Raw genomic sequence first — 56,911 nt, 5'->3', positions numbered from 1 at the left:
ATGGTGATCGTTCTCAAGTGCATGGACGGGCGCATTCACATCCCATTTGCCACCAAGACTCCTCTTGGCATAATCAAGCCGTTCAGGAATTTCGGAGGGATGTTTGATCTCGGCTGGCCCTATCTTGGCGAGGTTCTGTATAACACAGTAAATCAGGCGATCGAATCATCACAGCGCGTTTTGCTTCTGATCACTTATCATTATTCCAAAAGCGAGAAGAAGCGAGGATGCGCCGGATTTGATCATGACACGGAAAAGGCAAAGGAATATGTTGCCGGAATAAAAAAACAGATCGAGTATATTTTCGGACACGATCATCAGACCGTATATCCCATTATCTGCGGTTTTGAGACAGATGAAGATGCGATGATACTTCACGGGGAGAATAAGGAAATATTGAATTTGGCCGAAAGCAAAGAATTGTCCAGGGAATACTGGGTGAATAAACTGAGGGCGGTATATCCGGATATGCCGGAGCGCGTGTTGCTGGACCTGGTTCCGCTGGTCGAGGGGAACATCGAACACATAACCGAGGTCAGAGCCCTACATCGGAATTTGGATCTTGATACGGTTCACAGAGAATGGATCATATGCATCGGACGGGGATTCGACTTCTTGCACATTCCGAATATGGCGCTGATCATCGGTCCATATAGTCCGGATCTTAGCGGGCCGATCGCGAGCGCGGTCAGCATAATCAAATCCAATATGGACAAGGGGATGATCCCGAAAGACGGATTTTTACTTCTTGTTTCCGCGCCTTATGACGAGATCGGGGTGGACAAAGCAAGGGCTGAATTGAAGTCTGATTTTTTGAGTCATTATGCATCGGAGGTCATTGTCAAAGTGCATCCGGATATGCGGAAGCTTATGATCAAGAAGACTGCTGTGCTGAACTGGCATACGAGAAATCTGGAGATCACGGACATTAAAGTATAATTTTATTAAAAATTATCGGTGCAATAATACGTCAGATAGATCGTGGCGTTTTTTTAATAAAAAAATACCATCGGTTAAGCCAATGGTTCTTGGTCGCAAGAGAGAAGTGCCATAAGGATGTCATTCCCTTCGGGTTTTATTTTATTTCCCCTCAACGCTTTCGATCCTGCTCCGGCGAGCTCAATCAGTGCATCTGCCGGATTTATATTATTCTTCATGGCATTCGATATATCCGAATGGCACATCAGTTCCGGCGAGATTTCCGTCTCATGTTCCCTGCCGTCGTCCGTTACAACTGTAATTTTCACTGTTTTTTCCTCCTTGTATAGATTCAGTATTCCGTAATAACAGATGTTATCAGAAAAAAACGAAGCTGTCAATCACTCTTCCGTGACTATTTCGGATGTTGTGATCTTCGCACCAAGCAGCTTTCTTTTCAGTGAGTCTTTCAGGATCATAAATTCTTCTATCTCAAGCTTCCAGCAAAAAATGCAATAGGTTGCCGCGCCAAGGGTTCCGGCGAACAGCCCTTGTATCAATATTCCGATCCCGGTATGGGTGTCGAGAAGCGGTTCTATGGCATAAAGGGAAAAGTGCGATATGAGGCCTGCAATAACAGAAGCGAGGGATATCTTTATGAGAGGGATCAATATTCTGCCATGGCAGATAAATCCGGTCTTTTTGTTTATGAAATAATAAAGCATTATGGCGTTGAAGGCGGAAGATATGGAAAAAGATGCGATCAGTCCAAGGGCGCCATATTTGTTGGAGAGCGCCACAGAAAGGATTATATTCACAATGACTGACATGAAGGAAATGTAGAACGGAGTTTTTGCGTCATGAAGCGCCCAAAATGCTCTTGAGAACAGCGGGATGACGCTTTGCGCAAAAAGACTGAATGAGAATATCGCAAGCGAATCCACGAGAAGCGCCGTTTCTTCCCATCCGACTTTTCCCGTTCCAAGTATGGTTCGCACGATCTGCGCTCGGAGCGCCACAAAAAATATGCTGATCGGGATCACGAAAAAGAGGATCTGTTTGGTCGTTACCGTAAGGCTTCTGGCGAATTCATTTCTGTCTTTTTCTCCGCTGAGTGCGGACAGGGTCGGAAAGGCGGCAATCGCAAAAGAGATCGCAAACAGGCTCAGAGGAAAACTCTGGAGGTTGTTCGCAATATTGAAAGCCGTCAGGCTTCCGGCGGGAAGCGTCGTCGCAATGATCGTTATGATAACGAGATTCAGTTGTGAGGTCACAAGCGTAAGCGTTCTGGGGATCATCATTTTTATTATCGTGCGCACTCCTCTGTCTTGGATATCCAGGATCGCTTCATAGGAATAGCCGAGCTTGTACACCATGGGGAGCTGGATGAAAAAATGCATGGCGGAACCCAGGACAACTCCCCAGGCCAAGCCGCTAAGTCCCCACCATCTGGAAAAATAAAGAGCGCCGATGATAATGCCGACATTGTACATGATGGGCGAAAGAGAATAGATGAAAAACCTTTTGTGTGATTGCAATATTCCTCCGATTATCCCGCTGAGAAGCAGGAATATCGGCGAAAGGAACATGATCTTTGTGAGATTCGTCGCAAGAAGCTTATTCTCATCTGTGAATCCGGGTGTGATAAAGTCGGTCAGATTGGACGCGAAAATTATTCCAAAGACGCAAAAAAACAGGATAAAAACGAAAAGAAGATTCAGTACCGCATTGGCGGTTCTGATCGCTTCCTTTTCTTTGTTATCATGAATGAGTCTGGAGAAAACCGGAATGAAACCTGCAGAGAGAGCTCCGAGAACTATTATGTTGAATATGAAATCGGGGATCCTGAATGCGGCATAATATACGTCCAATTCATTCCCAAGCCCGAATGAACCGAGAAGAGTCCTGTCGCGATAGAGTCCCAGCACTTTGCTGGCAAGGGACGAGATCGCAAGAATAAGCGCAGCCGATGTGATCGAGCTCGCTTTTCCGTTTATCAGTCTTTTTATCATTGAATTCGGTTAGTATTATCTATAACATCTTAACATTTTATGCCATATTTACAAGTGGAAATAAATGAGCTTGATCAGCGGACTTTATCGTTTGACACAAGGACTTCCATGTGTTAGTTTGCAGGCAAAATCGATCTTTGAAAAAAGGAGGAAGGATCATGTATAAAACATCAAAGATATCGGATATAACCCGATTCGGAAAAGGAAAAGAGACATTGGTTGTAGATATGGGCGGTTCGGCTGTAAAAGCAGGATTGTTCCAGGACGGAAAGATGATCGAAAAAGGTTTGTGGAGGCATGATTATAAAAATAGCTGCTTTGCGGCGGCAAGATCAGATCTGCTCTCGAAACTCAAAGAGATATGCAGCGGCAGGGCGGATCTCGTCGGTTTGGGAATTGCCGGATTGCTTTCGTGTGACGGCACGCTTTTCAGATCAACGGTGCTGACCTCGTTTACCGGATCCAATATAGGACAATTCGTTGCAAAAAAATTCGGGGCTGAGAGTTATACCCAGGATAATGATGCTGATTGCGGCGCGATTGGCGAGCATTATTACATAGGCACGGAATTGTTTTATGTGGTGATCGGATCGGGGATCGGAAGCGCTTGCGTTGACAGCGGCGGGAAACTTCTTTATCCGGTCAGGATAGACAGGAACATTCCGTTCGTCGAAGAAATGAACCATCCCATAAGCGATATAGGTCTGAGATCTGCAATAAGCAGGCAAGAAATAGCAGACACGTTCGTGAAAATGGGAATAATGGATCATGGTCTGAGCATGGACGCGGAAAGCATTCAACTGGGTTCTCTGGGTTCGGCGGTCGGAGTCGGAAATATCCTGCAAATGCTCTGGAAAGGAAAGTTCTTCGGCGAGGATTGCAAAAAGTATTACATGAAATATCTTGAAGAAAATGACGGTATGCTCCAAGATCTATTCAGTGAAAGATATGCTGCAAGGACCATGGCGAAACTTGCGAAAAACGGAGAGCCGAGGTCCATGCTTGCCTATAGACTGATGGGAAGATTCCTGGGAAAAGCGATCTCAAGAGCGGAAAAAATATTATATGAGGATCACGGAAGATATTTTCAAGTTCGGCTGGCCGGGAATATTCTGGATTCCAGGGAATTATTCTGGCCGGATATGGCAAGCGAGATCGAAGAAAATGGCGTTCAGGCAGAGTGCGTCCTCTCCGAAGCATATTCAAGAGGAGTGAATCCGAACATGTTGGGCGCGTATTTGCGGGTTAATCGGGAGGCGAAATTTTATGGATGAAAAGATCGTTGCAGTGCTCAAGCAGCACAGCTATTCCGTGCCCCGGATCAGGGGAAAAATAGAAGAATTATTTGATCTTGTCGGGATCAACGAGGGATTGAAAGATCGGAAGATACTGATCAAGCCGAATTGCACCGGAAGTTTTTCTCCCAAGGAAGGCAGAACGACGCATCCGGCGGTTATGGAGGCATTGATCCTGCATCTCCTGAGCCTGAATTCCGAGATAGCGATAGGCGAATCTTCAACGGTTGGAACAGATACTTTTTCCGCCTATGAGAAGACGGGGATTTTCAAAGTCGCGCAAAAGCTGAACGTCAGAATAGTCGATTTCAAGAAGAGCAACTATATCGAATTGGAAAACGGATCCGGAATAGTCCAAAAAAAGATATCATTTCCTGAGGAGGCGCTGAGCGCTGACTGTCTGATAAGCCTGGCCAAGCTCAAAACGAATTATGTGACGACAATATCCTGCGCGATGAAGAACCTTAAGGGGCTTCTGAAAGACGGCGATAAAAAAAATTCGCACCACGTCGGCTTGTCCGAATCGGTTGCGGACATATGTAATGCGCTAAAGCGAAAGATCAAAGTTATAGCCCTTGTCGATGGGATCTTGGGAAGCGAACTGTACGAGCCGAAGAAGCGCGGCCTTCTGATCGCATCAAATGATCTCGCGGCGTGCGATATCGTCTGTGCAAGAGCTATGGGGATCGATCCCGGTGATATTAAATTTTTGAATTTGGCAAAAGATCCGAAAGCGGGAAACATAAATGTGCTTGGAGACGGATTGGGTGATCCCGCGGTCTTCAGTACATGCGATCCGGGACTGGACCATATGGCGGAGAAATTCAAAATAAAGATAATTGACGGCAATCCCTGCACGAGCTGTACCGGAAGTCTGTATCACATCCTGAATAAGCTGGCGAAAACAGGGGCGGAATATCCGGATGATCTGGAAATAGTCGCCGGTTGTTGCAAAAATAGAAGGATCGCCAAAAACGCGATATTGTTCGGGAAATGTGCTGCTGAAGCGGATGGAATTTTCAAGGTTAAGGGCTGTCCGCCTGTAACTTCGGATTTTATGAAAGTATTGAAACGGCGATTCGGCAAAAAATAACTGACGTGCCGAGGCATTGGAATCGGCAACGGATCGCGCAAGAATCCAGGATACCTGTCTGAATCAGGCCCGATGAATAATAACAGCGAAAACATTCGCTGCTTTTTTATTCGACATGATCTGCCAATTATACGGTCCGTTTTTATTTCCGGGTAACAGAACCGGTTCAATGGCGGGACAAGGGGCGGATCTGCCGGGGGCGGGTTCATTGACTAGAAATCACTGTTAAGCTAGAATCACATGTAAGATAAAAGTGTTCTTAGAATATTCGCATCAAACCTCTTTGTTATAGTGAAAACAGTCCGATCTTCCAATTATTATCGGGCTGATAAACTATTGCAAAAGAGGTGCAAAAATGTTACGGATCAAAATCGGTAATTTGCTCAGCACGGCAAATGTTGATGTTGGCGAAGGCCTGTCTACGAAAATAAACCTGATCGTAGGCGCAAATAATGAAAAAGGAGCCGAGCTGGAAAGAAAAAAAATCGATGCGGCGGCGAGGCTCGGAGTTCATACTATAATCGATCTCAGCACTGCAAGGATAGATCCTCCGTTATGGGTCTATGGCAGGAGAAAATATCCGAAAATAGCTTTCGGGAAGGTGGCACCAATATTGGTTGCCGTTGAAAATGACGGAGACGTCGCTCCCGAAAAGCTGCTGGAAGAGATCGAATGGTCTGTGAAGGCCGGCGTGGACTATATGACAATGAATCTGGTTCCGATGAAATTGAGAGATTTCGAGATCGCTCATGAAAGGAATTTCGTCACGACCAGCAGGCAGGGAGGCGTTCTCCTGCAATATATGATGAAGCATGACGCATGCAATCCTCACGGACCGATCCTGGAAGACATATTTTCCCTGTTCAGGGAATATAATGTTACGTTGCACATCGGTGCCACTTTCCGGCCCACGTCTGTTCTGGAGGCTTATGACAAGGCCCACATCTGGGAGCTGAAGGAACAGATCAAGGTGTTTAAAAGGGCGGAGGCGGCAGGCGTTCAGGCGATCATCGAGCCGATGAGCCATCAGCCGCTGAAAGACATAGGTCCCGGGATCGACAGCATCAGAAAGAAGTACGGAAGTTATATACCCTTCCAAATGCTTGGCCCTATTGTCACGGAATATAATCTCGACTGTGACCAGTATGCGGCGGCAAGCGGAGCGGCGATTGCAGCGATGCATAACGTCGGGAAAATAACCACGATACCGCCGAGAGAACATAAGGGTTTTCCGACCCTCCGGGATACCATCGAAGGCATTAAGGCAACGGTCACAAGCGTTCATGCCGGAGATATGTGCAGGCTCCCCGAACTTATGGAGGTCGATCGGCAGATAGCCGACAAAAGAAAGGCGGCAAAAAGCTGCAACCCTGATTCCGAGGTCAGCGGATGCGATAAATGTTCAAAGCTTTGCCCGCTATTGATCAAAAAAATATAATAAAACCCCCAGCTTTTGCTCCGATCGGCGGCAAAGGCTATTTTTATGGCTATATGTTCCGCATGCGCATATTTACAAATGCAGGTAAATGGCATATACTCTTTAAACAGTATTTTCAAACATGAAAATATGTCGAGATGATAAAAAATGGCGGATTTTGAGAAAGAAGTGGAAGAAATAAACAGTATTTTGCAAAAAGGCGACGAAATGTCGTTTGCCGCAGCCGAGATCAGGGCGGAAAGATTGAAAGCGGAAGTTCAACGGTCTGAATGCCTTGAAAGGGAGGCAAGGATCGCGACGGTCGAGGTTATCCTCGGCACTGCGCAGGCATTTCTCGGGAAATTCGACAGCGCACTCAAAAATCTTGAAAGCGCGCTCAAAAAGCATGTGAGTTTCGAGGCATTGAGCCTGGGTTATTGGAATATGGCATATAAGATGCTGATCAAATGCCGAAACAGAGCGAATATGCTTCCCGAAGCCCGAGGCATGATGATGTCTTTTGGCGAATTCAGGGATGTCGTCAGATCCGAGTTCGGAGAATAGCGTAAAACAGCGAAACAACCGCTGTTATTTTTTTAATCTGTTTTTTTTGGTATAATCAGGGTATAAGAATAATCTATGATAATGGAAAAAATCAATTTTGCAGAGGATGAGAAATATGACAAAGAGGAAGCGATCGCGCAGAGAATAGAAATGGATTTCAAGCCCGACAGAGAGTGGGATGAGCAGGAAAAGGCGGCCATTGAGATCATTGAGAAGATCCAGGAAGCGGGTTTCGAGGCATATTTTGCGGGAGGAGCGGTGCGCGATTATATAAAAGGAAAGAAACCGAATGATGTGGATATTTGCACTTCGGCAAGCTCGAACGATGTCAGAAAAATATTTGAAAAAGGATTCGGTTCAACCGTTTATTTCAAAAGCGAAAAAGCGCAGGAAAACAAAATAATAAACATCAAGACCGGCGGATTTGACTTTGAGGTTGCGTCATTCAGGAAAGACGTGTTCCTGGCCGATGATATTTCCGGGAAGATAAAGGCGATAGAGTCCAGCGGATACAGCAAGCGTCTGATCGAATATGACAATGATTACCAAGAATTTTTAAACGGGGAGAAGGACGGGATAAAATATGAACTGCTGAACGAAGGATCGCTGAAGGGCATCCTGAAAGACGATATGTCGGTCCTGCCGACCGATAAAGCCGGGGTATATCGCATTGAGGACGGCGATCAGAAATACGACATATTGTTTTTCAAGGTCATATCGGATCAGAAAGATGCTGGGGAAAACACAGATGCGGATGATGCCGGAAATGAAAGCGGAGCGGAGATTGCAAAAAAACAAAAGCAAGTGGCTGGACGGCATCCGGACCTGACTGTCACAAAAGGAGTAACGCTTGAAGAGGACGCGCGGCGGAGGGATTTCACGATGAACGGACTCTTTTTTGATCCCAAGTCCGGAAAAATAATCGATTGCGTCGGCGGTTATGATGACGTGATAAACAAAAAGATAAAGTTCATCGGAGATCCTGTGGAAAGAATAAGGGAAGACAAGATCAGGATATTGAGGTTTTTCAGATTTAAAGGTGTGATGGGATTGGATGCCGATGAGGAGTCGATCGAGGCAATTAGAAATTGGTTTTCGAGCGAAGACAGGAAAAAGGAGTTCATGGATATGTTCTATCTCAATCAGAGGATAAAACCCGAGTTTGAAAAAATACTCAAGAGCCGCGCCAGGACTGAGATCTTGGACGACATGATGAACGAGGGAGTTCTGGAACTGATCATGCCGGAGATCGCGAAAATGAAAGGCGTCCGGCAGCCCGCGGAGCATCATGAAGAGGGAGATGTCTGGGAGCATACAAAGAAATGCCTTGAAGAGCTGATCAGTCTTGAGGATTACAGGAACAAATATCCCGGATACGATCCGAAAAAGATCGAGCAGGAATACCTTGATCTTCCGGGAAGCGGCCGGGAAGCCCTTCTCTCGTTTGAAGAATATGTTAACGTATGCAGAAGCAGGAATATAAAAGCGGACGAGAATAAATATTCCGAGATCCTGGAAAAATGGCGCGGGAAAATGCCGTCCAAGGAAGAGTATGTCAGTGAATTCTCGAAGAAAGATGCCAAGGATATCGAGAGGGAATACCTGGAACTTGCATGGTCAGTTCTTCTGCATGATTCCGGGAAGGTTGCATCTCAAACTGTCTCGATGGAAGCGGGTTCCGACGAGATCAATTTCAACAAACACGAAAAGGCATCAGTTGAAATATCAAAGTTCTTCATGTATATCGAGAAAGAGGCGAAGTGGCACAGGGGGCAAGGGTTGAATATGAAGGGAGAGCGGCTGAAGGGATTGAACTATGAAACGGAATTTGCCGGTAATGTCGTCTGGCTCGTTGCAAATCACATGCATCATCTGGATTTTTCAAGGATGAGCAGAACCAAACAGGAGAAGCTCATGGAAGACCAAAATTTCGACAAACTTCTGGAACTGTGGAAAGCGGATGTCATGGGATCAAGGCCGGTGAAAACCGAAAAATATGACGATGTGGTGAGGACCTATGAAGAATATAAAAAGGCTAATAAAGAAAAAGTCGGAACAGCCAAAAAAGAAAATATAATCAAGCCTGATGAGGTCATCGAAATATTGCAGGGAGAAAAGCTGGAGATGCGAGGAGGACTGGTGAGGTTCGGGAAATATAATTTTTCGCGCGCGATACCCATTCTGATCGATTATCTCAACAATCTTTTTCCGGGAAAAGAAATGTCAGACAAGGATTTGGCGAAAGAAAAGCTGAGAAGCATGATCAGGGAAGAAAAGATATTCGATAAAATCGCGGGGCTTATAGAAGAAGATGAGGAAGTAAGGAAGATCAGGGAAGGCATAGAAAACGTATCGGGAAGAAAGCAAAACCTGCAGATCAAAAAAATGAATGCCATGATGGATAAAAGGGTGAATGAAATATTCGATTCATTTTTTTCCAGCGGTTTGTGAAAAAGAAAGGCGAAGACATCACTTTTTAATTTCTATTCTTTTTGCCACTTTTTCAATGACAATGACGATATTTTCTTTATCGGAATTCTGGCATCTGCAAAATAATTGTAAAAATTTGGTATAAAAAAAGAGAAAGATGATTTCTCTGGCTGTTTTTTTACAAAGGAGTTTCGTAAAATGTTTTTTTGTTTATCTCCGTTATCAATCTTCTTGTCTCGGCATAGAAACTATTCGGCAGGTTGCATTTCACATGTTCGTTCGATCCGGCAACATGTGTCTTCAGAGCATTGATTTTCGAAACCATTTCCGCAAGGTGCGTATCATCATCCGGCACTCCGGCTTTTTGCCATATCTTCAGCCAGTCCTCAATGTCGCTTATCGCTTTATGGCAGTAGTAATGTTTCTTTCTGCCTGAATCAGTGAGTATCCAATATAGACCAACAATTGCGGTCACTGCCAGTAATATGAACTGAAGATCTCGGCTGATATGTCGGAAGATCCAATCCGAGACGAGGAATATGGTCATTAGAGAAAGTCCCAGGATCAATGCCCGGATCAATACGACAGTGCTCTTCGGCCAGTACTCGTACTCGTAATTATTGTTTTTGCTTACTGCAATTTTGTGGAACGTTTGTATCCCTCCGAAATCAGTTTAATATCCGAGGTGCCAGTTGTCAACATTTTAGCTCAATAATAAAAAATAGAGTGTTTGGCCCTATTTTTCTTCTTTTTCAATGAGTCCGTCTTTCAGCCATATTACGCGGTCGACATATTTTCTGTCCTCATTCTCATGAGTCACCATGACTATGGTCTGGCCGAATTCTTTGTTGAGACTTTTCAGCAGATCCAGGACGATCTCCGAAGACTCGCTGTCCAGGTTTGCGCAAGGTTCGTCGGCAAAAAGTATTTTGGGATTATTGACTATCGCCCGCGCAATGGCGACCCTTTGCTGTTCTCCTCCCGACAGCTCGTGTGGAAGATGGTTCAGGCGGTCCTTCAGTCCCACTTTTTCAAGAACGCCGGAAGCCGTTTTCAGATATTCCTTCTTTTTTATTCCGCACATCATCAGGGGGAGATAGACAGTTTCGAGAGCCGTGAGTTCCGGAAGCAGCGCGTATTCCTGAAAAACGTAACCAAGCTTGTTTAGTCTGAAAGACGTCTTCTCTTTTTCCGAGAATGAGCGAACACTATTTTTATTGATAATGACGTCTCCCGATGTGGGCACGTCAAGAAGCCCCAGCTGGTGAAGCAGTGTGGATTTCCCGGACCCGCTCCTCCCCATGATTGCGACGAATTCACCTTCGCCGATCTCAAAGCTGACCCCCTTGAGGGCTTGGGTGGGAACATCTCCGGCATAGGTTTTTGTGAGATCTTTGACTGAGATCATTTTGCAAATTAAAAAATAAAAAATGAAAATGAAAAAATCAACTCATAATTTACCATAATTTTTATTTTTGATATTTACATTTTTAATTTTTACTGTGCTCCCCAGATCGCTTTCACTATATCCTCTCTTGTGGCTTGCCATGAGGGAATGAAGCCCGCGACTATGGCGGCCGCAATTAGGCTCAAGCTGTTGATCGCAAGATCATTGAAAGTGGCAACGAGACCTACAGGTCCCATGGGGAAATCAAGAGGATTCTTTTCGAAATACGGGATTAAAAAGAAATATGTCAAAAATAATCCCATGCCTACTCCCAATATTGCGTAAAACATCGCCTGGATCACATATGATCTTATTATGATCTTTTCTTCTATCCCGATCGCCCTCAGAATGCCGATCTGCTTTCTCTTGTTGATGACGCTGATAAAAATTACAATAAAAATAGTGATCCCTGCAACGACCAATCCTATGATCGAGATTATGATCCTGATCACGCCAAGACTGTCAGACAGGCTGTCGACCATTCCCATATAATCCTTCCATGGCTTTATTTCTTCTTTGGTCAATCCCAAATCTCTGAATTGCCGGATATATTTTTCCTCGTTGCCGGTGTCTCTTGTTTTTACGATGATCTCCGTCGCTCTATCGTTCAGGTTCAGGATGGATTCCATTTCCTTTCTGGTAATGAATGCCATCAGATCGGAATCTATGTTTTTTGCATCGAATACGCCCTTGATCTCATATTCCCGCTTGATCCCGTTTTTGAATGACAGTTCGATCTTGTCTCCGACCTTGACTCCCAGCGCCTGATTTTCCATTGATGCTCCGAATCCTCCCGCGATTTCCTTTCCCAGAATGATCTTGTTGCGGTCATTTTCGTCCAGATAAGATCCGGACACTATGCCTTTGTATATGATCGTAGTCTTTTTTTCGTCTGCGGGATCGATGGATTTTACGGCAAAACTTCCGGTGTTTATATTTTCACCATCCTTATTTTCATCGAAAGAGAAAACGGCTCCGGTTGCGTAATGAGCCGAGCTTCCGATAACCCCCGGAACGGAGTTGACCTTTGTCAGGACCGCTCTTACCTGTTTGATATATGTTTCGTCTTTTTCCGGTTCGATCACGATATTCGCAACCTGATTGTTTATGGCCTGCCTGTTCATCGTGTCTATGATCCCCATCAGGATGGAAGAGATGAAAACAAGATTTATGTATGCAAGCGCCATTATCAGGATCGTCAGCGCGATCGTGCTTTTGTTTCCCTTGGTGATCGATTTCTTCGCAAGGAAGAATGAGATCTTGAGATTGTTCAGGCCCATCATGTTATTTTACGTTATATTCTCATTTTATTATACAAATCGCATTTGTTCAAGATGTCCGGAGGCAAATGACGGAAATGATTTGACTAAACGCAAACTTTACTTTAGTATATCGGCAGTATGGAGGTATGATATATGGTAGAAGTCAGCGAATCGATAGGAAAACCCGAAATCGTCAATCTGTTGATCGATGTGCTCAAAAAAATAGCGGATCAGTTCCAGAAAGATTATTCCAATGAGCTTATTGTGGCGCATATGGTCCGTTCCGGCATGAGATATGATCCGCGCATAATCAGAGTGAAGACGAAGACAAGGAAATGGATGGGGGTATTTCCTCTCAAAACAGAAGAAAGAACGAATCTGATTTTGATCGATACGGGCGAAATTGAAGGATCAAGAAGAATTACGGTTTATGTCGATGATATCTTCGTATTCCCGATCGCAAAGGAGGAAATTACAAAGTTTGCCAGTTCGAATATCGAAGTGAATATAAAAGTGATCGACTATATAAAAAATTTTTCATCAAGTCCATAAAGACAGCGAACAAGCGGTCTTTTTTTATTTGATCGCAATTTGGATGGAAATAAGTCTGACATGTATAAAAGGCGGAACTTTTCAAAGAGATCGCAACCGGATTTTTCAGCATGCTGATCGAATTTGCAAAATGAGAACGCAAACCTGGAAGAACAGGATCGAAAACAAATATTTGGATAAATAAACAGCACATATGATCTCTTGCAAAACAATGCAGGAGATTTTTTTATGATCGCAAAAAAAGAAGGATATCGGCCGATAGAGTATATCGCCGCTTACCTTCTTATAAGATCAATTAATTTTTGTTCATCGAACTTGAGACCGAAAGTATTATAACCTCCCAGTTTTCTTTCATTCGATCCGTGATAGTCGGAGCCCGCACTCATGGCCAATTTGTTTTTTTGCGCGAGCTTAAAAAGAAGCCGAGTCTGTTCATTGTCATGTTTTGACGAGAAGACTTCGATCCCGTCAAGTCCAAATTCTTTAAACTCGGAGATCTTATCAATGATCATTGCAAGATCTTTCCTGAAAGTGAATCCGGGATGGGCCCAGATGGCGATCCCTCCGGCATCATGGATCAGATTTATGGCTTCTTCAACGGACATTCTTTCTATCTTCACATAGTAGGGGCTATTTTTATAGAGCCATTTTTTTGCAAAGTCCTTGAATACCCCGCCATTATTTTCCGTTGCGGAAAAGATCTCGTATTCCGTGATGACACCTCTTTCCTTTTTTAGAATGGACCGGTCGACAATAAAATTATTTTCTTCAAGAACTACGATCTGCGCCGAAGCTCTTTCTGCATGGATCAGTTCCTGATGAAGACAATGATTTTTGAGAATATTACTGTTCTCGTTCAAGCCCAGTCCTAAAACGTGGATGCGATCCCTGCAACTGGCTTCCATTCCTGAAAATAATTCAGTGTCTGATCCTGACAGTGATTTTCTTATAATTCCCACTCCAGCTATAGTGTTGTGGTCGCAAAGGCTTACATTGGCCAGATCTGCTTCAATGTAAAGGCGCGCCAGTTCTTTCAAAGTATTTTCACCGTCCGAGCATTTCGAATGCGTGTGAAAGTCCGATCTGTGTTTTTTTGTCAAATTAACAATCCTCCTTAATGTATATATATATGAATGAGCGAACGCTCAACTGCGTCATTATAAACTCTTAACGGAGGGTGTCAAGCATTGCCATTTTGAAAAATACATAGTATAGTTTTCTAAGACATTATAAAGTGATAATAAGCGCAGATCTGCGGGGTATGGTATACCGGTAGTACGCATCCTTCGGGAGGATGTAGACTGGGTTCGATTCCCAGTACCCCGACCACAATAACTCAAAACTTATAACTTATAACTTGATAACAAAGGAGATGGATTGGAAGAATTAGGAATCGAACGGGAAGGGGGTCGGGCCTGCCGGCAGGCATTGAAACCGCGAGGCGCCAAGGCGCAGGACGCCAGAGGCGGAACTTCTAAGGAGCGAAGACTCCAGCTTATAGAAGGACTAGCAGTGAAATCCTTAGTTACCCTAATCGTATGACATTCAACTGACCACGAAATGCGGAAAATAAGAAGTGATAAAGGCCGTTTTTATTTTATAATTGTGCATAAGCGCGGACTTGTGCCTTTTTTCGTATCTAGTATGATTGTATCATAGAGTAATGGCGAATTGAGGTGAAAAAATAGTTTCATTTTTGTTAATTATTTTTGCAAAATGCAATTCAGTAATTCAAAACAAAGGAGGTGAATAAGTATGATGGATTATAATTATATGATGGGTTATGGCGGAAGCAGTATGATGTTCTTTGCTTGGACTATTTATTTGCTGGTAATAGCTTTTCTGATACTGGCCATTGCTGCTCTCTGGAAATATATAAACAAAAAGTAGCTACGTTGATGGGAATAAACCGGATTGATTCGGGCATATGCGCCAGGGTAACTTTTTTTGGTGTGTATAAATGTAAACTTGCGTTTTTTTAATGGATGCGGTACTATCTAGTGTAGTATGAATTAATTACAGATATGGCAAAGAACAACATAAAGATATTAAGCGATCTGGAATCGGAGATAATGGAGATCGTGTGGAAAGCGGGAAACGCGTCTGTGAGAGATGTTCTTTTGGAAATGCAAAAAAAAAGGAAGATCGCATACACTACAGTGATGACCGTGATGTCGAGGCTCTATGACAAAGGAGTTTTAGAAAGAAAGCTCAACGCGAGCGGAGCGTTTGTTTATGAATCAATGAAGGAGAAAGAAGCTTTTATCCAGGAAAAGTCACAAAAAATAATCAAGGGCTTTCTCAGGGAATATGGCGATGTGGCTGTCGCGCAATTTTTTGATATCATTGAGAGTTCGGATTCCAGGAAGTCGAAGGAGTGGAAGAGCAAGCTTAAAAAACTTATCGAATAGTATGGCTCCGATATATGCCAGAAAAACCAACTACGCATTCGGACAGCTTATGCTTGCAGTATTTTTGGTAGTGGGCGCGATCATGTTCTTATCATTCAGGATATACAACGAGGCGGATCTGTATCTCGGAGTTCTCTATCATCATTTGCGCACTGCGTGCCAGTGTACGGATGTCGTCCAGTTTTTGAATATGCACCCGGTCATATTTGCGGAAGTGGGAATTTTTGCATTCGCGATATTCTCGTTCATGCTATTTTCGGTCCATAGGTTCCTGAAATTATATTTTGCAACCAAAAAGTATTCAAAATATTATTCTTCCTCCTGCGCCGCAAGGAAGCATTCATGGAAACTGAGCTGTGCCGTCCGGGAACTGGGTATCGCAAAAGAAAGAGTCATAGAGTGCAGTAGTGAAGATGCGGTCGTTTTCTGCTATGGGTTCCTGAAGCCGAAAATTTGCATATCGAGTTCTCTTGTTAAACTGCTGGACAGATCCGAACTGAAAGCCGTTCTTCTGCATGAAAAACAGCATATGGAGAGCCATGAGCCTATGAAATTGTTCATTGCCATATACTTCCAGAATATACTGTTCATCCTTCCGGGGATCGGAAAACTTGTCAGGAAGTATCTGACTTTTTCCGAGCTTTCCGCCGATGAGCAGGCTTGCGTCAAGCCGTATGGCAAGCCGAAGCTGGCAAGCGCGATCTACAAGATCACTGAACAGGAAGAGAGCAGGCTGGCATCGGACATATCAAGTTCCGCCATTATTGAAAGGATCAACCGTCTTTCCGATAATGCGTATGTTCCGGATTTCAGGCATATTGGAAAAAGCCTGATCGCCTGTTCGATCGTTTTTGTCTTCGTATCAATGGCAGTGCTATCCGCTCTCACGAACAGTACGAAGGCATATGACATGCATAGCGGGGGACTTTGCACTCTGGAAAACAATAAGAAAATAGATTTTTTCGATGCGCTTACGAACGAGCAAAAAACATGCGATATGCAGCATGCTGTCAGCCATGAAATAAACGAGACTTGCGAAGCTCAGTGAAGCGTTAGGATGGAGCCAGTGATCTCAGTAATAAAAATTTAGAATCTTTTATCTTAAAAAATCGCCGAAATGAGTCACGGCGCTTTTTTGTTTATATGGAGAAATTATTTTACGGAACTTTTCAACAGCGTAAATTTGACAGGCAATTAATAACCTACTACACTGTATAGTAGTTAATCAATATCAAACAAAAATGAACACAAATAAAGGTGTATCAGATCCGACTTTCAAAGAGAAAGAGAACGAATCGCGAGGAATGTCCGTCGTCAACATTGGTCTGCTCCTTGCGCTGATAATAACAATGGGCGCGAATCAAGTGTTTCTGAATTCAACAAATGCGAAGCTTGGGATAAAAGATGTTGCGGGAGACATTTTCGGAAATATTACCGGTAAAAACGGCAAGCAATTTGCGGTGTCTGCGAACGCCAGCAAAGAATTGACCGGGGATATTGGAAAGGACGCGATCAGCCTTGTGATCTCAAGCGGAGTGCCGGAGGTCTATGGAAAAGAACTCGGAGTGTCTTTCGATCAGGTCCAGCAGTCGATGAATGTCATGCGCCAGTTCGATCCTTATGATCTCAAGCCGGGAGGAAAAAGGATAATTCCGGAAGGAGAGAATCTGAAACGGTATAGCGCGATCGGAACGAAAATATCATGCGAATATTGCTGCGGGGCGAAGGCGATAATTTTTGCGAACGGAAAGACCGCTTGCGGGTGCGCGCACGCCATGGCCATGAGAGGCTTGGCGGCATATCTTCTCCAGAATCACGGCGGAGAATACACCGATGACCAGATCCTGAAGGAATTGGCCAAGTGGAAAGGCATGTATTTTCCGAAACAGATGATAAAGAAAGTGGCGGGCCAGCTCCAAAGCGGGAGTTATACCCCCGATGTCTCAGCGATCCTTCTCGGAGCGAAGCTTCCCGATTACGGAAAAGGAGACAAACAGGTGCCGCTTCCCTCGGAAATAGAGAATCTTCCCGGCATGGTCGGAGGGTGTTCATAATAGAGAACGTCAGCTTATGTTTATATATAATTATTATTTATAAAAAAATATGGAAAACAAAAAAATTTCAAAAAAAGCGGGAGCTTCAGTGCACTGCGAATTGTGCGGAATGAGGCATGAAAACATAAATGAATTGAACAAGCATATGTTGACTCACAAACAGCCGGCCGTTGAGACCAAAGAAGAGAGCGGGCCGGTCGAGGAAGCGATAATCAGGAGCATTGAGAAGAGCAAAACGAAAGGCAGACTCCAGTGGGGAAGCATGACAGTGACGTTCATTCTGATCATTCTGACCTCTGTTTCGATATTGCAGGCCTTGGAGTCGTATAATGTCATGAAGAAAATTGAAGGCGGTAATTTCGGATCAGGCAGTTCCTCAGCTGCTGTCCCTTCAAGCATCGACAGTCTTCCGAACATGGTCGGAGGCTGCTAAGAAAAATAAAGTCTTTATAAGACCAAATCATATGAATATGAAAAAAACATTGCAGAGTTCAAATGTGCCCTTGAGATCCCGGATCATTATCCCTATTGCGGTAATTTTCGCTACTGCACTATCTGCGGGATATATGTCGCTTGCGCTCACGAATAAGAATCTGGATAGGCTTTCCGTCAAATCAGGAGAAGCTGAAAGCCCGTCAAAATTGGATGTCATCACGATAAAAGATTCCATCTGTATCGATTGTTTTGATGTAAAGCCCATGATCGATGCCATTAAGAAACAAAAGGTGAGCATAACTTCCGAGCGGGAACTTGAGATCTCCAGTGATGAAGGAAAAGAGCTTATTAAAAAATATGCCATTAAGAAGATCCCGACGGTCATAGTGAGCGGAGAGATCGAAAGGGATCAGGCGCTGAAAGATTTTTTTGCAAAAGCCGGTGAGATCAAAGATGGAGCTTTTATAATGACGAAAATAGGCAATCCCTATATTTCAGCTGAAACAGGCGAGCCCAAGGGCAGGGTTGATCTGATCCTTGTTACGGACACATCATGTACAAACTGTTTCGATCCGAATGTATATGTGAATGCGGTCAAAACGCAGCTTGGCATGGCGATCGACAGCCAGGACAGCGTCGATGCTTCATCTCCGGAAGGGAAAAGAGTTATAAATAAAAATGAAATAAAGAATGTGCCTACCGTGATAATTACGGGAGACCTTGAAAGCTATCCGATATTGAATCAGATAGGAAATATCAACGACGGGATCTTCGTTCTGACCAAAGTCAGCCCGCCCTATAGGGAGATATCAAGCGGCAAAGTCAGGGGTATGGTGGATGCGACCATTATTTCCGATAAGTCATGCACTGAGTGTTTTGACGCGAACAGCTTCGAGCAGGTGATCGGCAATTTCGGGATAAAATTCCGCGATAAAAAAAGCCTGGATATTGAAAGCGTTGAAGCGAAAAAAACGATCGAAAAATATAAGATCGGACAGATCCCTGTGATCATCATGACGGGAGATCCCGGCGCATACGAGAATCTGACGAAGATCTGGCCCGGCATCGGAACCGTTGAGAACGGGTCCGCATATGTTCTCAGGGAAGGAGTAAAGCAGCTTGGCGTCTATAAAGACCTCGCAAGCGGAAAGATCATAAGTCCTGAACCGGGCTCTGCCGGGCAATAGAGGTTGGGCGGATCTTTGCATTTATACGGTATAAAAAAAACAATATGCCAAAAGCAAAATTTATTCTTTCATGCCTGATCGTAATAGCGATAGGTTCAGTCGCGTATTTCTACAGGCCGCTGATCGACTACGGAAATTTCAGGAAAGCGCGGGAGGTCGCGGGAGGTCCCGCTATCGAAGCGAGTCCTGCTTCATATGATTTCGGGAAAGTGGTTTATGGCGAAATTTCCAAAAAGGAATTTACGATAAAAAATACAGGGAATGAAAATCTGGAGATATTGAAGATCTCGACGTCATGCGGATGCACGAAAGCCGAGATGAACAATGGAGTAAAAATAATATTTCCGGGGGAAAGCTCCGGCATGACCGTTTCCATGAATCCCGCGATCCATGGAAACTATTCAGACATGGGAGAGATCAAGAGGGTCGTATATGTAAAAACGAATGACAAGAACATTCCTGAAAAAGAAATAGAGATCAGCGCAAATGTCATAAAGCCTGAGAGCAATGCAACATATGAGATCAAAAATGAGAACGGTAAATTTGATCCGGTTGAGATAAAAACGAAGAAAAATACTTATGTGGAACTCAAGTTTGCCAAGCCGGATTCCAAATACGATTTCAGGATGGATGAATATAATATAGCAAAGACGATCGACGCGGGAGACGAGTCGCAAAGCGTTGTTTTCAAGGCAGACAAAAAAGGATCGTTCAGATTCTATGACGGAGGAAATTCGGAAGGTAAGCTGATCGTTGAATAACATCAATAATATAAACATATGCAGAATGCATCGATAGATCCCCGCGCGAAGATCTTCGCAGTGATTTTCGCAGTTTTGATCCTTGGCGCGGGAGCATTTATTTTTTTCGGTGAAAATGGCGAAGTGAGCGGAAAAGGCGGAAGTGCCAAATTGAGCATAGCCGAAACCGATTATGATTTCGGGGATATATCCATGAAGAACGGGCTTGCTCGCCACGAATTTAAGATCAAGAACGACGGAGATCAGGCGCTGGAAATAACCGATATCAGCACTTCGTGCGCGTGCACGAAGGTCGTGCTGGTAGTTGATGGAAGAAGAAGCCCGGAATTCAGCATGCCGGGACATGGCGTAAAGCCCCTGTTCTGGTCCGAAAAGATCGCTCCCGGGCAGTCGGCTGTTTTGGAGGCCGTTTTTGATCCGCTGGCGCACGGGCCGGATGCGGTAGGTCCGATAACAAGGGTGATCAATATAATCAGCAACACCGGAGGAAAAGGAAATGCAAAAAGCGTCATAACATTTTCGGGGAACGTAATCAAATGATAATGATTGAATTCTTACAGATCATAATAAAAAGAAAAAGGTATTTTTTGCCGGCGATTGCCGCTATGCTATTTGTGGAGGCGGTTTCCTATTATCTTACGGTTGTCAATGTGTCCGGAAAAGACCTGGATATCTATGCGGAAATGAACGGAACCGCATACACGATAATTTCGATGATAATGGCGCTTTCTTCATCGGTTCTTTCCGGATTGTTCATTTCACTTTTGATCCTGCGGAGCGACCTCCGGTATAAGATCAAGCTTTCAAATGGGAAACCCGCGGGAATTCTGGGGATAGGAACCGGTATAATAGTTTCCGGATGCCCGTCATGCGGAGCGCCGCTCCTGGCTCTGCTTGGAATGCCATTCGGTCTTATGACTCTGCCCCTGCGCGGTCTGGAGATCAAACTTTCCGGAATAATATTCTTGCTGATATCTATATATCTATTGTGTGAGAATATCAAAAAGAGCGTAATTTGCAGATATGGAGATCGGGTTAAGCAAGTACCCGTTTAAATAAAAGACTAATATAAATAATCTTAACAATATAATTATATGAATATGGATAATCATGACAACGGTAAATCTGATCTTGGAATGATGCTTATGATGTTATTTTGCTGTGCTGTACTGCCGCTAGCTATTCTTTTATTGGGAGGTGCCGGATTGGCGAGTGGATCATCAAAATGGTTTATTTTCGGTCTGATGGGAGTTTTCATGGTCGGGCATTTCATTATGATGGCAAGATCGCACGGCAAGAGTGGAAAAGAGCATGGTCCGGACGGGACGGGAAATGGCGATGCGCCGCATTCAGGCCATGGGTGCCACTGATCGCTATAATCTTGTAACGGAAGTTAATTATTAACAGACATATTTATGGCAAAGAAAAATTTGAAGAAGGGATTATTCTCCTGCGCCGCTATATTATTTTACATTTTTGCTCTTTTTGCTCATCCGGCGCATAACGCCCAAGCCCAATCAGATCCTCAGGAGGCCATATTATATTATAACGAAGCTTGCGGAATGTGTGCGGATTATGTAAAGAACGATCTTCCCAGGCAGCTTCAGGGTGCGGGAATAAACAAGATCGACAAAAGGGATTACATAAACGGAAAAGATATCAGGCCTGAGATGAACAGGAGGATGAAGGATGCCGGGATCCCCCTCGATCTGCAAGGCCACATCATGACATTTGTCGGCGATAAATATATCATGGCGGGACATATGCCGGATCATATTGTCGGGGAAATGTTCAACGAAGATAACAGCTCAAGATTCAAGAGACTTTTGGTTTTCCAGGACGACATGGGCAGTGAAGCCAAGAATTATAAAATATTCGGTATCCCGAACTACGCAGATGATTATATGGGCGAGCCGAAGACTTACCCCATCGGCACACCGATCAGCGAATACCTTGACTATCTTGAAAATAACAAAAACGAGCTTAAAGCGAATTCGAATAAAGAAGCTTTCATTCTGCCGATCGTTCTCGTTTCCGGGTTTCTGGACGGGATAAATCCCTGCGCTTTTGCGGTCCTTCTCTTTTTTATTTCGTTTCTTTACACCCTGAAGAGGACCAAGAAAGACGTTTGGAAAACAGGGGTCGTATATATCGCGGCCATATTCCTCGCCTATCTTGCGATCGGACTCGGGCTGGTCAGTACAGTGATGTTCATCAACGCTCCCCACGCCATGGCAAAGATCGGAGCATGGCTCGTTATAATCCTTGGGATCATAAATATCATCGGCATTCTCATTCCGAGCTTCCCGATAAGGCTCCAAATACCTCACATTGCGAAAGGAACGATCAAAGAATACGTCCACAAGGCAACGCTTCCCTCGGCTTTTATTCTCGGCTTTTTCGTCGGGCTCTGCACATTCCCGTGCTCAGGAGGGATCTATGTCGCCATAATAGGCCTGCTTGTCTCACAGACAACGTCCGCGATCGGATTCGGATATCTCATACTTTATAATATAATGTTCGTAATGCCGCTTATTATCATACTTCTTGCGATGTCCAACAAGAGGACGCTGGAAGTTTTCCAGAGATGGGAGCAATCCAAAGTCCCGCAGATAAAGGTTTTCGGAGCGGCTGTAATGATAGCCCTCGGTGCGATCATGCTGATCTGGTTCACATAATTCAGGGAGCGTGTGCTTTAATAACTAAATCCACAAACTATGTCAAATAAATACAAATCGTTATTCAGGAAGATAAAGGCTCTCGGTTATCGGATAATACCCGAACCGAAAGCTATTGATCCTGTTTGCGGCATGGAAGCGACAAAAAGTCTGATCACATATCAGTATCACGGAAAGACCTATTATTTCTGTTCTGATCACTGCAAAGATCAGTTCAGCCAGGATCCGGAATCGCATATTGCGAAGAAGTAGCGGGTCGCCGGAATTCGCTGAAAATGATATAATGAACACATAGCCGATGTTCTGCCGCAAAAAAATCTTGCGGCATCTGTAGTCAGCCGATCGGTAAGAATATAGAAAATATACTATCCATAATTATCTATCATGAACCAAGGTCAAAATGTGATCTATACCTGTTCCATGCATCCCGAGATCAGGGAAACCGAGCCCGGAAATTGTTCGAAATGCGGAATGAAACTGGTTCCGGTCGAAAATAGCAGATCCGGTGAAGCCTCGGATCATGAAATGCACGATCATCATGAACACACAATGGGATCTTCCGGAGGAATGTCCTTTTGGGAAAAATTTAAAATGAGCATGACGATGACCATGGGCATGGATCATACGGGTTTGGCGGGGCGGGAAATGGCCCGGCTTATGGAGATCGACATCAGAAATAAATTCTTTTTCGCTTTTCTTTTGACAATTCCTATCATTCTATATTCTCCGATGGGAGAAATGATATTCGGTTTGAAGCTGCCCTCTCTTATTCCCGCTACGTGGATCTTGTTCATTCTCACTACGCCGGTATTTTTTTATGCCGGCTGGATCTTTCTTTATTCCGCATATAAAGCTCTCCAAAAGAGGGCTCTTAATATGTCAGTGCTTATTGCGGTCGGAATCACTGCCGCGTATGTTTTCAGTTTGATCCTGACCCTAATGGGCAGTGAAGATTCTTTTTATGAAGCGGCGGCAATGCTTATTACTTTTGTCCTGTTCGGGCATTGGATGGAAATGAAATCTAGAAGGGGAACAACCGATGCGCTTCAGGCGCTTTTTGCTCTTGTTCCGCCAAGCGCCAGAGTCGTCAGGGATGGCGAAGAGGCGATCATTCCGACATCTGAGGTTAAGATCGGAGATATTCTGATCCTGAAGCCGGGCGACAAGGTGCCGGTTGACGGGGAGGTCATTGAAGGCGAAACCGCGATCGATGAATCATTGATAACGGGAGAATCGATCCCTGTTTCAAAAAAAGCCGGAGATAGCGTCACCGGCGGTTCGATCAATCAATCCGGTTCTGTGAAATTCAAAGCCACAAAAGTCGGAAAGGATACTGCACTCGCCCAAATCGTAAAAATGGTCGAGACTGCACAGAATTCCAAAGCGCCCGGACAGAGGCTTGCGGATAAATTTGCCGGATATCTTGTTGTTGTGGCAGTGGGCGGCGGATTGCTCACTTTTTTTGTTTGGTATTTTGTGATGGGCGAATCTCTGATGTTCGCTTTAACTTTTGCCATTTCTACCATAGTGATCGCTTGTCCCGATGCATTGGGCCTTGCAACTCCCACGGCTGTCGCTGTCGGCACGGGTCTTGGCGCAAAACATAATATATTGATCAAGGATGCCTCAACTCTTGAGCGGCTATCCGGGATTCAGGCTGTCGTTCTGGATAAAACGGGAACCTTGACCGAAGGGAAGCCGAAAATAACGGATATCGTTTGCGTTAAAGGATTTTCTGAAGACGAAATATTAAGATTGTCAGCCAGCGTTGAAATGAGATCCGCGCATCCCCTCAGCAGGGCAGTTTTGGAGGAAGCGAACAAGAGGGGTATAAATTTTTCTGAAAATGCGGAAAATTTCAGATCATTGTCCGGATTAGGTTTGGAGGCGACAGTGGAGGGGAGGCATGTTCTGGCAGGCACCATGAAGCTTATGAAGGACAGAAATGTCGATGTTTCAGTTCTTCGGGGAGATTTTGAGCAAATGCTAAATGAGGGAAAAACGATAATTATGATCGCAATAGACGGAAAAATGGCCGGAGTGCTTGCTGCCGCTGATCCCATAAAGTCCACTGCAAAGATCGCCATATTGCGCATGAAGGAACTGGGTCTGGAGGTGGCAATGATCACCGGCGATAACAAAAAAACCGGAGAAGCGGTCGGAAAGCAAGTTGGCATTGATCGCGTTTTTTCCGAGGTTCTGCCTGAAGAAAAATCCATTTATGTGAAGAAACTTCAGGATGAAGGAAAATTCGTGGCGATGGTGGGTGATGGCGTGAATGACGCTCCTGCTCTCGCGCAGGCGGACATCGGGATCGCGATCGGCGCCGGCACGGACGTAGCGATCGAAACCGCCAAGGTGGTACTGATGAGATCCGACCCGGCCGATATATTAAGAGCCATCCGATTATCAAAGGCTACAGTCAGAAAAATGAAGCAAAATCTTGTTTGGGCGTCGATCTATAATATTTTGGCCATACCCGTTGCAGCAGGATTATTATATCCCGGTTATGGTATATATTTAAGGCCTGAAGTTTCAGCTCTTCTGATGAGCATATCTTCGATCATCGTGGCGACCAATGCCGTCTTCTTGAAAAGCGCGGAAAAGGATCTGATAAACATTTGAGCTAATCCGCACGTTCTTTTTGTGGATATAAATCTCTTGACAAGTTTTATCTAACCTACTACAATGAATAGTAGGTATTATTATGCGGTTCAAATGACCGTAAGGCCGCGAAAGCGAAAAAATAGGAAAGAAATATTTGCCGGATCTTTTATGCATAATTGCAGTATTACTAATAAATAAATACAAAACAAATGAACAAAGTCACAGTACCGATCAAGGGTATGCATTGCCGGAGCTGCGAGTTGCTGGTTGAGGAAGCGCTGAAAGATGTTCCTGGCGTCAAAAATGTTGAAGTAAATTACAGGACAGGAAAAGCCGATCTATATTTCAAAAAGGGCATTCCGTCTCAAGGGGAGGCGATATATAATGCAGTCAAGAATATAGGCTATGATGTCGGATATAAAAACCAAGTTGAATGGATATCAAAAGACGAAAATGATTACAATAACCTGTTGAACGGGATAATAATCCTAATTATTATTTTTTTTGTCGCCAAGTTTACGGGTATTCTTGATTATAGCGTCAATTCGGAAAATGTAAGCTATCCCGTGGTTCTGATGGTGGGTCTTGTGGCGGGCGTGTCGACATGCATGGCTCTTGTAGGAGGGCTTGTGCTAAGCATTTCCGCGCAACATGCCGAGGCGCATCCGGAAATAACCTCGAGCCAGAAATTCCGGCCTCATCTGTTTTTCAATCTTGGAAGAATAGCAGGCTTCGGGATCTTCGGAGGTATACTTGCAATGATCGGTTCGGCGTTTCAGCCATCTCCGGGCTCAATGGGACTTATGACGATAATAATCGGAGGAGTGATGATCTTTTTGGGCCTGAAGCTTATTGAGATATTTCCGTTCATGAAAGACATTACAATATCTCTTCCCAAGGGGATTTCAAAGGCGCTTGGCATCAAGAGAGAACAGAAAGAATACAGCCACAAAGGCGCGGCCATTACCGGGGCACTGACTTTTTTTCTTCCATGCGGATTTACTCAGGCCATGCAGCTTTATGCGGTTGGAAGCGGAGGATTCGTGAACGGCGCGCTGATTATGTCTCTTTTTGCGCTTGGAACCGCTCCGGGACTTCTGGGAATAGGGGGACTTTCTTCAATGTTCAAAGGAAAAAACGCAAGGACCTTTTTTGCAACGACGGGCTTGGCGGTTATAATTCTAGGCTGGATAAATATAACGAATGGAAGCCAGCTGGTTTTCCAGGGAAAGGCGGATAGTGCGATTGATGTCGCGAGCAGTTCTTTGGAAGTTCAGGAAGTGAAAATGACACAAGGGAACACCGGATATACGCCGAATGTGCTTACGGTTGAAAAAGGAAAAAAGGTCAGGTGGATCATAACGTCAACGAATCAATTCTCCTGTGCAAGTTCGATAGTGATGCCCAAATACGGGATCTCAAAGAGTTTGAAGAAGGGCGAGAATGTGATCGAGTTCGTCCCGAAAGAAACAGGAGAAATACCTTTCTCATGTTCCATGGGGATGTATAGGGGAAAATTCATCGTGGTTGAGCCGGGATCCGGAGCTGGCGCAAGCAATTCAAGTCCGAGTCCAAGCTCAGACAATGTTCAGGCACAGGCAGGCGGAAGCTGCGGATCGGGAGGCGGCGGTTGCGGATGCGGAGGCGGCGCAAAAAAGAACATAGATCCTGTTGCGACTCAGCCTCAGGCGAAAACGAACGAAGGGCAGATCATAAAAGCCGATTATACTTTATCGAAAGATATAGTTCCGAATAATTTCGAGGTAAAAAAGGGAGTTCCGGTCAGATTTGAGATCGATGTTAAAGAAGACGGACAGGGATGCATGAGTTCGGTTATGGTTCCGGGTCTTTATAATTCGGCACAATATCTTGAGGGCGGGAAAAAGATGGTAATGGAATTTACTCCGGAAAAAGCGGGGGATTACAACATTACCTGCGCAATGGGCGTTCCGAGGGGAGTGATAAAAGTGGTAAACTGATAAATTAACGGATTTACGAATTAACGGATTAATAATTAATGAACCAAATATGAAGAAAAATTTTACGATCACGAATATAACATGCGACGCGTGCATAAAAATTAGCAGTATGGTCCTAAAGAAAATTCCAGGAGTGACAAACGTGGAAATAAATAAAAATGGAGAAACCGCAATTGAATCAGAGAGGGAAGTGCCGGAAGATGAGATTGAAAGTGCACTTGCGAAGGCCGATAAGACGGTAGCGTTTTAGTAACGAAAAAATAAAATATCAAAATGAAAAATTACAATATGTAATAATCAGATATTCGGTATTTGTCGATTTAGTGATTGAAATAAGCCTTGTGTTTACTTCTTGATTATTGGTAAAAAAATACTATTTTTTTTGATCTTCTCTTGACCTATACCTATGGTCATGGTACAATGAAATATAATATGATTAATATCAACAAGTATGATAGAACCGTATAAAAGCAAAGTGCAGCTGAATTTAAAAAAGGCGCAGGGACAGATAAATCTTCTGCAGAAGATGATCGATGATAAAAGATACTGCGTTGATGTCGCTCAGCAGGTAAACGCCACCATCGGTCTATTGAAAAGAGCCAATGATCTGATTCTGGAGGGGCATCTTAATTCTTGTGCGGCTCACAAGCTGAATTCCAAGAAAAAAGAAGAACGTGAAAGTTTTGTGAAAGAACTAATTAAGAATTTCAAGATCACCAGCTGATCCGTTGTCGGCGATTAATCTCATTAATAAGAAAAGATTATGGAAAAAACAATAAAATTACAAGTTGAAGGAATGCATTGCGCGTCATGCGAAAAGATAATTGATATGGAGGTGATGGAGATCTTTGGAGTAAAGTCCACCAAGTTCGATTTCAAAAATAAAACGGGAGAGGTTGTTTTTGACGACAGCATCGTGAAAAATGAGGAAATTGTCTTGGCGATTGAGAAGGCCGGCTATAAGGGAACAATTATCGAAGGTGTTCCATCAGGATCGGATAGTGAAGCGCTGTCAAAAGAGGAGGTCGTCATCGAGAAGAAAATAGTGGATGCAAACTCTCCCGTGAGGATCCGGCTTGAATCATCCGTTGTTGCGGACGGAGAGTTTTTCCAGCAGGACGGCAACCCGAATTTCAAAGGGAAGATAAATCATCTGAAAAGGGGTGAGTTCGAGATCCCCGAGGGGAGACAGGATGTCGAAAAAGCGATCCAGAGCATATTTAATTCGTCCAAGATCAATCAGCTTCTGGGGGCTTTCTCGGATAATCCGCCGAGAAGCATAAGTTCTTCCGCGAGCGGACCGGTCGTCAAGGAGGAAAAAGCCGTCAAAACTGAATCTATTGCGGCAGCCAAGGCGGGCGATCAGCATGTGAATCTTGTTCTCAGCGGAATGCACTGTGCATCATGCGCCAAAATAATCGAGAAGAAACTGGCGAAAGTTCCGGGGGTGAAAGAGGCTAATGTGAACTTCGCCGCGGAAAAGGCGAGGGTTATCTTTGATTCATCGAAAGCGGGTGTAAATGATCTTGTGAAGGCGGTGAAGGCGGTCGGATATGGCGCCAGCCTCCCGAACGATGCGGATCCGGATGCTGAACGCAGGAGAAAGCAGAAAGAGATCGATGGATTTAGAAACAAATTTGTCATTTCTTTTATTTTGAGCTTTCCGATGTTATACTTTATGCTTTTTGATTTTTTCAGTTTTATTCCCCTGAAAGAAACGCTGACGCCATATATCGGAATAATCTCGTTTGTGCTGACCATTCCGGTCCAGTTCGTGATCGGCGCGGGATTCTATAAAGGCATGTGGAGCAGTTTGAAGATGAAGACATTCAATATGGACAGTTTGATCGCGATCGGAACGAGCACGGCGTTTTTCTACAGCTTGTGGCAGTTCGCGGCATATTTTTCGAGAAACGATTCTTTTATAGGCCTGAACGGAGAAAAAATACCCGAGCTATATTTTGAAACGGCGGCATTCCTCATCACCTTTGTGACCCTTGGGAAATGGCTTGAGGCGAAGGCAAAGGGAAGGACTTCGGAAGCAATCAAAAAACTTATGGGCCTCCAGCCAAAGACGGCGAGGGTTGTGAGAAATGGAGGATCGATCGACATACCGATCGAGCAGGTGGTCAAGGGCGATGTGATCGTGGTCCGACCGGGAGAAAAGATCCCGGTAGATGGAGTTCTGACAAAGGGCAAATCCTCCGTCGATGAGTCGATGCTTACGGGAGAAAGCATACCGGTTGAGAAAAATGTCGGTGACAAAGTGATCGGAGCAACGATAAACAAACATGGAAGTTTTGAATTTGAAGCGACCAAGGTCGGAAACGAGACGGCGCTGGCACAGATCATACGCCTTATCGAGGATGCGCAGGGTTCCAAGGCTCCGATCCAGGCGATGGCAGACAAAATATCCTCATATTTCGTGCCGGCAGTTCTGGTGATCGCAACTCTTACATTCGTTGCTTGGTTCTATGTGTTTGGTGCGGGTCTTACATTCAGCCTTATGGCATTCACGTCTGTGATCGTGATCGCTTGTCCGTGCGCGCTGGGGCTCGCAACTCCAACGGCGATCATGGTTGGGGTCGGAAAAGGAGCGGAATACGGAGTGCTTATAAAAGGCGGGGAACCGCTTGAAGCGGCCAACAAGATCAAAGCGATCGTTTTCGACAAGACCGGAACTCTCACCAATGGAAAGCCGGAAGTTACGGATATTGTGGCCACATCTTCGTTCGACGAGGATGATATCATCGCCATTGCGGGTGGTTTGGAAAAACTATCCGAACATCCTCTGGCGGAAGCCATAATAAAATATTCGGAAGAGGAATCCATAAAGCTTTCGGAGGTGCGGGATTTCAAGGCGATTCCGGGCCATGGTGTCGAGGGGAAGGCGGGTGACGTTATGTATTATCTTGGCAATAGAAAATTGATCGTTGAAACGCTTGGCTTGGATCTTGAAAAAGCGGAAAAGAAAATGAAAAGGCTCGAGGAAGCGGGGAAAACCGTTATGATTCTTTCCAATGGAAAAGATATTCTTGGGTTGATCGCGGTTGCGGACACATTGAAAGAAAGTTCGCTCGAGGCGGTCCAGAAATTACAAAAGAGAGGGATCGAGGTTTTCATGATCACGGGCGACAACAGGAGAACGGCAGATGCGATCGCAAAGCAAGTCGGCATCAAAAATGTCCTGGCGGAAGTTCTTCCTCAGGACAAGGCGAATGAAGTGAGGAAATTGCAGGAGAGAAAAATAAAAGTCGCCATGGTCGGTGACGGGATCAATGATGCGCCGGCTCTCGCGCAGGCGGATCTTGGGATCGCCATGGGAGGCGGAACGGATGTTGCCATGGAAACCGGCGGGATCGTGATCATCAGGAACGACCTCAGGGACGTCCTGACCGCGCTTGACCTTAGCCGGGATACGATGGCAAAGATCAGGCAGAACATGTTCTTTGCACTTTTCTATAATGTGATCGGGATCCCGATCGCCGCAAGGGTTTTTGTCAGCATCGGGTTGGTCCTGAAACCCGAGCTCGCAGGTCTTGCAATGGCATTCAGCTCGATCTCCGTCGTTTCGAATTCATTGCTTCTGAAATATTTCAAGCCGAACAAGAAAAATTATCTTTCCATGATCGCTCCTTTCATCCTCGCGATCCTGTTCACATTCATGTTCATCGAGTTCGGGAAGATCAGTTCAAGCATGGGAAGCGGCAGCGGAATGGAGAAAGCTGCGATCTCGGCGGAAATGAAAAATGAAATTACGGATATGGTGTCTTCGGGGCAGTCGAAAATAAACTTTACGGTCGATGGTTCTCCGAAGCTTTTCCTCAAAGCCGGCGATATCGACGGAATCAAGATCAAAGAAGGATCATCCGGCCTGAATGACAATGATATGATAGTCGGCTATGCGGAGGCGACGATGATGCAGGAAGAAAAAATATTCAGGAACATCAATGATTCGATCAATGACTTTTTCGGACTTTCATCCGTAAGGGTGACCGGGATATTGGAACCCACGGGAACAATTCTGGATTATTATCATGTTGTGAACTCAAATACTTTCAGCCGTCTCAGGAGTGATGCGGATATGAAAGCGATAAGGATGGGGCCAGAGATCAAATTGATCTATGAGACGGATGGAAATGTGCCTTTGAAATTTGTCGGAAAGATCGATTCGCTCGGTGCGATCAATATAGGCGGCAGCCAATATCAGGAAATATATCTCGGCGCCGAAGAGGCTGACGCTCTCATCAAGATGAAAGCATTCAAGACTGCGGGAGATCGCATAGAAGATCTCTTCGGCAATCGCGTGATCGTTTTGGGGGTTCTTCCCAAGACGGATACCGTTCTGGACAGGTTCTATTTCGTATCCGAAGATTTCCGTATACGCTGATCATTGAAGGAGATGAATGCGGCATATTCACCCTAGAATGCCGTTCAATGTCCCATATGGCCGGCCGGATGCAATATTAGTTTCTGATGAAATAGTCATAAACCATGTCATTGCGAGAATCCGCCAGTCGGCGGAGACGAAGCAATCCCGCAACTAAACCAAAAAACAAGATTGCTTCGTCGTACCTCCTCGCAATGACGATCAGAATTCAGACTATACCAGCAATAACTATATTAGCAGATATGAAAAAAGAGTGATGTGCGGATCGATTCCGTGATCACTCTTGTTTTTATTCAGCCAAGCATCATCTTTTTCATGCCTTTTTTGATGTTTTCCTGGCTTATGTATGTTTTTATTCCTTGCATCTGGAGTTGTTGCGCGAGAAGCAGGTTCTCAACTATTGCGCTGGTTAAATGCGCATTCTTCTGAATGCGAACTGAGTCGATCGCTCCGCCATTGCATACCGAAAGGATTCCCATGCCAGTGTAGTCATATGCCTGGAGAAGACCCGATCCGACCAGCAGCTCCTTTACTCTTCCGGGAGATGATCCCTTCTCACTTTGACTGAAGATCAAGGCCTCCACGCTTCCATTGACCGTTATTTTTTCCACAAACGAATTGTCAGCGATCTCCAAGACCGCAGTTACTCCTTGTAGGATCGCCAAGTGTTTCAGGTGGCACTTGACCAGTATGCCGGAATTCGAGCAATAGATCTCTGCTCCGTGTCCTCTGAAATTCTCCGGTATCAGGATTTGTCCTATGACATAATATTCTTCACCTATAAAGCCATTTTTGCATAATATTTGGCTTGCTTCTTTTCCACTAATTGTTTTCATTATTGCCTCCTGTTGTTTTTTGTCTCGCTTCGTAATGAGCTAAGAATGCTGCAGTCATCATCAATATGGCTGCGAACCATGCGAAGTTTGCCGCCAGGATCATGTTAATTTTCTCGCTTAGCAGATAGTAACCTGCCGCTATAAGTCCAAATGAGAGGACCATAAAGATCCAGCGCAGTAATGTGACTGATGTATGTTTCATTCTTTGCCTATGCACAGTAACTCTGATGATGAAGACGAGGAACATTCCGCTTGATCCCGCAAACAGCGTAAACGAATCACGCATAGCGGTTGAAGGTGCTCCTTCTAAGTTCACGAATATTGCAATGTTCGATATGATCGCTCCCGCTACGAATAATATTACATTTGTTAAATCGGTTTTCTCGGTTTTTTCATCTGGTTCCATGATATCCTCCTTTGTGTCGCCATAGATCATATATTTTGGGCAACGGCAGAGTGTAACATAAAATATTGTCCATGTCAATAATACGGCAATGATAATGTTAAATAAAATAGCAGTATCCTTGTTTTTAGGATACTGCGTTTTTCTTAAATAAATTCTTGAAGGCCTTGGCAATGCTGTATTTTTCTTTTTTCAACACTCTTTTTAATATTTTGTGTTTTTCGATCTCAAGGATCAGCTCTGTAAAGACAACGGAATCGTCATCGACGATTATCTCTATTGATTCGATCTTTGAATCCGGGTGATCCAGAAAATATCGATTCAGTCCGGCTGCGATCTCCCGGCTCTTTTCGCTGTTGCTGTTCTCTATCTCTCTCCATATAATGTCGTGGCGAAACGGCGGAAACGCAATATGTCTGAATCCCGCACTGTCGGCAGCTGAAAGTCCGCTGATTACGATGTCGGAAAGCCTGGAAATGTATCTATCCGACACAAAAATTATGTCGGGATATTTTATTTCGCTTTTTGGCTTTGCTATTTCTGCTCTGCAATAGAGTTCCTTGCGAAGATATGATCTTCTGTGGATCGGACACTTACGGCATATGCAATCCGAGGATGCGATTATGCAACTGGACCTTTCCGTTTCCGGCGAACATAGCAATTTTTGTCTGTTGTTTTCCGGGAATTTGCCGTAGTTCCTGCATGAGGGACAAATACAGGCGTCAAGGTTGTATTTATCGGATTCGACCCTGATCTCATAATCGCTTTTTGCGATAAATGTGCCCAGGTTCTCGATCCCCTTGATCGGAAGTTGCGTATAATATGCGCCGCCTTGTCCTTTTTGCGAACGTCGGATATCACGGTCGATCTTTCGAAAGAACATCCTGTTCGGATCGATGGTCATTATTATCGCATCGGCTGATGCGTCCGCCAATTTTCCATCAACGACCTCGATTCTCCATAAATGATCCATAATAAAACCTCCATATACAGTTTTTTGAGCATGGATCCGAGCAAATGACGATATCTCGGCTCAAAACATGTTCTATGCATTCTATAGAGAAAAAGGGTAAATGTCAATATATGCAAGTGGACTCGACGGGTTATTGGTGTTAAAATATGTGTAAGATACTATTTTAACAAAGAATATGGAAAAACAGATCGCGCCTTTTGAGTGGAGTTTGAATTATGCAGCCGAGAAGAATAAACAGTATTCGCAGACGATTGAAAGCGTTTATTTTGTCATGATAATAATGTTTTTCGTATCTCCCGGCATCGCTATTCTTATTCTTGTCTTCGTTTTTATTTTGATAGGCAAGATGTCGCGCGACGAAAGTTCAGCATCCGGCGGCGGTGCGGTGTTGGAAAAATATAAGATCGATAATGAGGGTGTGACCGTAGAAAATATCAGAAATCAACGCAGTCATAAATATCTTTGGAACGAACTCACAAGCTATTGCCCATACAGCGTTGCAAAGCCTCTCTATGGATCTTTTTTGAAAAAATATGCCGGCGATGATTTTATGCTGGAAAGAGTGGGGGGGAGCCAGATAAAACTGAGGGCGGGAGTGCGCGATTCGGCAATGGTGAATGCCGCTCTGTCAAAGAAACTTAAGATCAAGAATATGCTGAATCAGCAAAGTTATCGAAGTTTCAGGATGACTCCGTTGAGTGCCGGTTCATTCAATTCGAACACCATGATGACAGATAAAAGGAATTTCAATAAGCCTCAGAAATTCTCAACCAGTGCGGAAGAGAAGCGATTCTATGAAGAAAAGCGGTATTTTGAGAAAAACAAAGCAAGGGCCGGCGAGCAGTCGTTCCGTAATAAGATATTCGCGATCTATCTGTTTCTCATGGCGCTTTCTCTGGTCGGCTATTCAATATATCTTGCCGGCAATGAAACAAAAAATGCCCGGGAGACAGATGGCGGAGGAGCCGCGTCCGATACGACCGGCAGCAGCGGACTTGCCGGCAGCGAATATATTGTCAGGTGCAATGCGGATACGGATTGCCAATATTATTTTTTTGCCACGACGGATGAATCGGGAGCCATGGGCGCGATGCCGAATCTGGCGAGGGTATCCGACAGCAGCGGGTGCGTCTGGGCTATTATAAACAGGTTATATGGACCGGCCTGGGAGAGACAATATCCGACGCCAAAGGACTGCGCTCTGAGTTCTTCCATAAAAAACAGAAAGGGTTGCGATCCGGTCAGGAAGGTTTGCGTAGCGAGAAAATAGGCAAAAGTGCGGTGTAAAACTTTGAGGCTAAAACTTTATTGACTCCATAATTGGGGTGTGCTATACTCAGGGCAGCTAAAATATATTAATATGAACTACGGTTTATCATTGATTGAATGAAGCATACGAGGGGTATGTTTTTTTTGTTAATATCTCATTTTCAAGGTAAGGCTTGATCGGAATTCAATTCAAAGAAAGCGGATTCGGATTAGGCCTTAACAAAATCGGCACTCTTTTTTAGGAACCTCCTATAAAACAAACAAAAGCCGATAAAGGTCTATAGCCATGTAAGGAAAGGAAGATGCTCCGCGTATTGAGCGATATTCGGAGATATAGATCTTTCTTTCCTTATCTCCTCAAATCCTTGTTCTTGTTCCGGGAAGCGTACCGAATAAAAAAGCAACTGTGTTCAGTCGCTTGTTTTTTTATATGTATATGTGGTTATGTTCTTTATCACCCTTCCGTTCTCTATTCTTATTTTCCTTTTCTTCGCCAGAAGGTCCATGATCTCGTGAAAATCTTTATCACGGAGATCCGCCAGTGCATGGCGGAGATCTTCAACAGGCATTTCCGTCCAGTCGGATCCCAGTTCATCCAGGGCTCTGCTTACGCCTCTTGTTATCTCATAGATATTCTCGGGATCTATCGCGGCATTTTCGGATAATTCAAAGAAGTGCGACAAACCGGAGACCTTTTTGTCCGCAATGCCCGTGATTTCAAGAATGGCCAGGGACTTCCGGACATCTTCTCTGGGGTGAGGGAAGGACATGCCCTTTTTGCAGGCTTTCGAAACAATATCTCTTGCGGCGCATGGACTGTCCTTCAGGCAGGCATAAACATTCCGGAGATTTGTGGAAAAGAGCTTTTCGGCCTCTATTGCTATTTTCATGCTATCAACTCCCTTTATTCTGATTATCGGTTATTGCGCTTCATGTGTCAAAAGGAGCTTGTTGATAATATTATTTTATCTTCTGCCGGCAAATAAAAAAAATGACGATCGATGTCGTCAATGTTTATTTCATTCAGATTTTCCAAGCAATTTTATTTTCGGAAACATTCCTTCAAGAACGAAGTCTACTTTGTTGATCCCCAGATACATTTTCAGTCTGTCGATTGAGGCTTGCGAGTAGGGGATCTTCCATTTTTCGAATAATGTTTTCAAGTCCATACCCGTATCGCCCTTGTCCGTCAAATGTTCGCGGATCTCGTTTATATGCGCTTTGTTTACGATGACGAGATAGGCAAGCTCTTTGTCCGGCTTCTTTTTTGGAATAGGTTCGATGTTTTGTTTCTGGACTTCTATCCTCTTTCTTCCGGAAGCAGGCTTTACAATGACCGGATTCTTCTTCTGAATTTCTTTCCGATCCGGGATTGTGATCACGGACACCATATCTCTTTGGCTGACGATCGCATCTTTCGGTATATTCATAACATTCTTCTTCGGGCAGTTGCATTTGCCGTTGCCGTTGGAGGCGTGATAGATCTCTCTCGTGAAGCGTCTGATCTTGTCTGTGGGTTTGATGCTCGCAATTTCACCGTCTCCGTATGGCGTCCCGGAGCTGATCTCGGATATTAGTCCTGCATCAGTGAGAACTTCCTTCAACGTTAAAAACTTTTTGTCATTGAAATTGGTTCTGAATTTCAGATCGGCGACAGGTATCCCATTTTCTTCATCCAATACATGCATCATGAATGACGCCAGGTCCCTTTTCTGATTAATGGTGGGAGATCTTTTCATGCCGCTAAGCGCTTCAAATAGCGCAAAATTCAAATCTTGCCAATAGTGGCCGGTTTTTGTTTCCATAATTCCTCCGTTTGTACAATGATCAATTGCATGTCGATATTAACGGAAATCCGGCGAAATGTCAATGATCGTGTAATAGATGTGAGTGACGCAATTGTATGAAAAGGGTATAATATGGATATTAAGCATTTGCTACTATCGAAATGAACGGTCCAATATTCGATTATCTTCGTACTCTGAAGGGTTATATCAGGTTTAGCGTCCGGCTGCTCATTCTTTCGGTGGTGGTCGGAGTCTATGTCGCTGCATATCACGAGAAGGAAACGCAGGCGGTGATCGACTGGGCGGCGGATGCTCTTTCCGGCGGAATGGATCTTTCAAGATTCGAACTTTTTTCTTTTTTGTTTAAAAACAATGTAACGGCGCTGTTTTATGCATTGATCGAGTCTTTGGTATTCGGAATTTCTGCCGTCACAATGATCATTGCAAACGGAGTCATAATCGGAGTTTTTATGGTCCTGGTCGTGAAGAAAGCTTCTTTTTTGTATTTTATACTTGGGATCGTGCCTCACGGAATATTCGAGATCCCCGCGGCTATTATCGCTTCATCCATGGGAATGAAAATAGGTTCGACGGTAATGGCGAAAGTCCGGAGAAAAAATGTCAGCATTATCGATGAATTATATGATGCGGTTAAATATTTCATACTGCTGGTCGTTCCTCTTCTTTTTGTGGCCGCATTCGTCGAAAGCTTCATTACACCGGTCATTTTGTCTCTTGCATAAGCGGTTATTTTGTGCTATAATATACATGTAATCAATTAAATAAAACAAATGAATCCAATGGAAAAAATGCCAGAAGAAAAAATGCCAAGGTCTATCATAGATGAAAATAATGAAAAGACGGAATATATGATGGAAAATTTTGGGAATGCAAGCCGGAAGATCATAGGCGATAAAATAGATCTATTAATGGAAAGGTATCATAAGGGCGAGATCGATGAAGCCGGGGTTGCGGAGGGCGAAAAAGAGATTCATGATTTGGTATCTGAACATATTAATGCGACGATGACTAGCATAAAGGGAGTTAAGAAAGTGCAAGATTCGGAAAGAGGCATATAGGAAAGTCAATTAATCTGTTGTGTTTAATTAGAAATGAATTTAGTTCATTTCTAATTTTTTGTCTTTTTGACCGGTATTCGGGATTTATGCGGTGGAGCATCTTGTGTTTTTTCTATTTTTTGGTAATATAACGACATGCTGACATTTAAGCATATTAGCATTTTAATATGACAATATGCTAACGAATCTGTGTCGTATGGCGGTTATTTGTTTAAATGTTAAAATGTTAGTATGTTAGAATGATCGCGGGCCTGTAGTACAGTGGTAATACATCGCATTCGCATTGCGGAGACGCGAGTCCGATTCTCGCCAGGTCCACTACTTTAGTGTATATCTAACGGGGCAAATTGCAGACCTGCCTGCTCGCCTCGCTGTCAGCTTTCGGCGAAGCGGGCCGGCAGGCAGGGACATGAGCCTACACCCAAGGCGGACAGGGATTCTCGCCAGGTCCACTACTTCTCCGCCAGGTGGCGGATTCGTAGTGCAAGCACTATTCAAGGCCAAGGCATGCTTTGAAAGAGCGGCAAGCTTATCGCCAAATATTTATTTATCGTTTTATGGATCGAAACACCGAGGATAACAAAATATTCAAAGTCGCAGTCAGATCTCTTGAATCTTCGGGGAAACTATTGATGAAAATATTATTGAGTGATTCAACGGTTGCGATGAAAGTGGAGACCAAGAACGAAAATGACATCGAAACTGAAGCAGACAGGCTTTCCGCACGTAATATCAAAAAAGTGATATCGGATAGTTTTCCGGATCATGGCATAATGTTTGAGGAGTCGGACTATGATAAGCTGTCCGGCTCTGATCATTTGTGGGTCGTTGATTCGATTGCGGGAACAATTAACTTTGAAGCAAGGATCCCTCATTTCGGCATCAATCTTGCATTGGTGAAAAAAGGCGAGCCGGTCTTCGGATTCAATTATTATCCGTATGCGGACGATCTTTATTATGCGAAGAAGGGCGCCGGGGCGTTTCATATCAATCGCAGATTGAAGATCAAAAAAAGGATGAGCGTGAGCAGGATCGCTGAAGCGAAAGACGGAGTTCTGCTCCTGTGTTCCGGAAAGAGCCTCGAGAAAAGATTATGGACCGGGAGGATCTTTAATAAAACCGTTCCATTCTTCAGGCAGGTGGACAAGTTCAGCAATGCGCAGGAAGCGGGATTGCTCGGAAGCACGAAGGCGGTCGGCTATGTTTCCAACTCCGCGCAATATTGGGATTTTATCGCGCACAAACTTATCGTCGAAGAATCCGGAGGAAGAACAAGCGATATATTCGGGAATGAGCTGTCCAGGGAATCCAATTCAGTCATATATTCCAACGGGCTTCTTCATGATTTTATCGTAAACTTGGTGAAGGATACGAAATAGCCGTCACTATCGGGTTATATAAACTTAAGGATCATTATGGTTAAAAATAACAACCAGATAAAAAAAATAATGATGTTGTTGAACGGGGTTTATGGGGATCCCAAAACCGCTTTGGATTTCAAGACGCCCCATGAACTTCTGGTGGCGACTATACTTTCTGCGCAATGTACGGATAAGCGCGTGAATCTGGTGACCAAAGAACTTTTCAAAAAATATAAGAATGTTGCGGACTATGTCGGGGCGGACGTCGGAGAGTTTGAAAAAGACATAAGGTCCACGGGATTTTATAGGAATAAGGCAAAGAACATAATCAACAGCGCAAAAATGATCTTCGAGAAATTCGGTTCCAAGGTTCCGGATACAATGGAAGAGTTGGTCACGCTTCCCGGAGTTGCAAGAAAAACGGCGAATATAGTTCTGACCGAAGCATATGGCAAGGTCGAAGGGATCGCAGTGGACACTCATGTGCTGAGGCTTTCATTGAGACTGGGGCTTTCCCAAAATTCAAATGCGGAGAAAGTTGAAAAGGATCTCATGAAAATAACACCGAAAGAAGATTGGGGGAAAGTTTCAAACCTGCTCATCATGCATGGAAGGAATGTTTGCTTTGCCAGGAAGCCGAATTGCATAGAATGTGTTCTTAATAAAATCTGTCCATCAGTATCCAGTTTCAGAAATAATCCTTAAACTTAGTTTTAGGAAATTCCTAAAACTAAGTTTAAGGATTGCCGGCCTAAGCAAAAAAAATCTGAAATGTTTTTCAGATCAGAGGGGCCTCAAGGCCCGTTTTATTATTTTTAGCGGTTTCAGAAATGGCGGAGGGATCGAGCCCGAGCCGATGCTTGGGACGAGATTCCATCTGTCCATCTTTTTTATTCTTTCAAGGTCATTCACTTCCCATATGCCGGGAACGATCACCGGAATGTCCGCGACGCGCGAGATGGAAAGCGCCATTCCCCATGTGAAAGCTTTTGCGGTTCTTCCGGAGACGCCTCCTCCGCCGAAACGTTCGAGCGGGGAAATTCTGTCCGGAAAAATGATATCCCATGGAACGCTGTTTATGCTCACGGCGGAAACTTTGTCTTTCAGCTTCTCGGCAATGCTGGCATAGTTCTGCCTTGCACTCAGTTTCAGGACGATCGGATGCCGGGAATTCTCAGAGATGGCCTCAAAGGTTTCAATGAATAGTTTTTCGTCGGTCATCCACTGATCTACACAGAAAATGTCGTTCGGGCATGTAAGGTTGGGTTCGACCGCAAGAATATCAAGAGCATCGGTGAATTTGATCAGGCCGAGAAGGTCATCAAGGTTTTCCGCGGCGATCGAAACGATCAATTTTTCTGGTGTTTTTATATCACGATAATATTTCCTGATCCATCTTTCAATTCCGACGTTGGAAAGTCCCACCGCGTTCACGAACCCGGAATAACTCATGTAATCCACATTTCCATGTTCGTCGATGGGCTTTATCGTTTCCCATGGCTTATGCCATCTGAAATTTCCCGCTCTTGGCAGTCTTGTGAGTGTTTTTGTCGTTGCCGCGCTGAATTGCGCAAGCTTTATAGGCTTGAAAAAGTATCCGTTGCCATAGTGCACTGCGCCGGCAGAGGCAACGATTTTCAATTCGGTGTTTTTTATTTTCGGTATTCTGTTTTGCAAAGAACGTGCCTCCTTTTCTTTTATATCATTCTATTATATTGGCTGTTATTGTAAAGGTATCGTCTTGACTCTGAATATCCGGTATTATAATATGCATATATGGAGGTAATAATTTGAAAATTGCAGGAAGGGAAATTGGCAGATCAGAGCTTGCCGTGATGATATTGTTCCCGGCTTTTCTGGTGTCGGTTGTGGGGATCAGGATCCTGACCGGAGGATTGGACATGAAGGACATATTGATGGTATTCGGCATTGTTGCCATAGGTATCGTGCTGTCGTGCATGTTGCGGCCTGAAAAAGCGCAGATCATCGTGAAGAAGAACAGCAAAACCATATATGCGGTTTTCATGCTGCTGATAGCTCCGATCTTTATGATCGTGGCGGTCAAGATGGCGGGAAACGCGATCAGCGGTTGTTGCTCGGAATATTCCTTATGGCAGGCTTTGGGGGCGGTTGGCGGGATCGGAGCTGTTCTTATCCTGTCCAGTGAAATTGTTCCATATGGAGCGATATATATAAAAATCAAAAAAGCGATTGGCTATTAGGCTAATCGTTATTTTTTTCGTAATACGGACAGATGGCGCATTCTTGCATATGCAATCGCACGGGGTTGACATAAGCGTATCCGTATGCCAAAATCTTTTCATGAATCCGCTTGTTTGAATCGAAGCGGAAAAAAGAGGTGTATCATGGAACAGATGAAGACATTTAAGGGTAATAATGTTGAAGAGCTGGATAAAGAAGTGAATGATTGGTTCAAAGAACATGACAGAAAGATAAAGATAATTCATAGGGAGGTTACTGCGGGTCCAAATGGTCTTATCGTTTCGATCTTTTTTGAAACAAAACAAAACGATGCTGATAAATATAAGCCGATCAAGAAATAGAGCTGATCGGTTTTTTTTAATACATCATATGTAGTGACAGGTCGCGACCTGTCACTACCGGAGGATTAATCTTTATATTCCGGAAAATAATTTAAAAAGGAGCTTAGCTCCTTTTTGGCAATCTCGATCATTTCACCCAGAACTTCTTCTTGTCTTTGAGGTCTTCCTCTTCTTTCTTTTCCTGGATTATATTTTCGCTCTTTCTGATCTCTTCGTCGGACAGTTCATAAAGCTCTTTCATTCTTTTCTCAAGATATTTCTTTGTGTTTCTTTCCGGGTCTTCTATGATCTCGGAAAGAAGAACTTTCAGGATTGCGCCGATCTTCGGTCCCGGCGGGACGTTCAGGGTTTTGATGATGTCATTTCCGTTCACTTTGAGCATTTTCGGAGAGATCGGATCCTTGCTTACTTTCTCGATCAGATATTCAAGATGGCGTAATTTATATGGTTTCGCTTTCGGGACTCCGCTTCCGAGGCGGTCGGCAATGCGGAGGTCCATAAGATCTTTCAGATTCTCTTTTCCCACTCTCGAGATGAGCCTGCGGACTCCCGCTTCGGAGACTTCTCCCGTGTTGTAATAGAACATGTGGTTTTTTACGAGGAGAAAAACTTTGTCGATCACGGCGTTGGGAAATTTGAGGCGCGTCATAATGTTCCGTGCGAATTTTGCGCCGACAAAATCGTGGTTATAGAAAGTCGCGTCCGGTCCCGATCCCGCTTTTGTCTGCGGTTTGGCGATGTCATGAAGAAGTGCCGCGATCCGCACTTCGAGTTTCTTGCTCGGGCAATGTTTCAAAGAAAGGACCGAGTGTTCATATATCGTATAGATGTGGTGGCGGTTCTGCCCCACGCCGATCCCTGCTTCGAGTTCGGGGACGACATATCTGAGAAGTCCGGTCTCGCGAAGGAGTTCAACGCCGTCATAGGACCTGTCTGACAGGATTATTTTCGAGAATTCATCGCGTATCCTTTCGCATGAAACGAATTTCAAGAGGTCCCTGTTCTTGTTGATCGCGTTGGCTGTATTCTTTTCGATCTTGAATCCGAGCTGGGATGCGAATCGGACAGCGCGCATCATGCGCAGAGCATCCTCATTGAATCTCTTGTCAGCATCTCCGACCGCCCTTATGATCTTGTCTTTCAGATCTCCTTGTCCGCCGAACGGATCCACAATCTCATATTTTTTTGCTTTTCGACTTTCCACTTTCGACTTTCCACTTTCGACTTTCAACGCCATCGCATTGATCGTGAAATCTCTTCTGGCAAGATCTTCTTCCAGATTCGGGGTGAACAGGATCGCGTCCGGATGTCTTTTGTCGCTGTATCCCTGGTCGATCCTGTAGGTTGTTATCTCAATGTTCTTCATGTTCTCATTTTTCGCTTTTTCGTCCACAACCGTAACCGTGCCGAATTTGTTGTTATAGAAATTATGTGGGAATAATCTTTGAATATCTTCGGGTTTTGCGTTTGTGGTCACGTCCCAATCGTTCGGATCACGGTCAATCAAAAAATCGCGCACGCATCCGCCTACGATATACGCCTCAAAGCCCGCCTTTTCAAGCTTTTTCAAAATGGTTGTTACTTCTTTTGGGATTATCATGATATTAGTCTAGCATATGTTAATATTATTTGAAAAGCATCAAGCATAGAAGACATTTGATAAAAAGAAACAGCAAGATGATTTCCTGCTGTCATTTATCCCTATCAATACTAAAGCATATTTAGGGCATATGAATCTTCCAATTCTTCTATTATAGAATCATTTATTTCCGCTGAAATAAAATATATTTTTGTACATGAACATTTCATGTGAGATCTGAACATTGATATGCGTCTTATCGTTCCAGAGGGTGTTATCTTGTCGTGACAAACTAAATACCTTTCATTTATGACTTTTTGCTTCCCGCCACATTCTGGACATTCTATTTCATTCTCAAATATTTTAATTTCCTCTTTGATCTTATCGATTTCTTCTTGATTGACGATCATTAGAATTATCCTCCGATTTTTGTTTTATGACGTCAAAGCGTTAATCTCGCGTGAAAGCCATGTCCAGAATGAAAGCTTTGACCCTCCGTATAGTTTCGCTAGAGTGGCCATAAGTTGTTCTTCAATCTTTGACCAGTCTGCTTCCTTTTTCTTTTGGATCGATATTTTTTCGGAAAATATCAGGATATCGCCTATGCCGCCGGTTGAAAATAAATCCTCCACGATAGACTTCCCGTTATTACCGATCCAGATAAGGCTTTCTTTGCTGTGTTCGCTGGAGATGTCATTGAACAATCTGTCGCTATTTGAAACTCTTTCGTTCACTTCGTATTCCCTGAATTCAGGATTGCGTTTTGTCAATACTGTTACCGTAATCATGTTGTTTCACATCCATATATTTTCAGTGCGTTGTAGGATTTACAACTCAACATCATAGCATGATTTAGAATAAATGTCAATCGTTCGAGATCTTCACCACTATTGACATCGGAATTGCATTATGCGTAACTGTGCTGTACGTTCAAAGCGGATCGTACATTATATTCGGAGGTAAGTATGTCAGACGAAAAGTGTATATGTTATGTGAACATGACCGTATCGGAGCTTAAACAGCTGCATGAGGAGAATCTTTTGGCTGAGGCTATGGTCGGAAGCATTCCGACGCATTTTAAAGAAAAACAGTTCTCGGAAGTCATAAAGAGGGCAGCGATTGCGCCGGGCAATATGGAAAAATTGCGTGAAATATTGCTTGATAATGAGAAAAAATCAGTATTGGACGAAACCGAGCTTGTGGCAATAAAAAAATTGCATTCTGTGAATCTATATCACACGGAAAAAGCGATCTGGATGTCTCTCTATGAGCTTATCAATGGAAAATTCCATGAGAATGAAAGAGACACGCTTGAAGCAGTCGTCACAGTGATCGCAAGAAGCGAAGGAGGCGGAGCCCAATGGAACGATATGATCGAGAAGGCTATGCTTGAGCGATTGGATATTACAGGCCACCATGATATATATATATATATAGCTTCGAACGATATGCAAATCAGATCCCCATGACCATTGAGATATTCGGCTTCTCCATGAAACGTTTCAAGGAGCGGTTGGCGGATATTATCGAAAAAAACAAAAAGGAAGAACCCCGGCTTTGTATGGAAGCGTCAAATAAATCCAGCATCGATATAGATTCTGATGAATATATCAAGATCACGGATGATATCATGACGTCTGCAAATGCGGAAAATAGCGAATACCAGCGTGACGAGCGTACAAAATATGCGGTCGAAATATATAGGACGCTAAATTCATGGGAATATGAGATCGGCGAAAGGCGCGGGATCTGCGATAAATTTGATCAGTGGGGGTCGCAATCGGCGCTCAAAAAAACAAGCAAAGTTCTGAACTTTAAATACATCCCAAGAGGATTTTGGGACAAAGCTTGGACAGGGATATTCAATTAAGATATCCTTTTTTATTACGGCGCCGGAACCTGCATGCTTGTTTCGCTGCCAGCATTCGATGAAACGTGCCGGAAGGCAGCGGAGTGGGATTCGCTGCGGGGTTTGATGTTGACTTATGCCGGATTACTGTTATATTAAATGAGTATTATATATATCCGTCCCCGTAGTTCAATGGATAGAACAAGAGACTCCTAAGCTCTAGATATAGGTTCGATTCCTATCGGGGACGCAGAAAAAATGAAAAATGCAAAGATCAAAATGAAAAAATATGGAAAACTATTTTATCTGCCGGAGGGCGGTTTTTTTGTGTTCAAGATCATGTATTGTCGCGACAAGTTTGCCTGTGAAAGAGGTCCGCACCTCCAGCGGGAGGTCGGACCTCTGGTAGTTATTTCAGGGACTCGATTTTTTAGTAAAATAGCGGTTGTTGACATTATTCCACAACAAACCTATTATTGAGCCAATGGAGGTTGTTATGACTGAGGCGGATGAGAAGATGTTCTATTGCTGGATAAAGCTCCGACTTATAAAAGATTGGGAATGCAAAGGTCTGCTATCTTGCGAAAAGGGCGTTGCAAAAGGAGGATGCTGTTTCGGAAAATTCGTTATAAATAATAAAAAACCGGTGAAATGATGGCCGGTATTTTTTTTCGTAGTTTCACAATTATCGTCAAAATATGGTTCAATCTCCCGTTGCAAGTCAGCAAAATGTCCAAATTAATTATGCAGCGATATGTTCATTCCCGGATGTCATCCTGAGCGTAATGGAATGGAGCGAAGGATCCAGCCTTTATGACGATGAGAATGCCATAGACATGGGGATTCTTCGACTCCGCTTCGCTTCGCTCAGAATGACGACATAGGACGAATATATTCTGCCATTTGGACATTTAGATGAATAGTTATGAGGACATTATAGCTTAATGATTACAGTCCCCTTGACAGATATCAAAATCTGTGATAACCTTATAAGGCGTGAAAAAAAGCGCAAAACAACCATCTCCCGAAGTAGGGGAATCGGCTTCAGAAACTGAGGATGGCATAGCATACACGTATGTATGCGAAGGAACAATAAATGAACAACATATATAAGGTAATAGTCGCCTTTATGGTCTTGTTTGCATTGACCATGAGCGCAGAAGCGGCAAAGCCCGTAATCGTAAAGCATGACGGAGTCAATACAATTGCGTCTTTCACGCAAACTGTGAATGGCAATACGACTGACACTTACATTTCGGGAACATGGGGGAATGACGGAACATTTGTATCTTTCAGTTCTTCGACATACGATGAGGGGTGGAACTACATTTCATCCACATATGGCTATGGACCAATTGATTCGAGCGTTGGGTTCGTATCAGTTGACAGAAACAAATTGAATAAAGCGGAGATGTTTATATCCGCAATGAACGTAACAGTTCAGACTTGCGACCCAGTGACATACATGTGTACGGAGGAACCGGCAGTTTTGAAAGACATTGATGTCAGATTCACAGGCGTCGGACCGGTTAGCAAAGGAAGTTACAAATACACATTCAATGACGGAACGTTTTCCATCAGATACAGTGACAGGTCAGCATTTAGATATGCTACAGCCATCGGAAGTGTCGGCGGAGAAACATTGGGAAATGCCTATTACGCCAATATCGGCGTATACAAATCAGCCCAGATCATCACACAGAAGTAGACAAACTTGTCTGCTCTTTTTTTATTCGGTATTGACTCAGATCGGAGGCGGGTGTAAAATATCTTCATAAGCGGCACAATGAAGTGTCAAAAAGACGAAGAAGTCTCTCTATAATATCTTACAGGGAGTTTTTTTGTTTTTGAAACAAATTTAAAGAAGGAGGAAAACAAAATGAGCAGCATGACCGGAGAGGGAGAAAAAGAAAGAAGAGAAATGCACAATGAAAAGAATTGCGGATTTGCGAGGATCGAACGAGAAAAAGAAAACAAAGAAAAAAGGAGAATATCCTAAAATACAAGAAAGCCGGAAAAGGCTTTCTCTTTTTTTCGTGATATGTTTATATATTCTCGTATTGAGAGCAGATCTTGCATTTATACAGGTCGGATCCTCTGTTGATGTCGATTGCCGGCATTATAATATAATTTCAGAGGTCTGACCTTGCGGACAAGGTGCAGACCTCTTTTCGAGTTTTATATATTGACAAAATGGAAATAAAAACTAAACTGAATACATTGATCGGGGGAAGTTAAATAATTTACGACTAACCAATCGATCGAACATTGAAAACAGGAAAAAGGAGGCAGATGTCTTATGAAACAGAGAGTATTGGTTTTGGGAAACGGCGGGCGTGAAGATGCGATGGTGAACAGGCTGGTTCGTGAGGGGCACAAGGTTTATGCAATCCCCGGAAATGCGGGAACAAAGAAGATCGGGATAAATGTGCCGATAGATCTTGCGAATTTGGACGAACTTGCGAGGTTTGCCAGGAACAATGTCCATGTGACGATCGTGGGGCCGGAAACGATCCTCAACCAGGGGATAGTGGACCGGTTCAAACACGAAAGAATTCCGATATTCGGTCCGGGGAAATTCGCCACTCAGCTTGAAGCGGACAAACTTTTCGGGAAACTTTTCATGGAAGAGTACGGGATCCCGACCGCGGAATATGAAATGTTCCAAGGCTATGAAGATGCGATGGAATATGTCAGGAAGAATAATCTGAAAAAGGGCGTCGTGAAGGCGAATGGCCTGGCTTCCGGAAAAGGAGTTTTCGTCTGCAAGACAAGAAGAGAGATCGAATCCGCGTTATACAGGATAATGGTGAAGCAAGAATTCGGCTGTGCGGGAAATATCGTCCTTATAGAGAAACTTCTTTCGGGGCGCGAATTGTCGCTCATGGTGTTCTATGACGGTCGCACGTTCAAAATGTTCCCTTTGATACAGGATCACAAGCGCGCTCATGACAATGATAAAGGTCCGAACACCGGAGGAATGGGAGCCATCGGACCGCTGACCTGGGTGAGCGATGACCTTTTCAAGAGGATCAAACAGGAGATCGTCATTCCGACCATGCAGGGCTTGAAAGACCGGAACATGCCTTATGCGGGCTGTCTTTATTTCGGACTGATGATGACAAAAAAAGGACCGATGGTCCTTGAATATAACGTCAGGCTGGGAGATCCTGAGGCGCAGGTCGCGATGGCGCTTCTTGGAACAAGCTTTCTGAAGATCGTCGAAGTGTGCATTGCAGGAAAGCTATCCGAGGTCGAAATAGACTGGAAGAAAAAGTATGCGGTATGTCTGGTGCTCGCTTCCGAGGGCTATCCCGCGAAAGTCAAAGATGCAAAGAAAGAAAAGATCATAATAAGCGGGATCGAAGAGGCCGAAAAGATCTCCGGAGTCTATGTAAATCATTCCGGCACCGAACGGCTGAATGACCTCTATACATTCAAAGGGAAACGCGTGCTGTCGGTGACGGCCATAGCGAACACGAAAGAAGAAGCTCGCGCGCTGGCATACAGAGCCGCAAAACTCATCAAGTTCGATGGGAAATGGTGCAGGGAGGACATCGGGATCGAAAGCAGCTGGTAATAAATATAATATGAGCAGTTTGATGGATCATCACTGCTTTTTTAAATCCATATAATACAGATAATCCCGATGTGTTGACAATAATGATAAATAAGCGTATAATGCAGTTTAGGCAAAGTACCGGTTACTTGAATAAAGGAGGTAAGAGAATGAATAAATGGATATTGGTTTTGACTGTCATAGCGATCGCTGCTTTGACGGCAGGATGTATCAACGGTCCGCCCTATATTGTAAGGGAGGACATGAACAATGACGGTTTGAACGATACTATAATAACTCAGTATGACTCAGCTATCGATGTGATCTATATAACGATGGACGGATCTGGCGGTTCTTTTTCAAAGGAAATAACGAGAAGGAAAATTGAAAAAGCTTCAACGATCGTTTTTGATCTGAATAAGGATGGAAAGCATGATGTCATCTATAAGACCAGTTACGTGGATGGTTCATGGGAGGTCCTATACGGAAAAGGGGATGGAACCTTTGAAGATCACAGGGAGCTTGGGATGGATGAAATGCAGGCAATAAAGAACTATAAGTCGAATTAATTTCGGCTTACTTTTTTAATTGATCGCAAGGCTTGTGTTTTTTTCAGATTTTGGTAAGATAACTTCGTGTAACGTGTGGCATATAACTTATAGCTTAAAATTCAAGGTGCTTAGTCGTGTTTAGTTGGCGGTGTGGGTTATGAGTTACACGTTATAAGTTGATTTGGGCCGTTAGCGCAGTTGGTAGAACAGAGATGGCAGATGGCTGTAATAATCAGTGAGGGCGATGTGGTTTTCTATGTAGTTTGCACATTGATAAGCGCGGTGGTACAATAAAGATATGAAAATGCAAACCACAAAAGATAAAGCTATCGATCTGAGAAAAAAAGGGAAAACATATAAAGAGATTCAAAAATCTCTGAAAATTATGATCCCTAAAAGCACACTTTCAAATTGGTGTAGAAATATCGGTATGTCGGAAGAATATCACAAGAGAGTGAAAAGTATGGTTGTGAGGAATGCACGCATTGGTCGTAAAATCGCATTGGTCGTAAATAGAAACAATAGAAGAAAGTATTTGGAATCGGTCACGCAGCGGAATAAGCGGCTTGCGAATGCATTGAAAAACAAGGACATCGCCAGGGTTGCACTATCAATGCTGTATTTGGGAGAAGGAGGCAAGAGTCGTAAGCGGGGTACAGTGTTGTTTGGTAATTCGGACCCATTTATTATCAGTCTTTTCTTGCGCTTGTTGAGATTTTGCTATAATATCAATGAAAACAAATTTCGGTGTACTCTTCAATGCAGAGCCGATCAGAATATAATTGAATTGGAAAATCTGTGGTCCAGGGTCACGAAAGTTCCGTCGTCGCAATTCTATAGAGCAAGAATTGACCCGCGAACAATAGGGAAAAAATCGGAAAAAAAGAATTACAAGGGAGTTTGCAGAATTGATTATCTGTCTGCTGACTTGCATTTAGAATTAATGGAAATGCCAAAAATGTTTCATAAGGGCCCATAGTTCAGTGGTAAAATATCGCAATGGCATTGCGAAGTCAGGAGTTCGACTCTCCTTGGGTCCACAGAAATTACTTTACTTTGGATTATTATTGTGGTATAATATTTATAGAATTTAGTAAATGAAAAGACATGGCAAAAATCAACGAAAAAAAATATAAGGAGATTATCTTATATCTTGCGGAAAAGCTTGGCGGCGAGATAAAAGGTAAGAAAAAACTAGCGAAATTGTTATATTTCGTCGATTTTGATTATTTTGAAAAATTCAATAAATCATTGACCGGCGATGTTTATAAGGCGTTGCCCATGGGGCCATTTCCTATAACCATGGAAAAAGTGCTTGCTGATATGAATGGAAAAGAGATTGATATAAAACAAGAAAAAGAGAGGGCTGATTTCAACCCGACGGAAATTTACAAAGCCAGAAGGAAAATTGAAAGAAATTTTTCAAAGGAAGAACATGAAATATTAGATAGGGTTATTTTGAAATATGGCCACTTATCAGGAAAACAACTGGAGGATCTGACGCACGCAGAAGCGCCATATATCGGTACAGCTCCCAATCAGGAGATTGCTTATGAGCTGGCTTTTTATCGCGGAACTAACATGGAAGAAAATGCTTAATTTTGTTTTTCATCCTCGTTTTGAGAAAGAATCCGCCAATTTGAAACGGCGGTTTCCTTTTTTTTGATCCCGGCATTGAGTCATTCAAGCGAATCTGCGAAGTCCATTTTGATCCAGTAAACCCAAGGCAGGTCATCGCCCCGGCAAAGCTGCATAGGATCAAGTGTTTTGAAAGCTTTGCAATTTGGAAAATAGAACTGGCAGTCAAAAATTTACGTCCCAATCAATTCCCGAGAGTCTGGTTTGCCGTTCGGGGAGCAACAGTTGCGTTTTTGTGCGTAGCTTCTCATATCGACAATCATGATGATAATGCGATGGATAGAGAAGCTGAAAAATTGGTTGATTCACTTTTTTGATTAATTTACGGACTTGCTTGGGGTTAAGTAAAATTGTCAAAACTCTCGGTGTTTCGCTTGATGATTTAATGAAGTAAATTATGGCAGGAAATAATTACTTAAAAAATAATGTAGTGCTAGAGGAGAAACTACTTAGTCTCATTCCCGACAAGTTTAGGGAAGTTTTTGAATCAAAGCTGAAAAATGTCCCAAGTTACTGGCAGACTATAAGCGAAATGCGCGCGATTATCATTTTTAATAATAAGCTTGGTATCTCCGTGATTGAGATAGATAAAAAGACTGTTTCTAAGAAGGATGTTGATTTTGCCTGTGAGCTAAATGGGGGAACTATATATGTGGAAGTGAAAGGTTTTAGGCCAGAAGAGTATGAGAAAGCAAGGCGTGGTGGTGTGCTTTCTGGCGATGATGATGAAATCAAAATAGATCGAGCTTTAACGAGAGCCCGCAATAAATTTTTAGATAACGCGCATAACATTGTGGTTCTTGCAGATGAGGATACTATGCGGCCGCCGCTTTTTATGAGTCCAATTTTGGAAATGCAAAATACACCAGAGATGTATTTAAATCTTTGCGAAAATTCTAAAGTCAGCTCCCTGATGATTTTAGGGGGGATGTACGAAGAGCAGATGTTTGATTATAAAATTTGGCACAATCCAAATCCGCAAAAATATCTTCCAGAAGCAATCCTGTCACTGTTTTTGCAAATGCGTTCAAATAATTTTTAGTTATTACACCTAAAGCAAATAGCTTATGAAAAATAAATCATCAAATAAATACTTACACAAGGCAAGTCAAGTAAAAAATGCAAAGAACATTTTGAAACAGAAGAAATGGAAGCCGACCATATAAAACCGTGACATGAAGGCGGAAAAACCGTATTAAGTAATTGTCAAATGTTGTGCAAACAAGGTAATCGGACTGAATCGGGGAAATAAAGTCTATTTATGGATAAACAAGTATTGTTGGATAATTTAAGAACAAATATGCCAAATAATTCGCTATTTAATAGCGGGCAAGAGGTTATATATTTTCTGATTACCGCTCGCAAGATTATTGATAATGAAAATCTAACTTCAAAATACGAAACGCTGTATGTATACTGCAACTGGATAGTTCACCCTAAATTAGATAGAAAATCATCAACTGAATTTATATCATCTTTATTATCACCCAATTTAATTTTAGGTAAATCGAACAAAGAAATTCTTAGCAATATTAAAAAATATGTAAATGATATATTTAATTTCAAAAAATTAAAAGCTGACATCGAGAGATTTGTTAAGGATAAAAATATACCGGTCAATCCTTTGTTAAATTGGAATTCATTTTGCAAACATTTCTTAAAAGAAGTTAATACATCTGAAATTGAATTTAATATAAAAGACATTACTGTAACAATTAAGATTGAGTGTGAAAATAGCAGCCGTTATAAATATGCAATATTTATAAAAAAAGGATTGGGTCTTTGGTATTGAAATATAAATAGAAAAGGACGGAGCGCCAGGTAACGCTGGCACAAATTCTGTCGGCGTTCAAAGCGCGGGCAAGGCGGAAGGGGGGGGGGTGTGAGGGAATTCCGCCTCGCCCGAGCCGAAGTGAAGCCCCGCCGCCCTGGGCGAAGGAGGGCGGATATATTGTCGCGAAGCCACATCGAACGCAGTCCCGAGTCCTCGGGACGAGCAGTGACAGTCCGGTACGGTCCACTTTTTCGCTTCCTCATCAGGAAGCTTCAAGGTGCAAAGCATTTTTATTGTTTCAAAATCCGTTTGTGACCGGACTTTTTAATTGTTGACAAAGAGACAATTCAGATTAATATTAATTTCGGAGGCAGAGAATATGAGCTTGTGTCCGATATGCGGCCGCGCTTATTGCGACCACACTCTGGAAGAGCGGGACCAAACATATGCCGAGATGATGGCCGATCTCACTGAAAAGGAGCTTGAGCTTTGCATGAATGAGCCGGCGGATTCTCCAAGAAAAATAGATATGGGCAGAGAAATTCGAGCAAAGCAGAAAGAAGCTCGTAAGAGCGAGATCAACAGGTCGTATGTGTGACTTCTGAATTGAGAGCAAAAAAACTCTCTTTTTTTAATAAATGTCCATTTGTCGCCAATGGAGCGATATTTTGATATACTAAGCAGAGAATAAGAGCATAAACCGATCAAATATGGAAATGAATGAAAGAAATTTTATACAGGCCTTTAACGACAGGACTTCCGGCGATTTGCCGGATGAGGATGCGGATACCGGCAATCCCGAACAAAGAAAATATCCCGAGAAAGAACTTAATATCGGTGAGGTCTATTTTGATAAAGGACTGGACGGGGTAATGGATAAGGAAGAATTTTCGGCTGAAGTGCAAAAGATAAACAGCGAGATCGAAAAATATCTGGGCGAGAACGAAAATACGTCAGCATATGATTTTCGGGTCTATAGCGATAGAAAAGAGTATGAAGAATATCTTAAGGCCGGTTTTCCGGATAAATTCGAAAAGGGTGTCATCGAAGACGATATGTATTGCATTTATGACGAGAAAAGCGACAAGTATCATATAGGCAAGTTCATGACGCTGAAATCGGACCCGGATGATCCGAAGGTCCGGAAATATCTCGAAGAAAATGAAATCACATTCGAAGAGTTCGAGATACGTTCGAGGAAAAACTACAAATATAGCATCTATCCGACCATAGCGCACGAATTGACCCACGCCCATTCTTTTTTTAACAAAGTTGATTACAGGGAGCCGGGAAACAAATGGGCGCAGGAGATGGCATGCGTGTTCATCGACCAGGAAATGTGGGAAAAATATACGAAGGATTTTTTCGATTACAGGAAGATGGTTGAAGACAAAGCAAGGGAGCAAGTGCGGGACAAGGACCCATATGACGAGATCGTAAAGGATTTCAAAGAGGGGGATTTTGCGGTCGAGGAGTGGGAAAGACTCGTTTGCCGGTTCCTGGAAAACAGATTCGGAAAAGAAAAGCTCAAAGAATTTTGGAGTGTTCTGTCCGAACGAAAGCGCGAGGCCGACCTCGAAAAGTGCTTCGGGGAGGTTTTTGGAGAAAGACTGAAAGATGTCATGAAGCTGTTCCGGGAAGAGGTGGGACCCGAGCCTGAGCCCGATTTAGATAATGCGAAAGAAGAAGCTCATTTGGCGCCGATGATCGAGGAGTTGAAAAGCGGTTACAAGCTGAAGTATCGCTATCCGGACGGAGAAGAGATAGAGGTTCAGAAAGAAGGATATGATCCGGGCGGGTTTGTTCATATTAAACGCAGAACGCCGGATGGGAAAATCAAAGAGAATGGTTTTGACCGGACCAACCGGGATGCTCGATGGTTTTTTGGCACCCGGAATCCCGAACAGCTGAGGGAATTCGTCAAGGATAAGAATTTGGGCCAGACGCTTGATGTTGGAACGGGAGCGGGAAAGTTTATGGATGAACTGCGCGAAGCGGGAACCGATGCACGCGGATTGGATATCTGGCTTGATCATAAGCAGATCGATTCCGGAAACTTTATTCTTGCTTCGGCTCACCGGACCGGACTTCCCGATAATTCCGTCGACACTATTTTCATAAACACTTTTATGCACTATGGGATGGAGAACGAATTCCGGAAAGAAATATTGGAAGAACTGGCCCGCATACTCCGTCCGAACGGAAGGATATTGATGAGCATTGTAAAAGGGGATCAGAGAAGGTATTACAATTCCATATTGAAAGATCTGAAATTGAAGATCAATGCATCTTCGGAATTTTCCAAAAAAGCCTCCAAGGGAAAGCTGGAATATATAGAACTGCGAAAAGTCTCAGATTAAGAGTTTTCTCTCCGATAGGGTCCGATGCAGAAAAACGTTCGCGATATCTGTCGGATTCCGATCTGCTATAAAGAAAGAACTCCCGTGATCAGGGAGTTTTTTTGAATTTTTTCATTAAGACCGCAAGAATTGTGAACATGGCGGAAGGTATTATGGCATATTCTTTCGCATATCCGAATGCCACAACGAGAAAAGCCAGTCCAACTGCAAAGAAAAAAACTGCGACGACCGAATCAAATGAATCCCGATCGTATATATTATTCACATAGTCGTCAGCGGCTTTTTTTGCAAGAGCAAAAAGAAATGCCGCTATGCTCACAAGAATAAATGCTATAACTAGTTCATTCCACATAATCATCTCTCCTGTTGTATAAACAACAGAGTATAGTCTCATAAAAGAACAGAAATGTCAATACCTTTTGGTAATGTGTACAGACATATTGATCTTCTGGTAAACTAAGGGCATATGTCAAAAACTATGCCAAAATCAACACAAGAAGAGGGGTGCGGATGGAGAAAACTCATCCCGGATAATGAGATATCAATTTGGAACATGAGAAATGTCTGTCCTTTTTAGAGAGATCGATAAGATATCGGTTGTATAAACATTCTTATTGCATTTTCCAAATACGGCAAGCAGGATTATCTTATAAAAAAAGCGTATGTTCTACGCTTATATAGTTACTTATATTTTGATATCGTACCTCCCATGATCTCCACGGTATCGCCGGCTTTTAGCTGTTCTGTCGGATTTATCTTGTTTGTTGGGAAGTGATAATACTTTGGAACTGTAGATGGCGTCGGAGCCAACAATACATATACATTATCATCACTTTGGATAAAGTCGCTATGCATGTAATATATTCCGTCAGGCAAGCTGACATCGCCGCTGGCATCCGTTCCTTGAGAATATAAGGCGCCTGAAAAAAATATCACCGCGATTCCCATAATAATTCCCACAAATTTTATTAACCGGTGGTGTTTTTCAGTTGCACTAATGCCAACAATCAACGACGCGATTCCAAATATGAACAACCCTAGCTCTAATATCATTCTTAACATTCCATCACCTCATTTTTATTCCTCTTTTATTTTTTAAAAGGAACATTGTATTATAGTACTTTATAGTGCTTTTGTCAATACCCTGTCAAATCTCCTCTAGGCAAATGGGGGGAGGGGCTAAAATACCCTTCCGAAGGTTTTTAGCGCATTTTTACAATAGAATTAATGTCAGTTTTTACGATTATTATAAATTTCATGAAAAATTATTGCGGCGCTTGCGGCTACGTTGAGAGACTCAATGTTGGCACTCATCGGGATCCTGATGAAATCATCACTCATTTTTCTGATGGCTTCATCCACGCCATGCGATTCGCTTCCAAGGACAATGCAGAACAGTTTTTGCTTATTCAAAATTTCAAGCCCGTTGGATTTCTCAAGCCGCGTTGTGAATATGGGCCAGCCCGAGGCTGGTCCGCCTTGGGCGGACATTTTTTTCAGATCAATAAGAAATTTTCTATCCTTATCAAATCCGATGTTCAGTTTGAAAATGGCGTCTTTTGCGGCGCTGATGGTTTTTGGATTATAGACGTCCGCCGAGCGTTCGTCGATCACGATATTTTGCAGATCAAACGCAAGAGCAGACCTCAGGATCGTGCCGACGTTTCCGGGATCGTTGATTGCGTTGAGATAGACAATCGGTTTTGTATGGTCAATTTTGTTGCCGGGTTTGGAATATACCGCGGCGATTCCCGGCGGGGTGTCCATCGAAGAAAATGATTTATTTATTTTTTCATCTATCAAATAGTACTCGGTTATTTTTGTCTCATTTACGATG

Annotated in this window: 64 protein-coding genes, 4 tRNA genes and 1 pseudogene (1 of these 69 cut by a window edge); 51 read left to right on the top strand and 18 right to left on the bottom strand. The window is 43.5% G+C overall.

All coding sequences use genetic code 11. The annotated features are described in order from the left end of the window. Nucleotides 1–939 carry the 3' portion of a hypothetical protein gene (locus WC788_06925; GenBank protein MFA6097330.1) on the top strand. Its footprint begins 168 nt before the window's first position, so only the last 939 of its 1,107 coding nucleotides appear in the window; its start codon lies beyond the left edge, outside the window; the stop codon is at nt 937–939. 74 nt (nt 940–1,013) lie between these two features. On the opposite strand, the gene WC788_06920 is transcribed toward WC788_06925, so the two are convergent. Both WC788_06920 and murJ read right to left on the bottom strand, forming a co-directional pair. Then, nucleotides 1,014–1,247 (bottom strand): hypothetical protein, encoded by a 234-nt coding sequence (locus tag WC788_06920; GenBank protein ID MFA6097329.1) that lies wholly within the window; start codon nt 1,245–1,247, stop codon nt 1,014–1,016. 72 nt (nt 1,248–1,319) lie between these two features. Further along, entirely contained in the window at nt 1,320–2,930 is a 1,611-nt protein-coding gene (murJ, locus tag WC788_06915; GenBank protein ID MFA6097328.1) for a murein biosynthesis integral membrane protein MurJ, read from the bottom strand. Nucleotides 2,931–3,088: 158 nt separating this feature from the next. Between murJ and WC788_06910 the strand changes: the two genes are divergently transcribed. The 5 genes from WC788_06910 to WC788_06890 all read left to right on the top strand — a co-directional run bounded on the left by WC788_06910 (nt 3,089) and on the right by WC788_06890 (nt 9,750). Then, the gene (locus WC788_06910) at nt 3,089–4,204 is read left to right on the top strand and encodes a hypothetical protein (GenBank protein ID MFA6097327.1); all 1,116 of its coding nucleotides are present in this window, start codon (nt 3,089–3,091) and stop codon (nt 4,202–4,204) included. Beyond that, nucleotides 4,197–5,318, top strand: a complete 1,122-nt coding sequence (locus WC788_06905) for a DUF362 domain-containing protein (GenBank protein MFA6097326.1) — start codon at nt 4,197–4,199, stop codon at nt 5,316–5,318. Before WC788_06910 ends, WC788_06905 begins: the two co-directional genes overlap by 8 nt. Nucleotides 5,319–5,673: 355 nt before the next feature. After that, on the top strand, nt 5,674–6,756 hold the full coding sequence (locus WC788_06900) for a phosphomethylpyrimidine synthase ThiC (protein MFA6097325.1): 1,083 nt from the start codon (nt 5,674–5,676) through the stop codon (nt 6,754–6,756). A gap of 147 nt (nt 6,757–6,903) precedes the next feature. Further along, nucleotides 6,904–7,299, top strand: coding sequence for a hypothetical protein (locus tag WC788_06895; protein ID MFA6097324.1), 396 nt, complete (start codon nt 6,904–6,906; stop codon nt 7,297–7,299). Between the two features lie 75 nt (nt 7,300–7,374). Beyond that, on the top strand, nt 7,375–9,750 hold the full coding sequence (locus tag WC788_06890; protein MFA6097323.1) for a hypothetical protein: 2,376 nt from the start codon (nt 7,375–7,377) through the stop codon (nt 9,748–9,750). A 157-nt stretch (nt 9,751–9,907) separates the two neighbouring features. Here the strand turns inward: WC788_06890 and WC788_06885 are convergent, their stop codons facing one another. The 3 genes from WC788_06885 to WC788_06875 all read right to left on the bottom strand — a co-directional run bounded on the left by WC788_06885 (nt 9,908) and on the right by WC788_06875 (nt 12,459). After that, entirely contained in the window at nt 9,908–10,276 is a 369-nt protein-coding gene (locus tag WC788_06885; GenBank protein ID MFA6097322.1) for a hypothetical protein, read from the bottom strand. Nucleotides 10,277–10,465: 189 nt separating this feature from the next. Continuing rightward, nucleotides 10,466–11,137 carry an ABC transporter ATP-binding protein gene (locus WC788_06880; GenBank protein ID MFA6097321.1) on the bottom strand — a complete coding sequence of 224 codons (672 nt, stop codon included), beginning with the start codon at nt 11,135–11,137 and terminating at the stop codon, nt 10,466–10,468. Between the two features lie 89 nt (nt 11,138–11,226). Further along, entirely contained in the window at nt 11,227–12,459 is a 1,233-nt protein-coding gene (locus WC788_06875; GenBank protein ID MFA6097320.1) for an FtsX-like permease family protein, read from the bottom strand. Between the two features lie 132 nt (nt 12,460–12,591). Here WC788_06875 and WC788_06870 point away from each other — a divergent pair, with 132 nt between their 5' ends. Next, nucleotides 12,592–12,990 (top strand): hypothetical protein, encoded by a 399-nt coding sequence (locus WC788_06870; GenBank protein ID MFA6097319.1) that lies wholly within the window; start codon nt 12,592–12,594, stop codon nt 12,988–12,990. Nucleotides 12,991–13,265: 275 nt separating this feature from the next. Here the strand turns inward: WC788_06870 and WC788_06865 are convergent, their stop codons facing one another. After that, complete coding sequence (locus tag WC788_06865) at nt 13,266–14,090, bottom strand: PHP domain-containing protein (GenBank protein MFA6097318.1); 825 nt, start codon at nt 14,088–14,090, stop codon at nt 13,266–13,268. A gap of 155 nt (nt 14,091–14,245) precedes the next feature. Between WC788_06865 and WC788_06860 the strand changes: the two genes are divergently transcribed. From WC788_06860 to WC788_06770, 19 genes are all read left to right on the top strand, one after another. Then, nucleotides 14,246–14,319, top strand: a tRNA-Pro gene (locus WC788_06860). Between the two features lie 48 nt (nt 14,320–14,367). Next, complete coding sequence (locus WC788_06855) at nt 14,368–14,532, top strand: hypothetical protein (GenBank protein ID MFA6097317.1); 165 nt, start codon at nt 14,368–14,370, stop codon at nt 14,530–14,532. Between the two features lie 213 nt (nt 14,533–14,745). Next, nucleotides 14,746–14,880 carry a hypothetical protein gene (locus WC788_06850; protein ID MFA6097316.1) on the top strand — a complete coding sequence of 45 codons (135 nt, stop codon included), beginning with the start codon at nt 14,746–14,748 and terminating at the stop codon, nt 14,878–14,880. Nucleotides 14,881–15,014: 134 nt separating this feature from the next. After that, complete coding sequence (locus tag WC788_06845) at nt 15,015–15,401, top strand: BlaI/MecI/CopY family transcriptional regulator (GenBank protein MFA6097315.1); 387 nt, start codon at nt 15,015–15,017, stop codon at nt 15,399–15,401. A 1-nt stretch (nt 15,402) separates the two neighbouring features. Further along, nucleotides 15,403–16,449, top strand: coding sequence for a M56 family metallopeptidase (locus WC788_06840; protein MFA6097314.1), 1,047 nt, complete (start codon nt 15,403–15,405; stop codon nt 16,447–16,449). 193 nt (nt 16,450–16,642) lie between these two features. Next, nucleotides 16,643–17,455: a hypothetical protein gene (locus WC788_06835; GenBank protein ID MFA6097313.1), complete on the top strand. Its 813-nt coding sequence runs from the start codon at nt 16,643–16,645 to the stop codon at nt 17,453–17,455. 49 nt (nt 17,456–17,504) lie between these two features. Beyond that, entirely contained in the window at nt 17,505–17,888 is a 384-nt protein-coding gene (locus tag WC788_06830; GenBank protein ID MFA6097312.1) for a hypothetical protein, read from the top strand. A gap of 31 nt (nt 17,889–17,919) precedes the next feature. Then, complete coding sequence (locus tag WC788_06825; GenBank protein ID MFA6097311.1) at nt 17,920–19,077, top strand: hypothetical protein; 1,158 nt, start codon at nt 17,920–17,922, stop codon at nt 19,075–19,077. A 44-nt stretch (nt 19,078–19,121) separates the two neighbouring features. Continuing rightward, nucleotides 19,122–19,838: a DUF1573 domain-containing protein gene (locus WC788_06820; GenBank protein MFA6097310.1), complete on the top strand. Its 717-nt coding sequence runs from the start codon at nt 19,122–19,124 to the stop codon at nt 19,836–19,838. An 18-nt stretch (nt 19,839–19,856) separates the two neighbouring features. Beyond that, nucleotides 19,857–20,378: a DUF1573 domain-containing protein gene (locus WC788_06815; GenBank protein MFA6097309.1), complete on the top strand. Its 522-nt coding sequence runs from the start codon at nt 19,857–19,859 to the stop codon at nt 20,376–20,378. Beyond that, nucleotides 20,375–20,893, top strand: coding sequence for a hypothetical protein (locus tag WC788_06810; GenBank protein MFA6097308.1), 519 nt, complete (start codon nt 20,375–20,377; stop codon nt 20,891–20,893). The genes WC788_06815 and WC788_06810 overlap by 4 nt, the downstream gene beginning before the upstream one ends. Before the next feature lie 39 nt (nt 20,894–20,932). Then, on the top strand, nt 20,933–21,208 hold the full coding sequence (locus WC788_06805; GenBank protein MFA6097307.1) for a hypothetical protein: 276 nt from the start codon (nt 20,933–20,935) through the stop codon (nt 21,206–21,208). A gap of 45 nt (nt 21,209–21,253) precedes the next feature. Continuing rightward, a complete protein-coding gene (locus WC788_06800) occupies nt 21,254–22,516 on the top strand; it encodes a cytochrome c biogenesis protein CcdA (protein ID MFA6097306.1) in 1,263 nt (420 codons plus the stop codon). Nucleotides 22,517–22,555: 39 nt separating this feature from the next. Continuing rightward, nucleotides 22,556–22,768: a YHS domain-containing protein gene (locus WC788_06795; GenBank protein ID MFA6097305.1), complete on the top strand. Its 213-nt coding sequence runs from the start codon at nt 22,556–22,558 to the stop codon at nt 22,766–22,768. Nucleotides 22,769–22,900: 132 nt separating this feature from the next. After that, nucleotides 22,901–25,141, top strand: a complete 2,241-nt coding sequence (locus WC788_06790; GenBank protein ID MFA6097304.1) for a copper-translocating P-type ATPase — start codon at nt 22,901–22,903, stop codon at nt 25,139–25,141. Nucleotides 25,142–25,332: 191 nt separating this feature from the next. Further along, entirely contained in the window at nt 25,333–27,102 is a 1,770-nt protein-coding gene (locus tag WC788_06785) for a sulfite exporter TauE/SafE family protein (GenBank protein MFA6097303.1), read from the top strand. A gap of 49 nt (nt 27,103–27,151) precedes the next feature. Beyond that, nucleotides 27,152–27,352 carry a hypothetical protein gene (locus WC788_06780; GenBank protein ID MFA6097302.1) on the top strand — a complete coding sequence of 67 codons (201 nt, stop codon included), beginning with the start codon at nt 27,152–27,154 and terminating at the stop codon, nt 27,350–27,352. 201 nt (nt 27,353–27,553) lie between these two features. Then, nucleotides 27,554–27,826, top strand: a complete 273-nt coding sequence (locus WC788_06775) for a metal-sensing transcriptional repressor (protein MFA6097301.1) — start codon at nt 27,554–27,556, stop codon at nt 27,824–27,826. A 39-nt stretch (nt 27,827–27,865) separates the two neighbouring features. Next, nucleotides 27,866–31,492: a heavy metal translocating P-type ATPase gene (locus WC788_06770; GenBank protein MFA6097300.1), complete on the top strand. Its 3,627-nt coding sequence runs from the start codon at nt 27,866–27,868 to the stop codon at nt 31,490–31,492. Nucleotides 31,493–31,785: 293 nt separating this feature from the next. Here the strand turns inward: WC788_06770 and WC788_06765 are convergent, their stop codons facing one another. The 3 genes from WC788_06765 to WC788_06755 all read right to left on the bottom strand — a co-directional run bounded on the left by WC788_06765 (nt 31,786) and on the right by WC788_06755 (nt 33,704). Further along, nucleotides 31,786–32,328, bottom strand: coding sequence for a hypothetical protein (locus WC788_06765; GenBank protein ID MFA6097299.1), 543 nt, complete (start codon nt 32,326–32,328; stop codon nt 31,786–31,788). Beyond that, a complete protein-coding gene (locus WC788_06760; protein ID MFA6097298.1) occupies nt 32,315–32,734 on the bottom strand; it encodes a hypothetical protein in 420 nt (139 codons plus the stop codon). The genes WC788_06765 and WC788_06760 overlap by 14 nt, the downstream gene beginning before the upstream one ends. Nucleotides 32,735–32,858: 124 nt before the next feature. Then, entirely contained in the window at nt 32,859–33,704 is an 846-nt protein-coding gene (locus WC788_06755; protein MFA6097297.1) for a DUF2769 domain-containing protein, read from the bottom strand. Between the two features lie 175 nt (nt 33,705–33,879). On the opposite strand from WC788_06755, the gene WC788_06750 reads away from it, so the two are divergent. Then, the gene (locus tag WC788_06750; GenBank protein ID MFA6097296.1) at nt 33,880–34,974 is read left to right on the top strand and encodes a hypothetical protein; all 1,095 of its coding nucleotides are present in this window, start codon (nt 33,880–33,882) and stop codon (nt 34,972–34,974) included. A gap of 409 nt (nt 34,975–35,383) precedes the next feature. Here the strand turns inward: WC788_06750 and WC788_06745 are convergent, their stop codons facing one another. Both WC788_06745 and WC788_06740 read right to left on the bottom strand, forming a co-directional pair. Continuing rightward, the gene (locus tag WC788_06745) at nt 35,384–35,863 is read right to left on the bottom strand and encodes a hypothetical protein (GenBank protein MFA6097295.1); all 480 of its coding nucleotides are present in this window, start codon (nt 35,861–35,863) and stop codon (nt 35,384–35,386) included. A 129-nt stretch (nt 35,864–35,992) separates the two neighbouring features. Next, nucleotides 35,993–36,778 carry a hypothetical protein gene (locus WC788_06740; GenBank protein ID MFA6097294.1) on the bottom strand — a complete coding sequence of 262 codons (786 nt, stop codon included), beginning with the start codon at nt 36,776–36,778 and terminating at the stop codon, nt 35,993–35,995. A gap of 143 nt (nt 36,779–36,921) precedes the next feature. On the opposite strand from WC788_06740, the gene WC788_06735 reads away from it, so the two are divergent. From WC788_06735 to nth, 5 genes are all read left to right on the top strand, one after another. Then, nucleotides 36,922–37,503: a stage II sporulation protein M gene (locus WC788_06735; protein MFA6097293.1), complete on the top strand. Its 582-nt coding sequence runs from the start codon at nt 36,922–36,924 to the stop codon at nt 37,501–37,503. 48 nt (nt 37,504–37,551) lie between these two features. Continuing rightward, entirely contained in the window at nt 37,552–37,839 is a 288-nt protein-coding gene (locus tag WC788_06730) for a hypothetical protein (GenBank protein ID MFA6097292.1), read from the top strand. Nucleotides 37,840–38,086: 247 nt separating this feature from the next. Then, nucleotides 38,087–38,157, top strand: a tRNA-Ala gene (locus WC788_06725). 239 nt (nt 38,158–38,396) lie between these two features. Further along, nucleotides 38,397–39,218: an inositol monophosphatase gene (locus WC788_06720; protein MFA6097291.1), complete on the top strand. Its 822-nt coding sequence runs from the start codon at nt 38,397–38,399 to the stop codon at nt 39,216–39,218. A gap of 36 nt (nt 39,219–39,254) precedes the next feature. Then, nucleotides 39,255–39,905 carry an endonuclease III gene (nth, locus tag WC788_06715; protein MFA6097290.1) on the top strand — a complete coding sequence of 217 codons (651 nt, stop codon included), beginning with the start codon at nt 39,255–39,257 and terminating at the stop codon, nt 39,903–39,905. Nucleotides 39,906–39,983: 78 nt separating this feature from the next. On the opposite strand, the gene WC788_06710 is transcribed toward nth, so the two are convergent. Next, the gene (locus WC788_06710; GenBank protein ID MFA6097289.1) at nt 39,984–40,877 is read right to left on the bottom strand and encodes a hypothetical protein; all 894 of its coding nucleotides are present in this window, start codon (nt 40,875–40,877) and stop codon (nt 39,984–39,986) included. Nucleotides 40,878–40,990: 113 nt separating this feature from the next. On the opposite strand from WC788_06710, the gene WC788_06705 reads away from it, so the two are divergent. Both WC788_06705 and WC788_06700 read left to right on the top strand, forming a co-directional pair. After that, a complete protein-coding gene (locus tag WC788_06705) occupies nt 40,991–41,422 on the top strand; it encodes a hypothetical protein (GenBank protein ID MFA6097288.1) in 432 nt (143 codons plus the stop codon). Between the two features lie 144 nt (nt 41,423–41,566). Then, the gene (locus WC788_06700; GenBank protein ID MFA6097287.1) at nt 41,567–41,764 is read left to right on the top strand and encodes a hypothetical protein; all 198 of its coding nucleotides are present in this window, start codon (nt 41,567–41,569) and stop codon (nt 41,762–41,764) included. Between the two features lie 127 nt (nt 41,765–41,891). On the opposite strand, the gene WC788_06695 is transcribed toward WC788_06700, so the two are convergent. The 3 genes from WC788_06695 to WC788_06685 form a co-directional block, all read right to left on the bottom strand. Then, nucleotides 41,892–43,364 carry an HD domain-containing protein gene (locus WC788_06695; protein ID MFA6097286.1) on the bottom strand — a complete coding sequence of 491 codons (1,473 nt, stop codon included), beginning with the start codon at nt 43,362–43,364 and terminating at the stop codon, nt 41,892–41,894. Between the two features lie 110 nt (nt 43,365–43,474). Beyond that, on the bottom strand, nt 43,475–43,753 hold the full coding sequence (locus tag WC788_06690; protein MFA6097285.1) for a hypothetical protein: 279 nt from the start codon (nt 43,751–43,753) through the stop codon (nt 43,475–43,477). 24 nt (nt 43,754–43,777) lie between these two features. Then, nucleotides 43,778–44,131 carry a NifU N-terminal domain-containing protein gene (locus tag WC788_06685; GenBank protein ID MFA6097284.1) on the bottom strand — a complete coding sequence of 118 codons (354 nt, stop codon included), beginning with the start codon at nt 44,129–44,131 and terminating at the stop codon, nt 43,778–43,780. A 177-nt stretch (nt 44,132–44,308) separates the two neighbouring features. On the opposite strand from WC788_06685, the gene WC788_06680 reads away from it, so the two are divergent. The 17 genes and pseudogenes from WC788_06680 (at nt 44,309) to WC788_06600 (ending at nt 55,074) form a co-directional block, all read left to right on the top strand. Then, entirely contained in the window at nt 44,309–44,812 is a 504-nt protein-coding gene (locus WC788_06680; protein ID MFA6097283.1) for a hypothetical protein, read from the top strand. After that, the gene (locus WC788_06675) at nt 44,809–45,213 is read left to right on the top strand and encodes a hypothetical protein (protein MFA6097282.1); all 405 of its coding nucleotides are present in this window, start codon (nt 44,809–44,811) and stop codon (nt 45,211–45,213) included. Before WC788_06680 ends, WC788_06675 begins: the two co-directional genes overlap by 4 nt. Nucleotides 45,214–45,370: 157 nt before the next feature. Continuing rightward, nucleotides 45,371–45,442 (top strand) — tRNA-Arg (locus WC788_06670). Between the two features lie 8 nt (nt 45,443–45,450). Beyond that, complete coding sequence (locus WC788_06665; GenBank protein ID MFA6097281.1) at nt 45,451–45,672, top strand: hypothetical protein; 222 nt, start codon at nt 45,451–45,453, stop codon at nt 45,670–45,672. 16 nt (nt 45,673–45,688) lie between these two features. Next, nucleotides 45,689–45,847 (top strand): hypothetical protein, encoded by a 159-nt coding sequence (locus tag WC788_06660; GenBank protein MFA6097280.1) that lies wholly within the window; start codon nt 45,689–45,691, stop codon nt 45,845–45,847. A 43-nt stretch (nt 45,848–45,890) separates the two neighbouring features. After that, the gene (locus tag WC788_06655) at nt 45,891–46,076 is read left to right on the top strand and encodes a hypothetical protein (protein ID MFA6097279.1); all 186 of its coding nucleotides are present in this window, start codon (nt 45,891–45,893) and stop codon (nt 46,074–46,076) included. A gap of 212 nt (nt 46,077–46,288) precedes the next feature. After that, entirely contained in the window at nt 46,289–46,900 is a 612-nt protein-coding gene (locus tag WC788_06650; GenBank protein ID MFA6097278.1) for a hypothetical protein, read from the top strand. Nucleotides 46,901–47,491: 591 nt separating this feature from the next. Next, nucleotides 47,492–48,772, top strand: a complete 1,281-nt coding sequence (gene purD, locus WC788_06645) for a phosphoribosylamine--glycine ligase (protein ID MFA6097277.1) — start codon at nt 47,492–47,494, stop codon at nt 48,770–48,772. 149 nt (nt 48,773–48,921) lie between these two features. Then, nucleotides 48,922–49,320, top strand: a complete 399-nt coding sequence (locus tag WC788_06640) for a VCBS repeat-containing protein (protein ID MFA6097276.1) — start codon at nt 48,922–48,924, stop codon at nt 49,318–49,320. A gap of 280 nt (nt 49,321–49,600) precedes the next feature. Then, nucleotides 49,601–50,281, top strand: coding sequence for a hypothetical protein (locus WC788_06635; protein ID MFA6097275.1), 681 nt, complete (start codon nt 49,601–49,603; stop codon nt 50,279–50,281). Next, nucleotides 50,272–50,342: transfer RNA gene (locus WC788_06630), tRNA-Ala, on the top strand. The genes WC788_06635 and WC788_06630 overlap by 10 nt, the downstream gene beginning before the upstream one ends. 67 nt (nt 50,343–50,409) lie before the next feature. Continuing rightward, on the top strand, nt 50,410–50,901 hold the full coding sequence (locus WC788_06625) for a Panacea domain-containing protein (protein ID MFA6097274.1): 492 nt from the start codon (nt 50,410–50,412) through the stop codon (nt 50,899–50,901). Nucleotides 50,902–51,337: 436 nt separating this feature from the next. Then, complete coding sequence (locus WC788_06620; protein MFA6097273.1) at nt 51,338–51,982, top strand: hypothetical protein; 645 nt, start codon at nt 51,338–51,340, stop codon at nt 51,980–51,982. A 78-nt stretch (nt 51,983–52,060) separates the two neighbouring features. Further along, nucleotides 52,061–52,192, top strand: a pseudogene (locus tag WC788_06615) (HNH endonuclease signature motif containing protein). A 9-nt stretch (nt 52,193–52,201) separates the two neighbouring features. After that, the gene (locus WC788_06610; GenBank protein MFA6097272.1) at nt 52,202–52,732 is read left to right on the top strand and encodes a hypothetical protein; all 531 of its coding nucleotides are present in this window, start codon (nt 52,202–52,204) and stop codon (nt 52,730–52,732) included. Between the two features lie 361 nt (nt 52,733–53,093). Further along, entirely contained in the window at nt 53,094–53,312 is a 219-nt protein-coding gene (locus WC788_06605) for a hypothetical protein (GenBank protein MFA6097271.1), read from the top strand. Between the two features lie 112 nt (nt 53,313–53,424). Further along, nucleotides 53,425–55,074, top strand: coding sequence for a class I SAM-dependent methyltransferase (locus WC788_06600; protein MFA6097270.1), 1,650 nt, complete (start codon nt 53,425–53,427; stop codon nt 55,072–55,074). A gap of 88 nt (nt 55,075–55,162) precedes the next feature. Here the strand turns inward: WC788_06600 and WC788_06595 are convergent, their stop codons facing one another. The 3 genes from WC788_06595 to WC788_06585 all read right to left on the bottom strand — a co-directional run. Further along, the gene (locus WC788_06595; GenBank protein ID MFA6097269.1) at nt 55,163–55,426 is read right to left on the bottom strand and encodes a hypothetical protein; all 264 of its coding nucleotides are present in this window, start codon (nt 55,424–55,426) and stop codon (nt 55,163–55,165) included. Nucleotides 55,427–55,755: 329 nt separating this feature from the next. After that, nucleotides 55,756–56,136 (bottom strand): hypothetical protein, encoded by a 381-nt coding sequence (locus WC788_06590; protein MFA6097268.1) that lies wholly within the window; start codon nt 56,134–56,136, stop codon nt 55,756–55,758. Nucleotides 56,137–56,304: 168 nt separating this feature from the next. After that, nucleotides 56,305–56,911: RNA methyltransferase (locus tag WC788_06585; protein ID MFA6097267.1), on the bottom strand; the 607-nt coding region annotated here is incomplete at its 5' end.

The organism is Candidatus Paceibacterota bacterium (assembly GCA_041661265.1).
Taxonomy (GTDB): domain Bacteria; phylum Patescibacteriota; class Minisyncoccia; order JAHIHE01; family JAGLIN01; genus JBAZUT01.
Note: the sequence above shows the minus strand (reverse complement) of the source record. Positions and strands in the feature narration are given on the sequence as shown.

Excerpts from the sequence above, each read along its gene's own strand:
- murJ (MFA6097328.1), bottom strand. The coding sequence starts at position 2,930 with ATGATAAAAAGACTGATAAACGGAAAAGCGAGCTCGATCACATCGGCT.
- WC788_06910 (MFA6097327.1), top strand. The coding sequence starts at position 3,089 with ATGTATAAAACATCAAAGATATCGGATATAACCCGATTCGGAAAAGGA.
- WC788_06905 (MFA6097326.1), top strand. The coding sequence starts at position 4,197 with ATGGATGAAAAGATCGTTGCAGTGCTCAAGCAGCACAGCTATTCCGTG.
- WC788_06900 (MFA6097325.1), top strand. The coding sequence starts at position 5,674 with ATGTTACGGATCAAAATCGGTAATTTGCTCAGCACGGCAAATGTTGAT.
- WC788_06895 (MFA6097324.1), top strand. The coding sequence starts at position 6,904 with ATGGCGGATTTTGAGAAAGAAGTGGAAGAAATAAACAGTATTTTGCAA.
- WC788_06890 (MFA6097323.1), top strand. The coding sequence starts at position 7,375 with ATGATAATGGAAAAAATCAATTTTGCAGAGGATGAGAAATATGACAAA.
- WC788_06885 (MFA6097322.1), bottom strand. The coding sequence starts at position 10,276 with ATGACCATATTCCTCGTCTCGGATTGGATCTTCCGACATATCAGCCGA.
- WC788_06880 (MFA6097321.1), bottom strand. The coding sequence starts at position 11,137 with ATGATCTCAGTCAAAGATCTCACAAAAACCTATGCCGGAGATGTTCCC.
- WC788_06875 (MFA6097320.1), bottom strand. The coding sequence starts at position 12,459 with ATGATGGGCCTGAACAATCTCAAGATCTCATTCTTCCTTGCGAAGAAA.
- WC788_06870 (MFA6097319.1), top strand. The coding sequence starts at position 12,592 with ATGGTAGAAGTCAGCGAATCGATAGGAAAACCCGAAATCGTCAATCTG.
- WC788_06850 (MFA6097316.1), top strand. The coding sequence starts at position 14,746 with ATGATGGATTATAATTATATGATGGGTTATGGCGGAAGCAGTATGATG.
- WC788_06845 (MFA6097315.1), top strand. The coding sequence starts at position 15,015 with ATGGCAAAGAACAACATAAAGATATTAAGCGATCTGGAATCGGAGATA.
- WC788_06840 (MFA6097314.1), top strand. The coding sequence starts at position 15,403 with ATGGCTCCGATATATGCCAGAAAAACCAACTACGCATTCGGACAGCTT.
- WC788_06835 (MFA6097313.1), top strand. The coding sequence starts at position 16,643 with ATGAACACAAATAAAGGTGTATCAGATCCGACTTTCAAAGAGAAAGAG.
- WC788_06830 (MFA6097312.1), top strand. The coding sequence starts at position 17,505 with ATGGAAAACAAAAAAATTTCAAAAAAAGCGGGAGCTTCAGTGCACTGC.
- WC788_06825 (MFA6097311.1), top strand. The coding sequence starts at position 17,920 with ATGAATATGAAAAAAACATTGCAGAGTTCAAATGTGCCCTTGAGATCC.
- WC788_06820 (MFA6097310.1), top strand. The coding sequence starts at position 19,122 with ATGCCAAAAGCAAAATTTATTCTTTCATGCCTGATCGTAATAGCGATA.
- WC788_06815 (MFA6097309.1), top strand. The coding sequence starts at position 19,857 with ATGCAGAATGCATCGATAGATCCCCGCGCGAAGATCTTCGCAGTGATT.
- WC788_06810 (MFA6097308.1), top strand. The coding sequence starts at position 20,375 with ATGATAATGATTGAATTCTTACAGATCATAATAAAAAGAAAAAGGTAT.
- WC788_06805 (MFA6097307.1), top strand. The coding sequence starts at position 20,933 with ATGAATATGGATAATCATGACAACGGTAAATCTGATCTTGGAATGATG.
- WC788_06800 (MFA6097306.1), top strand. The coding sequence starts at position 21,254 with ATGGCAAAGAAAAATTTGAAGAAGGGATTATTCTCCTGCGCCGCTATA.
- WC788_06795 (MFA6097305.1), top strand. The coding sequence starts at position 22,556 with ATGTCAAATAAATACAAATCGTTATTCAGGAAGATAAAGGCTCTCGGT.
- WC788_06790 (MFA6097304.1), top strand. The coding sequence starts at position 22,901 with ATGAACCAAGGTCAAAATGTGATCTATACCTGTTCCATGCATCCCGAG.
- WC788_06785 (MFA6097303.1), top strand. The coding sequence starts at position 25,333 with ATGAACAAAGTCACAGTACCGATCAAGGGTATGCATTGCCGGAGCTGC.
- WC788_06780 (MFA6097302.1), top strand. The coding sequence starts at position 27,152 with ATGAAGAAAAATTTTACGATCACGAATATAACATGCGACGCGTGCATA.
- WC788_06775 (MFA6097301.1), top strand. The coding sequence starts at position 27,554 with ATGATAGAACCGTATAAAAGCAAAGTGCAGCTGAATTTAAAAAAGGCG.
- WC788_06770 (MFA6097300.1), top strand. The coding sequence starts at position 27,866 with ATGGAAAAAACAATAAAATTACAAGTTGAAGGAATGCATTGCGCGTCA.
- WC788_06765 (MFA6097299.1), bottom strand. The coding sequence starts at position 32,328 with ATGAAAACAATTAGTGGAAAAGAAGCAAGCCAAATATTATGCAAAAAT.
- WC788_06760 (MFA6097298.1), bottom strand. The coding sequence starts at position 32,734 with ATGGAACCAGATGAAAAAACCGAGAAAACCGATTTAACAAATGTAATA.
- WC788_06755 (MFA6097297.1), bottom strand. The coding sequence starts at position 33,704 with ATGGATCATTTATGGAGAATCGAGGTCGTTGATGGAAAATTGGCGGAC.
- WC788_06750 (MFA6097296.1), top strand. The coding sequence starts at position 33,880 with ATGGAAAAACAGATCGCGCCTTTTGAGTGGAGTTTGAATTATGCAGCC.
- WC788_06745 (MFA6097295.1), bottom strand. The coding sequence starts at position 35,863 with ATGAAAATAGCAATAGAGGCCGAAAAGCTCTTTTCCACAAATCTCCGG.
- WC788_06740 (MFA6097294.1), bottom strand. The coding sequence starts at position 36,778 with ATGGAAACAAAAACCGGCCACTATTGGCAAGATTTGAATTTTGCGCTA.
- WC788_06735 (MFA6097293.1), top strand. The coding sequence starts at position 36,922 with ATGAACGGTCCAATATTCGATTATCTTCGTACTCTGAAGGGTTATATC.
- WC788_06730 (MFA6097292.1), top strand. The coding sequence starts at position 37,552 with ATGAATCCAATGGAAAAAATGCCAGAAGAAAAAATGCCAAGGTCTATC.
- WC788_06720 (MFA6097291.1), top strand. The coding sequence starts at position 38,397 with ATGGATCGAAACACCGAGGATAACAAAATATTCAAAGTCGCAGTCAGA.
- nth (MFA6097290.1), top strand. The coding sequence starts at position 39,255 with ATGGTTAAAAATAACAACCAGATAAAAAAAATAATGATGTTGTTGAAC.
- WC788_06700 (MFA6097287.1), top strand. The coding sequence starts at position 41,567 with ATGGAACAGATGAAGACATTTAAGGGTAATAATGTTGAAGAGCTGGAT.
- WC788_06695 (MFA6097286.1), bottom strand. The coding sequence starts at position 43,364 with ATGATAATCCCAAAAGAAGTAACAACCATTTTGAAAAAGCTTGAAAAG.
- WC788_06690 (MFA6097285.1), bottom strand. The coding sequence starts at position 43,753 with ATGATCGTCAATCAAGAAGAAATCGATAAGATCAAAGAGGAAATTAAA.
- WC788_06685 (MFA6097284.1), bottom strand. The coding sequence starts at position 44,131 with ATGATTACGGTAACAGTATTGACAAAACGCAATCCTGAATTCAGGGAA.
- WC788_06680 (MFA6097283.1), top strand. The coding sequence starts at position 44,309 with ATGTCAGACGAAAAGTGTATATGTTATGTGAACATGACCGTATCGGAG.
- WC788_06675 (MFA6097282.1), top strand. The coding sequence starts at position 44,809 with ATGACCATTGAGATATTCGGCTTCTCCATGAAACGTTTCAAGGAGCGG.
- WC788_06665 (MFA6097281.1), top strand. The coding sequence starts at position 45,451 with ATGAAAAATGCAAAGATCAAAATGAAAAAATATGGAAAACTATTTTAT.
- WC788_06660 (MFA6097280.1), top strand. The coding sequence starts at position 45,689 with ATGACTGAGGCGGATGAGAAGATGTTCTATTGCTGGATAAAGCTCCGA.
- WC788_06655 (MFA6097279.1), top strand. The coding sequence starts at position 45,891 with ATGGTTCAATCTCCCGTTGCAAGTCAGCAAAATGTCCAAATTAATTAT.
- WC788_06650 (MFA6097278.1), top strand. The coding sequence starts at position 46,289 with ATGAACAACATATATAAGGTAATAGTCGCCTTTATGGTCTTGTTTGCA.
- purD (MFA6097277.1), top strand. The coding sequence starts at position 47,492 with ATGAAACAGAGAGTATTGGTTTTGGGAAACGGCGGGCGTGAAGATGCG.
- WC788_06640 (MFA6097276.1), top strand. The coding sequence starts at position 48,922 with ATGAATAAATGGATATTGGTTTTGACTGTCATAGCGATCGCTGCTTTG.
- WC788_06635 (MFA6097275.1), top strand. The coding sequence starts at position 49,601 with ATGAAAATGCAAACCACAAAAGATAAAGCTATCGATCTGAGAAAAAAA.
- WC788_06625 (MFA6097274.1), top strand. The coding sequence starts at position 50,410 with ATGGCAAAAATCAACGAAAAAAAATATAAGGAGATTATCTTATATCTT.
- WC788_06620 (MFA6097273.1), top strand. The coding sequence starts at position 51,338 with ATGGCAGGAAATAATTACTTAAAAAATAATGTAGTGCTAGAGGAGAAA.
- WC788_06610 (MFA6097272.1), top strand. The coding sequence starts at position 52,202 with ATGGATAAACAAGTATTGTTGGATAATTTAAGAACAAATATGCCAAAT.
- WC788_06605 (MFA6097271.1), top strand. The coding sequence starts at position 53,094 with ATGAGCTTGTGTCCGATATGCGGCCGCGCTTATTGCGACCACACTCTG.
- WC788_06600 (MFA6097270.1), top strand. The coding sequence starts at position 53,425 with ATGGAAATGAATGAAAGAAATTTTATACAGGCCTTTAACGACAGGACT.
- WC788_06595 (MFA6097269.1), bottom strand. The coding sequence starts at position 55,426 with ATGTGGAATGAACTAGTTATAGCATTTATTCTTGTGAGCATAGCGGCA.
- WC788_06590 (MFA6097268.1), bottom strand. The coding sequence starts at position 56,136 with ATGTTAAGAATGATATTAGAGCTAGGGTTGTTCATATTTGGAATCGCG.